Origin of the sequence: Streptomyces sp. CB03238 (genome assembly GCF_002099185.1) — a bacterium.
Lineage (GTDB): Bacteria > Actinomycetota > Actinomycetes > Streptomycetales > Streptomycetaceae > Streptomyces.
This window is the reverse complement of record NZ_NBCN01000032.1, coordinates 1-57,120: the sequence shown is the minus strand read 5'-3', so window position 1 is coordinate 57,120 and position 57,120 is coordinate 1. Positions and strand designations below refer to the sequence as shown.

Genomic DNA, 57,120 nt, shown 5'->3' with positions numbered 1-57,120 from the left:
CGCCATCGACGAGGGGCGCTTCGCGCGCGAGACGGTGGCGTACGGGGCGGTGGAGGCGGACGAGGGCCCGCGCCGCGACACGACCCTGGAGAAGATGGCCGGACTGAAGCCCGTCCTGGAGAGCGGCACCGTCACCGCCGCCTGCTCCTCCCAGGTCTCCGACGGCGCGGCCGCCATGCTGCTGGCGAGCGAGCGGGCCGTCGCCGCGCACGGGCTGACCCCCCGGGCCCGCGTCCACCACCTGTCGGTGCGCGGAGAGGACCCCATCCGCATGCTGACCGCGCCCATCCCCGCGACCGCGCACGCCCTGAAGAAGACGGGCATGACCATCGAGGACATCGACCTGGTCGAGATCAACGAGGCGTTCGCCCCCGTCGTCCTCGCCTGGCTGGCGGAAACCGGCGCCGACCCCGATCGTGTGAACGTCAACGGCGGCGCGATCGCGCTCGGCCACCCCCTCGGCGCCACGGGTGTCCGCCTGATGACCACGCTCCTGCACGAACTGGAGCGCACGGGCGGCCGGTTCGGCCTCCAGACGATGTGCGAGGGCGGGGGCCAGGCGAACGTGACGATCATTGAAAGGCTGTAGCGCGGGGTGGCGGACCGTGGCGTGCCCAGTTGCGGACGGGGCCGCCGGGATGGTGTGCTACGGTTGTTCACGTTGCAGTTTTGGTACCCATGAACTTTATGTGCGCCTGACGGGAATGTTCCTCAGGCGCATTATTGTTTTACCGGCTTACTCCGGATGGGGCCCCGACACCATCAGGAGATAATTATGGCCACCGGTACCGTGAAGTGGTTCAACTCGGAAAAGGGCTTCGGCTTCATCGAGCAGGACGGCGGCGGCGCCGACGTCTTCGCCCACTACTCCAACATCGCCACCTCGGGCTTCCGTGAGCTCCAGGAAGGCCAGAAGGTGACCTTCGACGTCACGCAGGGCCAGAAGGGCCCGCAGGCGGAGAACATCCTCCCCGCCTGATCACCGGATCCACCGGATACGCAGCACCGGTATCCCGCAGCCGGGACCCGCACCATGCAGTCGCAGGTGCGGGTCCCGGCTTGTGCTGTGCTCAGGCCCTGCTCAGGCCAAGGAAGGCAAATGCATGACGACGACTCGACCCGAACGCCCCGCCCGTAAGCGCCCCGCGAGGACCGGAAACGCGAACCCCGTGCGCTCCGGCAACGGCAAGGCGGCCGGCAACGGCAAGGCGCCCGCCCGCAGCGCGGGCAACCGCGCCCCCATCGCGCCGCCGCGCGAATTCACCCTGCCGGAAACCGCCACGCCGGCGCTGCCCCCGGTCGCGGGCTTCGACGACCTCGACATGCCGGCCGCCCTCCTCAAGACGCTCACCGCCCAGGGCGTCACCGAGCCGTTCCCGATCCAGGCCGCGACGCTGCCGAACTCGCTCGCGGGCCGCGACATCCTCGGCCGTGGACGCACCGGTTCCGGCAAGACCCTCGCCTTCGGCCTCGCCCTGCTGGCCCGCACGGCCGGCCGGCGCGCCGAGCCGAAGGCCCCGCTCGGGATGGTCCTGGTCCCCACGCGCGAGCTCGCGCAGCAGGTGACCGACGCCCTCACCCCGTACGCGACCTCCGTGCAGCTGCGGATCGCCACCGTCGTCGGCGGCATGTCGATCAGCCGCCAGGCGGGCGCGCTGCGGCGCGGCGCCGAGATCCTGGTCGCCACCCCGGGCCGCCTGAAGGACCTGATCGAGCGCGGCGACTGCCGGCTGGACCAGGTGTCGGTCACCGTCCTGGACGAGGCCGACCAGATGGCCGACATGGGCTTCCTCCCGCAGGTCACCGCGCTGCTGAAGCAGGTCGAGCCGGACGGCCAGCGCATGCTGTTCTCCGCGACGCTGGACAAGAACATCGACCGGCTGGTGCGGATGTTCCTCACCGACCCCGTCGTGCACTCGGTCGACCCGTCGGCGGGCGCGGTCTCCACCATGGAGCACCACCTGCTGTACGTCGCCGACGAGACCGACAAGAAGGCCGTCACCGCCCGCATCGCGGCCCGCGACGGCCGGGTGATCCTCTTCCTGGACACCAAGCGCTCGGTGGACCGGCTGGTCAAGCGGCTCCTCGCGAGCGGCGTACGGGCGGCGGGCCTGCACGGCGGCCGCTCCCAGCCGCAGCGCAACCGGACCCTGGACCAGTTCAAGAACGGCCAGGTCACCGCGCTCGTGGCGACCAATGTGGCGGCCCGTGGCATCCACGTCGACGACCTCGACCTGGTCGTCAACGTCGACCCGCCCACCGACCACAAGGACTACCTGCACCGCGGCGGCCGCACCGCCCGCGCGGGCGAGTCCGGCAGCGTCGTCACCCTCGTCCTGCCCGAGCAGAAGCGCGAGATGAGCCGGCTGATGTCCCACGCGGGCATCACGCCGAGCGCCGCCCGCGTCAAGTCGTCCGACGAGGAGCTGGCCCGGCTCACCGGCGCCCGCGAGCCGTCCGGCATACCGGTCACCATCGAGGTCCCGCAGCCGGCCCAGCCCGCCGCGCAGACCTCCGGCAAACCGGGACGGCGCCGCCGCCCCCGCCGCAGCGGCCAGGGCGGCGGTACCGGCAGCGGCACCGGCGCCGCGACGGCCACCGGCGCGAGCACCCAGGCGGGTGCTCCCCGCCGCCGTAGCGGCGGCGCCGGCCGCCCCGCCGGGCGCGGCGGCCGCCGCACCGCCGCCTGATCGCTCAGCCCACCAGCTGGGCCCGGAGCGCCGCCAGTGTGCGGTGCTCCAGGCCCAGCCCGGCGGTCAGATAGCGGTACAGGCTCCCGCCGTACGCCTCCGACACCGCCGCCAGCGCCGCGTCCAGGTACTCCGTCCGTACCTCCTGCAACGGAATGAGCAGGTCCGGGTTCTGCATCAGCCCGGCCTGCTTCAGGTAGGCGCGCAACCGGGCGTCGTACGCGGCGCGGTAGGTGTTCGACGCGAGATAGTCCGCCACGACCGTCCGCTCCGGCACGCCGAGCGCGGTCAGCAGCAGCCAGCTCGTCCAGCCGGTGCGGTCCTTGCCGGCCGTGCAGTGGTACAGCAGCGGGGCCCGGCCGGCGGACGCGATGTCGCGGAGCGTGGCGCCGAACTGCGCGCGGTTGCCGGCGCTGGTGACGAACGTGCGGTACACCTCGCGCATGAACGCGGCCGCCCGGCCGCCGCCCAGCATCTCCTCCTGCTGGACCGGGTCGGCGGAACCGATGGCGGTGCGCAGCCGCGCGTACAGGCCGTTGTCGGTGACGGGGCGGGAGACGGGTACGAGCCCGTCCGGGAGGCGGTCGGGCCCGTCGTACTGGACCTCCAGCGGGATCCGGAAGTCGATCACCTTCGTCAGGCGGAGGCCGGACAGGGTGGCCAGGTCGGCGTCGGTGAGCCTGTTCAGCCCGTCGGCCCGGTAGACCAGGCCCTGGCGGACCGTCTCGCCGTCGTAGGTGCGGTGACCGCCCAGGTCGCGGACGTTGACCGCGCCCTGGAGGGGGATGTGGCGGCCGGCGGTGCTCGCGCCGGCCGTCCCGGTCGTCGCCATCAGCGCGGCCGTCGTCGCTGTCATGAGCAGGGTGCGTCTCGTCAGGGCCATGGCCCGACTCCTTCGGGTGAGGGGAGTGTGCGGAGTACGTGGTGGGCCTCGGACATGACGCGCCGGACGAGGTCCTCGCAGCTCGGAAGGTCCTCGATCATCCCGGCGATTTGACCGGAGGCCATGACGCCCAGGTCGGTGCGGCCCTCGACCATGGCCGCCCGCAGGAGCATCGGTGTGTTCGCGGCGAGCAGGACCTGGCTCCAGGACAGGTCCCTGCCGTGCTTCATGGCCAGCCCGTCGCGGACCATCCGCGCCCACGACAGGCCCGACAGCTTCCGGAACCGCGCCGCCCGTCGTACCGCCTCCGCCAACGCCCGGGCGCGGCCCGCCCGTTCGAGGGAGGCGACGAGATCGGTACGCAGCATGCGGTGCGGCAGACCGTCGACGGCGGTCGTCACCGTGACGTCCCCGACCGTCGCCGCCAGGTACGCGGCCTTCACCGGATCGGGGACGGGCGAGTCGGAGGTGAGCAGGAACCGGGTGCCCATGGCGATGCCCGCCGCCCCGTACGCCAGCGCCGCCACCAGTCCGCGCCCGTCGTGGAACCCGCCCGCCGCGACGACCGGGATGTCCACGGCGTCCACGACCTGGGGCAGCAGGACGGAGGTGGCCACCTCGCCGGTGTGCCCGCCGCCCTCCGCGCCCTGCACGATCACCGCGTCCGCGCCCCACGCCGCGATCTTCTCGGCGTGGCGGCGGGCGCCGACGGACGGGACGACCACCACACCCGCGTCCTTCAGCTCGGCGATCAGCTCCCGGGAGGGCGCGAGGGCGAACGAGGCGACCCGTACGCCCTCCTCGACGATGATCCGCACCCGCTCGCGGGCGTCCGCCGCGTCCGCCCGCAGATTGACGCCGAAAGGCGCGTCCGTACGGGACTTCACCTTGACGACGGCGGCGCGCAGCTCGTCGGCCGTCATCGTCGCGGAGGCGAGGATCCCGAGGGCGCCCGCGCGGGCGGTGGCGGTGACGAGGCGCGGCCCGGCGACCCAGCCCATGCCGGTCTGGACGATGGGGTGGCGGACGCCGGTCAGCTCGGTGAGCGCGGTCTCCATCACCCCCGCACCTCACGCTCGCGCGTACGGCCCGGGTCGAGGACCTCACGGATGAGTGTGAGCTCTTCGGCGGTCGGCTCGCGGGTGTACGGGACGTCGTCGCCGGCCCTCAGGGCGAAGCCGGTGGCCTCCCTCACCTGCTGGACGGTGACGCCCGGGTGCAGGGAGGCCAGCCGCATGGAGCGGTCGGGCGTGGCGAAGTCGAGGACGCCGAGGTCGGTGACGACGCGCGGGATGCGGTGGTACGAGGCCCCGGCGGCCTCCGCCCGGTCGTACCCGAGACCGCACACCATGTCGACGCGCTCGACGAAGACGCGGGGGGAGTGGCGGGGGATCCAGTAACTGGTGGGGTTGTTGAGGGTGTTGACGGGTGCGCCACGCACGCCGAGGAGCTGGCGGGAGGGGCGGGACCAGTCGCCGACGCAGGAGATGTTCTGGTTGCCGTACCGGTCGATCTGGCTCGCGCCCATCATCACGTGCCGCCTGCCGCCGGTGACCAGGGCGAGGTGGCGGCGGTAGGGGAGCCAGCCCTCGACCGTGCCGTCGGGGCGGACGAGCATCGCCTCACCGTCGGTGAGCAGCAGGTCGGGGGAGAAGGTGAGCCGGGCGAGCCGGGCGCCGAGGGACGGGATCAGGCCCATGGGGCTCGCGAGGACCTCGCCGTCGCCGCGCCAGGCCTCGGCGCACGCGACCACGCAGTACTCCGCACGGGAGACGGTCACTTCTGTTCCTCCCGCCACGCCTGGACGGCCGCCTGGTACGCGCGTTCGCTGCCGCCGGAGAGGAAACGGTCGGCGAACTCGGGCCAGGGGGTCGTCGCGTACAGCTTCTGGAACGGCTCGTCGCGGCCGTGGTCGGGGGCGCAGGAGGTGAAGTGGGCGCCGTTCGGGGTCTCGACAACGCCGGTGACGTACTGGCGCTGGACGAGCAGCGTCTGCGGGGCGGCGCCCTTGGCGAGCTCGGGGGTCTCGACGAGCCGTTCGCACGAGACGTACGCGGTGTCGGCGGCCTGGCAGAACAGGTCGTCGAAGTACGGGTCGGGGCCCAGGTACTGGCCGTTGCCGAGGCGGTCGGCGCGGTTGACGTGGACGAGGGCGGCGTCCATGCGCAGCGCGGGCACGGCGGCGAACTCCTCGCCGTCGTCGTAGGGGGACCTCACCGTACGCAGCCCCGGGTTGACGCGCATGACGTCGGAGCCGAGGCCCGCGCGGACGGGGAGGAAGGGCAGCCGGTTGGCGGCGGCGTGGAGTCCCCACATGACCATGGCCTCGTCGAGCTCCGTCAGGTCGAAGCCCCCGCCGTGCTCGCGGGCCGCCCGGAAGTGCGGCTCCAGGGGGATCGAGTCGAGGGTGGCGAAGGGGGCGACGAGCCTGCGGATACGGCCGGCGGCGGCGAGGAGGCCGACGTCGGGACCGCCGTACGAGATCACCGTCAGATCACTGATCTCGGACCGGAGCAGTGCTCTCACCAGGGCCATGGGCTTGCGGCGCGAGCCCCAGCCGCCGATGCCGATCGTCATGCCGCTGCGCAGCCGCGCCACGGCCTCGTCGGGGCTCATGGTCTTGTCGGTCACGGCGTCGCCCGGTCCTTCCCGAAGGTGTCGCGTACGCGGTCGGCGGCCCCGCTCAGGCTCGCCTCGAAGGTGAAGCCCTGCTCGAAGCGGTAGCTGCGGCGTACGTCGACGGGGTCGATGCCGTTGATGGCCGCCTTGGCGAGCCGCAGCAGGTGCCCGTCCTTGCGGGCGATCTCCCGCGCCAGCTCCAGTGCTGTGTCGCGCAGTTCGTCGCGCGGTACGACCCGCCACACCGACCCGTGGGCGTGCAGCTCGGCGGCGGTGGCCGTGCGCGCCGTGTAGTACAGCGCCCGCATCAGGTGCTGGGGGACCAGCCGGGCCAGGTGGGTGGCGGCGCCGAGCGCGCCCCGGTCCAGTTCCGGCAGCCCGAAGGTGGCGTCGTCGGACGCGACGATCACGTCCGCGTTCCCTGCAAGGCCGATGCCGCCGCCCAGGCAGAAGCCGTGCACCGCCGCGACGACGGGGACCTCGCACTCGTACACCGCCGCGAACGCCTCCGCGCAGCCCCGGTTGACGCCGATGAGCGCTCGGCGGTCCGGGGTGTCCCGCTGGAGCTCCTTGATGTCGACGCCCGCGTTGAAGCCCCGCCCTGCGGCGGCGAGGACGACGCAGCGCGTGTCCGGGTCGCGCCCGGCGGCGCGGAGGGCGTCGGCGAGCTCGTACCAGCCCTGCACGGGGAGGGCGTTGACGGGCGGGAAGTCGACTTCGACGACCGTGATGCCCTTGTCGGGGCTTGTGGTGGAGACACCCATGAGCGGATCAGCTACCTTTCCACCAAACATTTGTTAGGCGCGTCTTCCGGGAAGGTAGCAGCGGATGGAGCTGGACGGGAGGGTCGCGGTCGTCACCGGCGGCACGCGAGGCGTCGGCGCCGGCGTCGCGCGGGCGTTCCTCGCGGCGGGGGCGCATGTGGTGGTCTGCGCGCGCCGCCCGCCGCCCCGGCCGGTCGAGGCGGCCGGCCGCCGGGCCGAGTTCATCCCGCTCGACCTGCGCGAAGCGGCCGCCGTCCACGCCCTCTTCGCGGACGTGGCAGCGGCACACGGCCACCTCGACGTGCTTGTGAACAACGCGGGCGGCACGCCGTACCGCCCCCTGGCGGAAGGGACCGCCGAGCAGCACGCGCGCGTGGTGGGCCTGAACCTGCTCGCCCCGCTGACGGCTTCCCTCGCCGCGTACGAGCACCTGCGTGCCGCCCGCGGCTCCGTCGTCATGGTCGGCAGCGTGAGCGGGACGCGGCCCTCGCCCGGCACGGCGGCGTACGGCGCGGCCAAGGCGGGCCTGGAGAACCTGGCCGCCTCCATGGCCGTGGAGTGGGCGCCCGACGTACGGGTCAACACCCTGGTCCCCGGCATGGTCCGCACCGAGCTGGCCCACCTGCACTACGGCGACGACGCGGGCGTCGCCGCGGTCGCGCGCACCGTCCCGCTGGGTCGGCTCGCCGAACCGTCGGACGTGGGTGACGCGGCGGTCTTCCTCGCCTCCGACCGCGCCGCGTACATCACCGGCGCGTCGCTCCTCGTTCACGGCGGCGGGGAACGCCCCGCCTTCCTGGACGCCGCTACCGCCAACAAGGAGGTCTGACATGACGGGTACCGGAAGCAGCACCGGGGGCACGGGAAGCGCCGGAGGCGCGCAGGGGGCCGGGGGCGCCGGTGGAGGGGCGGGGGCCGGAATCTGCGCGGGCCGCGTGGTCGCCGTCACCGGCGCCGGCCGCGGCCTCGGCCGTGCCCACGCCCTGGCCTTCGCCGCCGAGGGCGCCCACGTCGTCGTCAACGACCTGGGCGTGGGCCTGGACGGCTCACCTGCCCGCGCGGGGGCTTCCGCCGGCGGTGGATCGGTCGCCCGTGACGGGTCGCCTTCCCGTGGCGGGGCGTGCCCCTCCGGGGACGTGTCAGCCGTGGACCGTGCCGGCGCCGCTGACGGCTCGGGTACCTTCGATCCGGCGACCGCGCCGCGTGGCGGCTCCGACCGGGGAGCCGTCGCCGCCGGCCCCGCCCAGCGGGTGGTCGACGAGATCCGGGCACTCGGGGGCCGGGCCGTCGCGCACGGCGGCGACATCGCCACCGCCGAGGGCGCCGCCTCCCTCGTCGCCACCGCCCTCGACGCCTTCGGGCGGCTGGACACGCTCGTCAACAACGCGGGCTTCCTGCGCGACCGCATGCTCGTCAACCTCGACGAGGACGACTGGGACGCCGTCGTACGCGTCCACCTCAAGGGCCACTTCCTGCCCCTCAAGCACGCCGCCGCCCACTGGCGGGCCGAGGCCAAGGCGGGCCGCACGCCCCAGGCCCGCGTCGTCAACACCAGCTCGGGCGCGGGCCTGCTGGGCAGCGTCGGCCAGGCCAACTACGCCGCCGCCAAGGCGGGCATCCTGGCCCTCACCCTCGTCGCGGCCGCCGAACTCGCCCGCTACGGCGTCCAGGTCAACGCCCTCGCCCCGGCCGCCCGCACCCGGATGACCGAGCGCACCTTCGCCGCCACCATGGCGGCCCCCCGCGACGACGGCTTCGACGCCATGGCCCCCGAGAACGTCTCCCCGCTCGTCGTCTGGCTCGGCTCGGGCGCGCCGAGCGCGGGCGTCACCGGCCGGGTCTTCGAGGCGGAGGCGGGCCGCATCACCGTCATGGACGGCTGGCGCCCCGGCCCCACCGCCGACAAGCCCGCCCGCTGGCTCCCGGCCGAAGCGGGGGAGGCCGCCCGCGCGCTCCTGGCCACCGCGCAGACCCCTCTCCCGGTGTACGGGTCGGGCCCGCACACGCCCTAGCGTCGCCCGTCCGCCCGTACGGACAGGTGCCGGGCGAGGAACGCGCACACCAAACCCCGTACGGCGGCACCGATTCGGTTGCCGGCGACGGCCGGACCGCTGGGGGAGCCTGGTCCCGGCGGCCGAGGCGCCCCGTTTCCTCGACGTGTTCGACGACGGCCTGGAGGACGCACTGGACACCGTCCGGGCGACCCGTCCCGGCCTGGTCCGCTCCGAGCTGCGGCGCGTGTACGCCCACCACACCGCACCGGCCCCGCCGTGGGTCCGCGACCTGCACTGGGGCGACGCCGGCGCCTGGCAACTCCTGCGCCGCGCACAGCACGCGGTTCGAAACCGTACTGCGCCCGGTGTGGAACGTGGTGCAGGACCTGCATCCATGACGCTCGCGGAGCGGGCCGCGGCGGTGTACAGGGGCGACGTTCACCGTCTCGCCCCGTACGTGTCCGACGCGTCAACATCCGGGGAACTCCCGCCACTTGGCGTTGACGTGCCCGCATCTACACGCGTCATCATCGGCGTATGCGAATCCCCCCACGCTTCACCCTGCTCGGCGCCGCCGCCGCGCTGCTGGCCACCCTGTTCACCGGACCGGCCACCGCCGCCCCGACCGCCATCACGGCGGTCGGGGACATCTGTTACTCCCGGCTGCCCTCCCAGGCACACGACACCCTCGACCTCATCGAGACCGGCGGCCCCTACCCCTTCCCCCAGGACGGCACCGTCTTCCAGAACCGCGAAGGCATCCTGCCGAGCCGCACCACCGGCCACTACCACGAGTACACGGTCATCACCCCCGGCTCCGACACCCGTGGCGCCCGCCGGATCGTCACCGGAGACGCCACCCGGGAGGACTACTACACCGCCGACCACTACGAGTCCTTCGACCTCGTCGACCACGACTGCTGAGCGTGTACGTCATCGAGGGCCGCCGGGTCACCACACCGGCCGGCTTCTGGCGGGCCGTCGGCGAGGCCGTCAACGGGCCCGGCGGCTACTTCGGCCACAACCGTGACGCGTTCGCGGACTGCCTGAGCGGTGGCTTCGGGACGCCGGAGGACGGCGACTTCGCCATCGAGTGGCGCGACCACGACGTCTCGCGCCGCGCCCTCGGGCCGGCGCTCTTCGACGAGCTCGTGGAGATCATGGAGGAACGGGCGCCGGGAGCGCTCCGGCTGCGCTGACCCCGGGCCCGGGCGGTCAGCGGTGGCGCGGCAGGGTGTGCTCCAGGCGCCGCCTGTTGCGCTCGTCCCGTACGTGTTCCAGGGCGCCCTCGGCGATACCGCGCGCCGAACTCCCCGGCGCCTCGCCGCCGAGGATGCGCGCCAAGGCGTCCAGGGCGCGGGCATCCTGACGCTTCGCCAGGCCCCGGGCGGCCTCGGCGGCCGTGTCGGCGTCGGGGTCGTCCAGCCGGGCGGCCAGGGCCTCCCGGAGGGCGGGGGAGTCGTCCGGCACCTCGGCGAGCGCCAGGGTCGCCCAGTCGCGCACCTCGGGGGCCGCGTCGCGGCTCAGCCCGATCAGCACCTCCACGCCCTCGCGGTGGCCGGCGGGCACCAGCCCGGTGAGCGCGACGGCGACCCCGCGCCGCACGCCGGCGTCGGGGTGCGCGGCGTGCCGGAGGATCTCGGGCAGCGCGGCCGGGTCGCCATGCTGCCCGAGCGCGCCCACGGCGGCCGCCACCAGTTCCGTGTCCCGTGCCTCCCGGGCCACCTCCCGCAACACCGGCAACGCCCGCGCCCCGCCGGAGCCGAGCCGGCCGAGGACGCCCGCCGCGAGGGCCTGGCGCAGCGGGTCGTCGCTCGCGGCCCAGGCGACCGCCGCCTGGAACGTCTCCTCGTCGCCGCGCCGCGACAGTGCCTCCACCGACTCGGTCCAGTCGTCCTGCTCGGGGTCGCCGCAGCGCAGGGCCCGCGTGGCCAGCTCCTCGTGGCCGGTGCGGACGCCCAGCGCGCCCTCCAGGAGCGTGGCGATCGCCGCGTGGCCGGTCTGCTGTTCGGCGCCCGCGCCTGGCACCCCGTCCCGCAGCAGCTCCACGACGACGGTCACCCCGCCGTCCTCCGGCACGCGCCGCGTGACGACCTCGTACTCACCCGGCCCGTACGCCTCGACCAGGTCCTGCCGCAGCGCCTCCGCCACATCCGTCCCGGCCCACCGCCGCGCCTCGCGCAACGCGTCCTCCAGGCCCGGCGCGCCACGCGCCAGCAGCGCCCGCACCACCGCGGGCGACCCGCGCCGCGCGGCGGCGACCAGCGGCAGCTCCCCGCCGGGCGCCGGCCCGGGCAGGGCGGGGTCGGCCTCGTACTCCAGCAGGGCCTCCACGGTGTCGGCGAACCCGTTCCGCACCGCCCACGTCAGCGCGGTGAACCCGAACTCCTCGCGCTGGTCCGGCCGCGCCCCGGCGGCCAGCAGCGCCCGTACGGCCCCGGTGTGCCCGCCGCACGCGGCGCCGCACAGCGGCAGGTCACCGGCGCGCTCCCCGCTGCCGCGCCCCGGGTCCGCCCCGGCGGCGAGCAGCAGCCGCACGATGCCCCCGTGATCGCTCACCGCGGCCGTATAGAGCGCGGTCTCCCCGTCCTCGCCGGTCGCCTCGGCCGGGACACCCGCCCGCAGCAGCCGCACCACCGCGTCCTCGTCGCCACCGTGGACGGCTTCGAAGAGGTCCTCCACATCGCTGGTCATGGTCCGACCTTCGCCCGCCCGCCCCCCGGCCGCCAAGTGGATATCGGTCAGGTGTCGCACTCCAGCACCGTCCGGCACAGCCCGCACCGCGCCCGCACCCGCCCCCGCACCGGGATCCGGATGCGCTGGTGGCAGGTGGGGCAGGGGAACGAGACCCGCAGCGCCGCCTCGCGGCCGCCGCCCTCGAAGGCGTACGGCAGGCCGGTGACGGCCCCCGGATGGTCCTGGGCGTACCGGCGGTCCTTGGCGTAACGGTGCCGGCCCGCCCAGCCCGCCGCCGTCAGCGGGGGCTGCCGCCCGTCGCGCAGCGCCACCGTCCGGCCCTCGGTGTACGCCGTGTACCCCTGGGGGCTGGTGAACCAGGGCGAGGGATCCTCGCCGAACGCCAGGGCCCGCTTGGCCAGCACGTACCCGAACTCCTCCGGTGTCAGGTAGCCCAGCTTCTGGCTCGACACCCCGTCCTCGCGGTACGCGTCCAGCAGCAGCCAGCCCGCCCCCAAGTACGTCGTCACCGTGTCCGTCAGGATCTCGTTGTCCCGCGTGCCGGGGAAGCTCAGGCCGAGCCGGTGCAGCAGCACATGGGTGATCTCGTGGGCCAGGGCAGCCCCGATGTCGCGGCGATGCGTACGGAACCGGTCGTTCAGCTCGATGAAGTACTCGGGCCCCGCCGCGAGTTCGACGCTCGCCGCGTGCGTCATCTCCCGGAAGCTGACGATCATCCGCGCGTCCGGCAGCCGCAGCTGCTGCACCAGCGCGTGGGCCACCCGCTGCGCGCCCAGGTGGAGGTCGTCGCCGTCGGCGAAGGCCACGTCGGCGGGGGCGACGCTGCCGGCGTACGCGTACAGCCCTTCCTGGGGCAGCCGCCGGTACAGGGCGGTGATCGCCGCCCGCACGGTGTCGAGGTGCGGGTAGCCGTGCACGACCTCACTGCCGTTCGCCACGTCCCTGCCCCCATGTGCGACGTCGACTCCCCTCCACTGTAAGCGCCCGCGTACGAGCCCGTACGGGCGTACAGGCACCGTGCACATGGCCGAAAACACGGCCTTGTGGGCGCGTCGACAGCCTCCGGATAATCCGGGACACGCCTTGACGCGGCCATGTCATCAAGCTGCCTGGTGGCACGGCCACGTCGTGTGCGCAAGGCTCAACCCCCCACGAAAGGCAGACAGTTGACCAAGCTTCTTCGCGCCCTCAAAAGATGCGCCGCGGCCGGCGCCGTCGCCCTCGCCGCGGTCAGCCTCCAGCCCACCACCGCCTCCGCCGCCCCCACGCCGGTCGTCGGAGGGACACAGGCCGCCCAGGGCGAGTTCCCGTGGATGGTCAGGCTCTCCATGGGCTGCGGCGGCTCCCTGCTCACCCAGCAGATCGTGCTGACCGCCGCCCACTGCGTCAGCGGCTCCGGCAACAACACCAGCATCACCGCCACCGCCGGTGTCGTGGACCTCCAGAGCTCCAGTGCCATCAAGGTCCGCTCCACCAAGGTCCTCCAGGCACCCGGCTACAACGGCAAGGGCAAGGACTGGGCCCTGATCAAGCTCGCCCAGCCGATCAACCTGCCCACCCTGAACATCGCGTCGACCACGGCGTACAACAGCGGCACCTTCACCGTCGCCGGCTGGGGCGCCACCCGCGAAGGCGGCGCGCAGCAGCGCTACATGCGCAAGGCGACCGTGCCGTTCGTCTCCGACGCCACCTGCCGGCAGTCCTACGGGTCCGAGCTCGTCCCCAGCGAGGAGATCTGCGCCGGCTACACCCAGGGCGGCGTCGACACCTGCCAGGGCGACTCCGGCGGCCCCATGTTCCGCCGCGACAACGCCGGGGCCTGGATACAGGTCGGCATCGTCAGCTGGGGCCAGGGCTGCGCACGGCCCGACTACCCCGGCGTATACACCGAGGTGTCCACCTTCGCCTCCGCCATCAAGTCCGCGGCGGCGAACCTCTAGCACGGCGGGGGGGCAGGCCCGGCGGGGCCTGCCCCTCTCGCTACGCCAGGCGTACGGAGGGCCCGGCGCCCTCCAGCTCCAGCACCCACACCTCGTTCGTACCCTCCCGCACCACCGGCCCCGGCACGAACAGCGACTCCTGCGGGCCCACCCCCCAGTACCGCCCCAGACAGAACCCGTTCACCCACACGAACCCCCGCGTCCAGCCCGGCAGTTCCAGCGCCGCGTCCCCCGCCCCGGCCACCTCCACGACCGCCCGGTACAGCCCCGGCGCACCCTCCAGGGAAGCGGGCACGAACGGCACCTTCCCCACCCCGTCCGCCGTGAACGCGTCCACCCGCAGCCCCCGCGCCCGCACCCCGTGCACATACTGCCGCTCGTGCCGCACCCCGCCCGTGATGCCCTTGCTCTCCGCGAGCCGCGGCCCGTAGTTCACCCGCCCCAGCGACTCCACCCACAGCTCCACCATCGCCGGCCCCGCCACCGGCTCCGCCAGCACCGCGTCCTCCGCCTCCAGCACCCCCGCGCGGACCCCGTCCACATACACCACCGCCCGGTCCCGAAGACCCGAAACCGACAGCGGATACGGCTGCCGCGGCCCCGGCACCCGCAGCCGGTAGCGCACCAGGCCCCGGTCCACGCCCAGCTCCTCGAAGGTCGGCGGCACCGCACCGTCCCACTCCTCGTCGCCCAGCGCCTCCAGTACGCCGTCCAAGGGCGCCCACTCCGCGACGGCCGCCTCCACGGGCGCGGCCAGCCGCACGGGCGGCGCCGGAACCGGCGGCAGCGGGCCCTCCGCGTACCGGGCCAGCACCTCCCGGAACGCCCAGAACTTCGCTGTCGGCAGCCCCGCCTCGTCGATCGGCGCGTCGTAGTCGTACGACGTCACCGTCGCCTCCAGCGCACCGTCATGCAGCTCGCCCGCCCGGTTCGCCCCCGCCCAGCCGCCGAAGTTCGTCCCCCCGTGCGCCATGTAGATGTTCACCGACGCCCCGCACTCCAGGACCTCCGCCAGCGCCGCCGCCGCGCCCCCCGCCTCCCGCACGGCACGCGCGTCGCCCCAGTGGTCGAACCAGCCGCACCAGAACTCCATGCACATCAGCGGCCCGCGCGGCTGATGCCGCCGCAGCACCTCGAAGGCCTCCCGCGCACCCGACCCGAAGTTCGCCGTCGCCAGCACCCCCGGAATCGACCCGCCCGTCAGCATGTGGTCCTCCGGCCCGTCCGACGTGAACAGCGGTACGGTCACCCCGCACGCCTCCAGCAGGTCCACGATGTGCCGCAGGTAGCCCGCGTCGGAGCCGTAACTCCCGTACTCGTTCTCCGCCTGCACCATGACCACCGGACCACCCCGGTCGACCTGCCGCGCCACCACCTGCGGCAGCAGCGCGTGGAACCAGCGGTTCACATGGACCAGGTACTCGGCGTCGTCCGTCCGCACCCGCCGCCCCAGCCGCCCTGTCAGCCAGTGCGGCAGCCCGCCGTTCTCCCACTCCGCGCAGATGTACGGGCCCGGCCGCACGATCGCCCACAGCCCCGCCGCGTGCACCGCGTCCAGGAACCGCCCCAGCGCCGCCACATCCCGGTACCGGTCCATCTCCGGCTCGTGGAGGTTCCACGGTACGTACGTCTCCACACAGTTCAGGCCCATCGCACGCACCATCGCCAGCCGGTGGTCCCACTGCTCCTCATGCACCCGGAAGTAGTGCAACGCCCCCGACAGCAGCCGCACCGGCCTGCCGTCCAGCAGAAAATCCCCATCACCCACCGTGAACACGGCCACGATCCCACCCCTCTCCTGGTCACGTACTGCGACCAACTGTCGCCCTCTGGCGGCCGGCGGGTCCATGGACAAAGATCAGCGCTGCATGGACACAACAGGGCAGGGAGGCCGAGGGATGTACCACACCTGGATGCGCTTCTTCACACCCAGCCCGCTGCACACACGCCTCGGCCTCACCTGCCTCGGCGTCGGCCTCCAGCACGGCACCCTCCCCACCGTCGGCCCCCGCACCCTCGACCACCACGTCGCCGTCGTGATCAACGCCGGCGGCGGCTGGTACCTGGGCCCCGACGGCCGCCGTACCACGGTCACCGCACCCGCACTGCTGTGGCTCACCCCCGGCGTCCCGCACCACTACGCGCCCGACCCCGCCACCGGCTGGGACGAGGGCTTCGTCGACTTCACCGGACCGGTCACCGCCACGTACACCGAACTCGGCTACATCGAGCCCGACCGGCCCGTCGTCCCGCTCGCCGACGCCGGCCCCGCCCGCGCCGTCATCGGCCGCAGCGCCCGCGCCGCCCGGCGCGGCAACCCGCTCCTCGAAGTCGAGACGTCCGCCGCCGTCCACGAACTGCTCGTCGCCCTGCGCCGCGCCCGCGCCGACACCAACGCCGACGGCGACCCCGTCCTCGAAGCCCTCGCCCGCGACGCCTTCCAGCCCCTGACGGTCGCCGAACACGCCGCCCGGCACGGCATGACCCCCGCCGAGCTGCGCACAGCCGTACGCCGCGGCGCGGGCTGCAGCCCCAAGGACTACCTCCTCGGCATCCGCCTCGGCCGCGCCAAGGAACTCCTCGCCGCCACCGAGCTCCCCGTCGCCGCCGTCGCACGCCGCGTCGGCTACGACGACCCCGCCTACTTCTCCCGCCTGTTCACCCGCCGCGTCGGCACCGCCCCCGTCCGCTTCCGCGAACAGCAGGGGCGTACGGTACCGGGAGGCTGGAGCACGCGGATTCCAGATCCCGAACACCCACCGACGATCACCACGGGACACGTCTAAGCTCGCTCACCATGAGCACGAGCCAGACCGGCCGGGTCGACGACACCGGCGACATCGACGAATCCGTACGCGCCGAGCTGACCCGGCTACGTGAAAGCATCGACAACATCGACGCGGCGGTCGTCCACATGCTGGCCGAGCGGTTCAAATGCACCCAGCAGGTCGGCCACCTCAAGGCCCGCCACCACCTCCCCCCGGCCGACCCCGCCCGCGAATCCCGCCAGATCGCCCGCCTCCGGCAGCTCGCCGAGAGCGCCAACCTCGACCCCGCCTTCGCCGAGAAGCTGCTGAACTTCATCATCGCCGAGGTCATCCGCCACCACGAGACCATCGCCGGCGGCGCACCCCCCACCGACGACTAGCCAGTCCTCTAGTCCGTCTCCGTGTGCGCCAGCACCACGACCCGCGTCCGGCCAGGATCGAGCACCGCGAACGCGATGTCCGTCAGGTCACCGAAGAACCAGTCGTTCCCGCCGTGCCGCTCCACCGCGAACCGCAACCAGCGGTGCTCGGCCGCCCGCCGCACCGCGTCGTACGGCGACACCTCCGCGCCCAGCCCCATCAGCGCGTACAACCCGCGCCACGCCAGCAGCCTGCCGTACGCCCCCATCCGCGGCTCACCCCACACACCGCCCCCGAACGCCGCCACGAACAGATCGCACAGCACGTCGTCCGCCGTCGTGTGCACCGCCGCCATCGTCCGCGTGGACGTCCCCTCCAGGCACGGCGCCGGCAGCCCGGCCAGCAGCGCCGCGTTCCAGTCGACCGGATCCAGCGGCCCCGGCAGGACGTAGAACCGCACGTCCTGCACGCCCTCCTCACCGAACGGCGCCACCACCGCCGCCCCCCGCGCCACCTCCCGCACCTCCCGGGCACCCCGCCCGGCAGCGGCCCCGGCGGCGGTCGGCGGCACCTCGGCGTACCGGGACCGCAGCTGCGCCGGGCGCAGCGAACCGAGCATGCTCCCCGGCGTCCACCCCCCGTCACGCAGCCGCCGCTCGAAGTCCAGCGAGGCGAGCGGCAACCACGCCAGCGGATGCCCCAGCTCCGCCAGCCGCTCCCGGTACGCCACGTACGGCCCACCGTCCAGGCCGAACCGCAGCGCCATCTCCTGCAAAAGACAGGCACGGAACTCCGCCGCCCGGTCCAGCCGCTCCGGCAGCCCCGCGAACAGCGGCTCCAGCGCCACCCTGCTGGGCCGCCGCGCCAGCCGCCAGGCGGTCCACCGCACCAGCCGACGCCCACCGGCGGGCCCGTCGGGGCTCACCACCTCACCGGCGATCCGCGCGGCCCATTCGGTGGCGTCCCGCGTCTCACGGGCGCACAGCGCCTCGACGACGCCCAGGACGTCACCGGTACTCGTACAGGCCACGGCCCTGTCGTACATCCGCGCCGGTTCCCGATCGCTCAGTTCATGATCCCCGTTCACGGCCAGGAGCGTACGACCCCGGCGCACGCACCCACCGAGGGAGCCCGCCACCGGATCAGCCATGAGGAGAACCCCCGTGCCCCGCCCCCACCCCATCGGGCAGCATGGCCCCATGCCCGTACTGACGCGCGACGAAGCGCAGACCCGAGCCCAGCTCCTCGACGTCCACCGGTACACGGTCGACCTCGACCTCACCACCGGTGACCAGACCTTCGACTCCACCACCCTCATCCGGTTCACCGCCCGCACCGCCGGGACCACCTTCGTCGAGCTCAAGCCGGCCACCCTCCGTACCGTCACCCTCGACGGGCAGCACCTCGACCCCGAGACCCTCACCGACAACCGGCTCCCCCTCACTCTCACCGAGGGCGAGCACACCCTCCGCGTCGACGCCGCCATGCGCTACTCGCGCACCGGCGAGGGCATGCACCGCTTCACCGACCCCAGCGACGGCGAGACCTACACCTACACCCAGCTGTTCATGGAGGACGTCCAGCGCGTCTTCGCCGCCTTCGACCAGCCCGACCTCAAAGCCGTCTTCGAGGTCGCCGTCACCGCCCCCGACGGCTGGACCGTCCTCGCCAACGGCATCACCACCCACCAGGGCGACGGCCGCTGGCAGGCCGCCCCCACCCCCCTCATCTCCACCTACCTCGTCGCCGTCGCCGCCGGCCCCTGGCACTCCATCCGCACCGAGCACGCCGGACTGCCCTTCGGCATCCACTGCCGCCGCTCCCTCGCCCCCCACCTCGACGCCGACGCCGACGAAATCCTCGACGTCACCCGCCAGTGCTTCGACCGGTACCACGAGAAGTTCGACGAGCCGTACCCCTTCGACTCCTACGACCAGGCCTTCGTCCCCGAATTCAACGCCGGCGCCATGGAGAACCCCGGCCTGGTCACCTTCCGCGACGAGTTCGTCTACCGCTCCGCCGTCACCCTCACCGAACGCCAGACCCGCGCCATGGTCATCGCCCACGAAATGGCCCACATGTGGTTCGGCGACCTCGTCACCCTCACCTGGTGGGACGACATCTGGCTGAACGAGTCCTTCGCCGAATACATGGGCTACCAGACCATCAACGAAGCCACCAGCCGCTTCCCCGACACCTGGGTCGACTTCGGCATCGCCCGCAAGGCCTGGGGATACGACGCCGACCAGCGCCCCTCCACCCACCCCGTCGCCCCCGACCCCGACGCCGTCCCCGACACCGCCTCCGCGATGCTCAACTTCGACGGCATCTCCTACGCCAAGGGCGCCTCCGCCCTCCGCCAGCTCGTCGCCTGGCTCGGCGAGAAAGACTTCCTGGCCGGAATCAACACCCACTTCGAGCGCCACAAGTTCGCCAACGCCACCCTCGCCGACTTCATCGACAACCTGGCCTCCGCCACCGACCGCGACGTCCACACCTGGGCCGAGCAGTGGCTGCGCACCACCGGCGTCGACACCCTCACCCCGGCGTACGACCAGGCAAGCGGCACCCTCACCGTCACCCGCACCGGCAGCCGCCCCCACCACGTCACCGTCGGCGTCTACGACCACGACCTCGCCGACGGCAGGCGCCTCGTCCTCCGCGACCGCCTGGAGATCGACGTCCCGGACCAGGCCCCCGCCTCACTCCCCGGCCCCCGCCCCGCCCTCATCGTCCTCAACGACGGCGACCACACCTACGCCAAGATCCGCCTCGACGAACACTCCGAGGAACGCGCCCTGCGCACCCTCTCCGGCATCCCCGACGCCCTCACCCGGGCCGTCGTATGGAACTGCCTGCGCGACATGGTCCGCGACGGCGAACTCGAACCCGCCACCTACCTGGAGACCGCCCGCGCCCACCTCCCCCAGGAGAGCGACCTCGCGATCGTCCAGGGCGTCCTCGGCTTCGCCGCCACCCACATCGCCGACCGGTACGTCCCCGCCGAGGACCGCCCCGCCGCCCTCGCCCTGCTCACCGACCTCACCCGCGACCTCGTCCGCCGCACCGAGGACGGCAGGGACCCGGGCCTGCGCCTCACCGCCGTACGCCACTACATCGACGCCACCGACCGGCCCGGCACCCTCCACGGCTGGCTCGACGAGGGCGGCGTCCCCGGCGGCCCCGAACTCGACCCCGAACTGCGCTGGCGCATCCTGGGCCGGCTCGCCGTGCTCGGCGCCACCGAAGAGACCGCCATCGCCGCCGAACTCGACCGCGACCCCAGCGCCACCGGCCAGGAGGGCGCCGCCCGCTGCCGCGCCGCCCTGCCGACCGCCGAGGCCAAGCAGGCGGCCTGGCACCGGATGTTCACCTCCGACGACCTCTCCAACTACCTGTTCACCGCCACCGCCCAGGGCTTCTGGCAGCCCGAACAGGCCGAGCTCGTACGGGAGTACGTCCCCCGCTTCTACCCCGACGCCGCCGCCCTCGCCGACCGCCGCGGCCCCGCCATCGCGGAGGCGGCCGGCCGCTACGCCTTCCCGGCCCACGCCGTCGACACCGCCCACCTCCGCCTCGGCGAACAACACCTCGCCGACGACAACCTCCTCCCGGCCCTCCGCCGCAAACTCACCGACCAGATCGACGACCTCCGCCGCGCGCTGCGCGTCCGCAAAGCCTGACCGCCCACCGGCCCCGCCCCACCGCCCGACGGACGGCGTGAGGCGGGCCGCGCAGGGACGGTCCCCCGGGCCACGGCCCCCTGGACCGGCCCGACCCGCCGCCCGGCAGACGGCCGGAGGCGGGGCCGTGCAGGGTCGTCCCCACAGGGGTTGGCGGCTTCGGGCGGGTTCCCAAGATCCGTACCCAAGGCCGCCGGCCCCGAGGAGACGAGCCCGGAGGGGCCACGCCGCCCCCACACCGCCCGCCCCCACCCGGGCACCCACGCCCGGGGCGCCCCGACCCGGCCGGGTCGGGCACCACCCGGACCCACCCCACACCACCCCACCGCCGCCCATAGCACGCCCACCCCGCCCCGCCACCCCCTCGTCCCCCTTTCGGGTTGTGATCGCCCCGCACCGCAACCACGCTCCGCCGCGCCGGGCCACGCTGGCAGCATGAGCAGCCCGTGGAGCACCCCGTCGAGCACCCCATGGAGCACGCCGCCCCTCGCCGAGGGCCCCGACGCCGCCGACGCCTCGCGCCCGCCCCTCGCCGAGGGCCCCGGAGGCCCCGAAGGCCCCGGCCCCGACGCCCTCCACCCGCCCCTCGCCGGAGGCCCCGGGGGCCCCGACGCCCTGCGCCCCCTCCTCGACACCGTGCTCGACGCCCTCCGCGACGGCGCGGCGGCACGCGGCGGGCCGCTCCCCGCGGGCGGGCCCGAGAAAATCGCCGCGCAGGTGCGCGACGCCCTCGGGGCGGCCCTGCCCCACACCGGCACCGGGGCGCCAGAGGCCCTCCGTACCCTCGTCACCGCCCTCGCACACGGCGCCGCCGACCCCGCCCACCCGCACTGCGCCGCCCACCTCCACACCCCGCCCCTCGCCCTCGCCGCCGCCGCCGACCTCGCCGCCTCCGCGCTCAACCCGTCCCTCGACTCCTGGGACCAGGCCCCCGCCGCCTCCGCGCTCGAACAGCTCGTCACCCGCGCCCTGGCCGCCGAGACCCACCCCACCGGCCGCCACCCCGACGCCCTCGTCACCACCGGCGGCACCGAGTCCAACCACCTCGCCCTCCTCCTCGCCCGCGAACACCACGGCCCCACCCTCCAGACCATCTGCGGCGCCAACGCCCACCACTCCATCCGCCGCGCCGCCTGGCTCCTCGGCCTGCCCGAACCCGTCACCGTCCCCGCCCCCGGCGGACGACTCGACCTCACCGCCCTCGCCGCCGTCCTCACCGACCTCCGCGGCCCCCTCCTCGTCACCGCCACCGCCGGCACCACCGACACCGGCCGCATCGACCCCGTCCCCGAGATCGCCGACCTGTGCGACGCCCACGGCGCCACCCTCCACATCGACGCCGCGTACGGCGGCCCGCTCCTGTTCAGCGAAACCCGCCGCCACCTCCTCACCGGCCTCGACCGCGCCCGCACCGTCACCCTCGACCTGCACAAACTCGGCTGGCAGCCGGTCGCCGCCGGCCTCCTCGCCGTACCCGACACCGCACTCCTCGACCCCCTCGGCCACACCGCGCCCTACCTCAACGCCGACGACGACACCCACGCCGGCCTTCCCGACCTCCTCGGCCGCTCACCCCGCACCAGCCGCCGCCCCGACATCCTCAAGATCGCCGTCACCCTCCGCGCCCTCGGCCGCACCGGACTCGGCCACCTCGTCGACCACGTCTGCACCGCCGCCCAGCACCTCGCCGACCTCGTCGACAAAAACCCCCGCCTCGACCTCTACGAACGCCCCACCCTCACCACCGTCCTCTTCCGCCCCACCGGCGCCACCGACCACGCCGTCGCCACCGCCCGCCGCGACCTCCTCACCCAAGGCCACGCCGTCCTCGGCCGCGCCCACGCCGACGGCCGCCTCTGGTTCAAAGCCACCCTCCTCAACCCCCACACCACCCCCCACCACCTCGAAGAACTCACCGCACTCGTGGAAGGCAGCACCACCCGATGACCGGCAGCACACCCCAGCGCGACCCCGACCAGCCCCACGACCTGGTGGGCATCGGCATCGGCCCGTTCAACCTCTCCCTCGCCGCCCTCGCCCACGGCGTACCCGGAGGACTCGCCACCGCCTTCTACGAACAGCGCCCCGCCTTCCACTGGCACCCCGGCCAGCTCATCGAAGGCACCACCCTCCAAGTCCCCTTCCTCGCCGACCTCGTCACCCTCGCCGACCCCACCAGCCCCTGGACCTTCCTCAACTACCTCCGCGGCCGCGACCGCCTCTACCCCTTCTACTTCGCCGAACGGTTCCACACCCACCGCGCCGAATATGACGCCTACTGCCGCTGGGTCAGCGACCACCTCCCCGGCCTCCACTTCGCCCACCAGGTCGACTCCGTCCGCTGGAACCCCGAACGCGACCTCTTCGAAGTCGACTACACCCAGCTCGACACCAACGGCGAAGCCGAAGCCCTCGGCCGCACCCACACCCGCCACATCGCCCTCGGCGTCGGCACCGAACCCCACATCCCCGACCCCCTACGCCCCCTCGCCGACCAGCCCACCGTCCCCGTCATCCACTCCGCCGACTACCTCCACCACCGCGAACGCCTGCTCACCGCCGAACACATCACCGTCATCGGCTCCGGCCAGTCCGGCGCCGAAATCTTCCTCGACCTCCTCCGCACCCGCCCCACCGGAGCCGAGAAAATCCACTGGCTCACCCGCACCGAGGCCTTCGCCCCCATGGAGTACTCCAAACTCGGCCTCGAACACTTCACCCCCGACTACACCCGCTACTTCCACGCCCTCCCCGAACAAGTACGCAGCACCCTCATCCCCCGCCAATGGCAGCTCCACAAAGCCATCGACGCCGACACCATCGCCGCCATCCACGACGAGCTCTACCGCCGCACCCTCCACGGCGGCTGGCCCGACGCCGTCCTCACCCCCGGCGTCCGCGTCCGCACCGCCGGCCGCCTCGCCACCACCAAAGTCGAACTCCACCTCGAACACATCCAGCAAGGCACCCGCTCCCGCCTCACCACCGACGCCGTCATCCTCGCCACCGGCTACCGCGAACGCCCCCTCGGCCGCCTCCTCGCCGGCCTCGACCCCTACATGCGCCGCGACTCCGCCGACCGCCCCCGCATCGACGCCCACCACCGGCTCGTCCTCGACCCCTCCGTCACCGGCTCCATCTACGTGCAGAACGCCGAAACCCACACCCACGGCGTCGGCACACCCGACCTCGGCCTCGCCGCCTGGCGCAGCGCCTCCATCCTCAACCACCTCACCGGCAAGGAGCCCTACCCGCTCCCACGCCGCACCGCCTTCACCACCTTCGGCCTCGAACGGCAGGAGGCGCCCGGCATTCCCCGCCAGACGCCCCTGCACACACCACGCAACCGCTAGAACACCGGCACGCCGTCCCGGGTCAGCCTCCACTCCACCGACGCGAACCGGCCCGGGTCGACCGTCCCCTGCGCCTGCACCCACTGGATGATCGTGTTCCGGATCTCGTCCGAATTCGCCCACAGCTGCTTCGCCGCCGCCACATGCGGAAACGCACCGCCACCGGACGCCCGGTAGTTGTTCACCGCCAGCACGAACCGCGCCGCCGGATCCAGCGGCTTCCCCTCGAACGACAGGTTCACGATCCGCGACCCGGCCGGCTTCGCGATGTCGATCTCGTACGACAACCCGTACACGGCGTCATAGTTGTAGTCCGGCGTGCCACCCGCGTTCGTCAGCTTCACCGGGTCCACCGGCGCACCCGCCGGAGTCTGCACGTAGTACCGCGCCGAGAACTCCAGGTAGTCCTTCAGCTGCGCACCCGTCAGCAGACGTGCCTCCAGCGTGTTCTCGAACGGATACAACCCCGCCGCGTCCCGGATCGTCACCTCACCGGCCGGAATCCTCGCCGTACGGGAGAAACACGACGCCTGCGACAGCACCGGCAGCGACGCGTACTCGCCACCCGCCAGCGCCGCCTTCACCGTCTCCGCCTGGACATGGTTGATCAGATCGATGATCGGCTCGTCCTTCCACGGCGCATCCGCCGTGGACATCGCGACGGTCGACGTACCGATGACCTGGTTGACGTACGCCACGACCTTCTCGTGCTCGTCACCCAGCAGCTTGACGATCTCCGGGTCCTCCTCGACGGTGTTGGAGTTCAGCACCCGCGCGCCGACCTTCTCCACCGTCCAGCGGCCCTTCTCCCACACCACATCGAAATCGAACAGCGTCAGCCGCTGCCCCCACTTCAGCGGCTCCGACAGCACGACGTCCTTGCCGGTCGCCTTGTTCACGACCCGGTACTCCGGGATCTCCGTATGCGCGTGACCCACCAGGATCGCGTCAATGCCCGGCACCTGCTCCGCCACCAGCGCGGCCGCGTTCTCGATGTACGGAAGCTGATCCCCGTACGACGACGTACCACTCGACCCCGAGTGCGCCGACACGATCACCACGTCCGCGCCCATCGACCGCAGCCTCGGCACCCACTTCGCCGCCTGCTCCTCCAGCCCCGGGAACACCATCTTGCCGCCGACGTTCGCCTTGTCCCAGATCGCGATCCCCGGGTTCGTCAGCCCCAGCACCGCCACCCGCACATCCCGCCCGCACGGCGTACGCAGCCGGTGCATGCTGTACGGCGGGAACGCCGGCCGCAGCGTCTTCGCGTCCAGCGCGTTGGCACCCAGCAGCGGGAAGTCGCACTGCTCCTGGAACTTCCGCAGCACCGGTATGCCGTAGTTGAACTCATGGTTCCCGAGCGCCGCCGCGTCGTACCCGATCGCGTTCATCGCCTGCGCCATGGGGTGCACCGGCCCGCGCTCGGCAGTGATCGGGTCGACCTTCGCGTAGTAGTACGACAACTGCGTGCCCTGGATCGTGTCACCCGCGTCGATCAGCAGCGTGTTGCGGCGACCCTTCTCCTCCCGCACCCGCTCCACGAGCGTGGAGATCTTCGCCAGGCCGACATCGTTGTGCGCCTTGTCGTCGAACTCCCTGTCCGTGAAGTAGTCCCAGTTGAAGACATTGCCGTGCAGGTCGGTGGTGCCCATGACGGTGAAGGAGTACCGCTTGGCCAGGGGCGCCGCGGCCGCCGGCGTGCCGACCGCTCCGGCGATCGCCACACCGGCGCCGGCCACGGCCGAACTCCCCAGGAACGTCCTTCGATTCAGCGGCATGTGGTCTCCTTCGTTCAGTGCATGACGCGCGTAGATTCTGGCGCAGACACGCCCCCCGCAACAGCCCCCACAGGTTTCGATCCGATGACCACCTACGGAAGAGTGGACCCCATGACCCAGCCCACGACCGACCTCCCGTACGGCACCCCCCAAGCCCCCCGCGTCTCCGTACGCGGCGAAGCCCACCTCGAAGTCGACCCCGAAATCGCCCGCATCGGCATCACCGTCACCGCCCGCGGCACCGACCGGCGCACCGCCCTCGACGACCTCACCCGCCGCAACACCACCGCCCTCGACCTCATCAAAACCTACGGCGACGCCGTCGAAAACCTCCAGACCGGCGCCTTCTCCATCACCCCCGAACTCACCCGCCACGGCCGCGCCGAACGCGTCCGCGCCTACCACGGCACCGTCCACATCACCGCCGAACTCACCGACTTCACCGCCCTCGGCGAACTCACCACCCGCCTCGCCGACCTCGACCTCACCCGCATCGACGGCCCCACCTGGGCCCTCCGCCCCGACTCACCCGCCCACGGCGAAGCCCGCCGCCAAGCCGTCAAAGAAGCCGTCCAACGCGCCCGCGAATACGCCGAAGCCCTCGGCACCCAGCTCGCCGCCCTCGTCGAACTCGCCGACACCGGCACCGAACCCCCCACCCCCTACAACCCCCCTCCCTTCGCCGGAACCCGTATGGCCTTCACCGCCGCCGAAACCGGCGAAACCGCCGCCCCACCCCTCGACCTCGAACCCCAGCGCCAAACCATCACCGCCCAGGTCAACGCCCGATTCACCATGCACCCGCCCCAGCTCTGACGCTCATCAGAGCAGCACCCCGCACACATTCAACACTTGTCAATAAGGCTTCATGGAAAGGTTGTTGAGTAGTCACGCGGGACCAATTCTCTACCGGCCGGTAAGCCATAGGCTCGACCCATGCGCCGAGCCAAAATCGTCTGCACCCTGGGCCCAGCCACCGACACATACGACCAGATCAAGGCACTGGTCGAAGCCGGAATGGACGTCGCCCGCTTCAACCTCAGCCACGGCACCTACGCCGACCACGAGGAGCGCTACCAGCACGTACGCAAAGCCTCCGACGAAACCGGCCGCAGCGTCGGCATCCTCGCCGACCTTCAAGGCCCGAAGATCCGCCTCGGACGCTTCCGCGAAGGACCCGTACTCCTTGAACGCGGCGACGACTTCACCATCACCACCGAACCCGGCGTCCAGGGCGACCGCCACACCTGCGGCACCACCTACGAAGGCCTCGCCACCGACGTCACCCCCGGCGAACGCATCCTCGTCGACGACGGCCGCGTCACCCTCCACGTCACCGCGGTAGAAGGCCCCCACGTCCACACCACCGTCCTCGAAGGCGGCATGGTCTCCGACAACAAAGGCCTCAACCTCCCCGGCGTCGCCGTCTCCGTCCCCGCCCTCTCCGACAAGGACGTCGAAGACCTCCGCTGGGCCCTGCGCACCGGCGCCGACATCATCGCCCTCTCCTTCGTACGCAGCGGACGCGACATCGAAGACGTCCACCGCGTCATGGACGAAGAAGGCCGCCGCGTACCCGTCATCGCCAAAATCGAAAAACCCCAGGCCGTCGACAACATCGACGACATCGTCGCCGCCTTCGACGGCATCATGGTCGCCCGCGGCGACCTCGGCGTCGAAATGCCCCTCGAACAGGTCCCCATCGTCCAGAAGCGCGCCATCAAACTCGCCAAGCGCAACGCCAAGCCGGTCATCGTCGCCACCCAGATGCTCGACTCGATGATCGACAACTCCCGCCCCACCCGCGCCGAAGCCAGCGACGTCGCCAACGCCGTCATCGACGGCACCGACGCCGTCATGCTCTCCGGCGAAACCAGCGTCGGCCGCTACCCCATCGCCACGGTCCAGACCATGAGCCGCATCGTCGAGGCCGCCGAAGAAGACGTCCTCGCCAAGGGCCTCCCACCCCTGACCGAACGCAACAAACCCCGCACCCAGGGCGGCGCCGTCGCCCGCGCCGCCGCCGAAATGGGCGACTTCCTCGGCGCCAAGTACCTCGTCGCCTTCACCCAGTCCGGCGACACCGTCCGACGCCTCTCCCGCTACCGCTCACCCATCCCCCTCCTCGCCTTCACCCCCGACCCGGCCACCCGCTCCCAGCTCAACCTCACCTGGGGCGTGGAAACCTTCCTCGGCCCCCACGTCGACTCCACCGACGCGATGGTCGCCCAGGTCGACGAGCACCTCCTCAAGATCGGCCGCTGCCAGAAGGACGACATCGTCATCATCACCGCCGGCTCACCCCCGGGCGTCTCCGGCTCCACCAACCTGGTCCGCGTCCACCACATCGGCGAGCCCCTCGCGTAACGCCCCCTCCTCAGTACTTCGGCCCGACGTGCGCGTCCATGAGCGCGACGGACGCGCGTCGGGCGACGGAGATGTTGTACGGATTGCCGTTGCGTGTGCAGTGGGTCCACTCGACCCCGAGCTTGTCGAGAGTGTCGGTGAAGAGCCGCCGGATGTCGTCCGACACGTTGGTGAAGAAGTACCGCGGATACTCATACCGCTTCCGCTCCCCGCCGACGAGACGGGTCGTCCAGTTGGTGATCCGACACCCGTCGGAATGGATCAGCCCCCGGATGAACTCCCAGGGATGCTCGTCGACAATTTCCTGCTGCCAGTCCTCGAGGACGATGGGCCGCTCGTGTTTTCGGCCGGGCCCGTGCTGGGGGAAGAGGCAGGGCCAGTGCTTGCTGCACCCTGCGACGGCCACGCAGCCCTGTTGCTGTACATGAAACACGTTGTTCTCCGGGCGTACGGAACGCATGGCAGCCTCGCAGGCGTCGATGAGACCCGGCCAGGCATCGGCGCAGACGATGCGAAGGTAGTGGACACCTCGCCGGTGCTCGCTGATGCAACCGTCACCGAGGTAGAGGCCCAGGAGGTAGGCGTATGCCGCCGGTTCCCGGGGCATACCGGGCACGTCTCTGCAGCGAGGACATGGTTCGCCGGTACGCACGAGTGGTTCGAGACGGGTCTGCCAGGAGCGGATGGCCGCCCGGGATATGCCGGTCTGCTTGCTCACGGAGTTGAGGCTGCGTCCTTGGGCGACGAGTGCCAACGCCCGTTTGCGTGTGTCGGTGTCGTACACAAGGGCGAGTCTTGCTCGGTGTCAATCAGCCGGAGGCGGTTTCGATCGCGTGTTCACTGCTCCGAGTGAAGGTCACCAACCCGATTGGTGACCTTGGAATCAAAGGTAAAGTGCCCCGGGTGGGACTCGAACCCACACTGAATGTCTTTTGAGGACATCGTCTCTGCCGATTGGACTACCGGAGCCCCTGCAATCCGAAGGTTAGTGTAGCCCCTCGGTGACTCAAACATACAGGAACTAGGTAGGCTCATGGGAGCTGTACCTGCCCTTGGAACGAGGAGCCCGCGTGACCGCCCCCGAGTCGCCCCAGCCCGTCGCCGACGACAACGACGACAAGTCGCACGTCCCGCCGCTGACGACCCGTGTCGTCATCGCCGAGGACGAGGCCCTCATCCGCCTCGACCTCAAAGAGATGCTCGAGGAAGAGGGCTACTCGGTCGTCGGCGAGGCCGGTGACGGTGAGCGTGCCGTCGAGCTGGCGCGGGAGCACCGGCCGGACCTCGTGATCCTGGACGTGAAGATGCCCGTCCTGGACGGGATCTCCGCCGCTGAGAAGATCGCGGAGGAGTCCATCGCGCCCGTTCTGATGCTGACCGCGTTCTCGCAGCGGGACCTGGTGGAGCGGGCGCGGGACGCCGGGGCGATGGCGTATCTGGTGAAGCCGTTCAGCAAGAGTGATGTGGTGCCGGCCATCGAGATGGCGGTGTCGCGGTTCGCGGAGCTGAAGGCGCTGGAGAAGGAGGTCGCGGACCTCTCGCAGCGGCTGGAGACGCGGAAGCTGGTGGACCGGGCGAAGAGCGTTCTGCAGACGCAGTACGGGTTGTCGGAGCCGGCGGCGTTCCGGTGGATCCAGAAGACGTCGATGGATCGGCGGATGTCGATGCAGCAGGTGGCGGAGGCGGTCATCGAGGACGCCGAGGAGAAGAAGGCCGCGAAGGGTCAGTAGTCGGTACGGGGACGAAGAGGGCCCACCCGTCATTCGGCGGGTGGGCCCTCTTCGTGTGCGTACTGCTCAGTCCTCGCCGAGGTAGGTCTTGCGGACGGACTCGTCGTGGAGGAGGTCCTGGCCGGTGCCGGACAGTTTGATGGTGCCGGTTTCCATGACGTAGGCCTGGTCGGCGAGCGAGAGCGCGGCTTGGGCGTTCTGTTCGACGAGCAGGATGGTGGTGCCCTGGGCCTTGAGGGCGGCGATGGTTTCCATGATCTTCTGCATCATGATCGGGGAGAGGCCCATGGAGGGCTCGTCGAGCATGAGCAGTTTGGGCTGGGACATGAGGGCGCGGCCCATGGCGAGCATTTGCTGTTCGCCGCCGGAGAGGGTGCCTGCGGCCTGCTTTCGGCGTTCCCCGAGGATGGGGAAGAGGTCGTAGGCGCGCTGGATGTCTTTTTCGATGCCGTCCTTGTCGCTGCGGAGGTAGGCGCCGAGCCGCAGGTTGTCCTCGATGGACATGCGGGGGAAGATGTGGCGCCCTTCGGGGGAGTGGGCGAGGCCCATGGCGACGATCTTGTGTGCGGGGACCTTGCGGAGGGGCTGGCCGTCGAAGGTGATCTTTCCGGCGAGTGGTTCGAGGAGTCCGGAGAGGGTGCGCAGGGTGGTGGTTTTGCCGGCGCCGTTGGTGCCGATGAGGGTGACGACTTCGCCGGCGCCGACGCTGAAGGAGATGCCCTTCACGGCTTCGATCTTGCCGTAGGCGACCCGGAGGTCCTCGACTTCGAGGAGGGTGGTCACTTGGTGTCTCCTTCGGTGGTGCTGGGCGCGTCTGCCTCCGGTGCGTCCGAGGTGTCCGGTGCGCCGCCCTCGGGCGCGTCGTCCGCGTCGTCGGCGTCGGCGGCGGCCTCGTCGGTCTCACCGTCCGGTGTGGTGGCGCTGGACGAGGCACCCGATCCGGCCGCTTCCGCGTGGGCTTCGGCGGCTTCGACTTCCGCGACTTCTTCCGCGCCGGGGGCGCCCTCGAAGGGCGTACCGAGGTAGGCGGCGATGACGCGTTCGTCGCCCTGGACGACGGCGGGTGTGCCTTCGATGAGCTTTTCGCCGCGTACGAGGCAGGCGACCCGGTCGCACAGGTTGAAGATGAAGCGCATGTCGTGCTCGATGACGAGGACGGCGATGCCCTTGTCGCGGATGGCGAAGATGAGTTCTTCCGCGGCCCGCGTCTCCTGGGGGTTCATGCCGGCTGTCGGCTCGTCGAGCAGGAGCAGCCCCGGGTCGCTGGCGAGCGCCCGGGCGATTTCCAGCTTGCGCTGCTCGCCGTAAGGGAGGTTGCGGGCGAGGTGGTCGGCCTTGGCGGCCAGGCCGGTGAACTCCAGGAGCTCCATGGCCCGTTCGCGTGACTCCTCTTCGGCCTTCTTGAAGGAGGGCAGCCGCAGCAGGGCGGACCAGAGGCCCTCCTTGGTGCGGGTGTGGCGGCCGACGAGGACGTTTTCCAGGACCGTCATGTTGGCGAAGAGCCGGATGTTCTGGAACGTACGCGCGATGCCGGCCTGGGTGACGAGGTGCGGTTTGGGCGGCAGGACGGTGCCCTTGTAGCTGACGCGGCCTTCGGTGGGGACGTACAGCCCGGTGAGGCAGTTGAAGAAGGTCGTCTTGCCGGCGCCGTTGGGGCCGATGAGGCCGACGATCTCGCCGCTGTTGACGGTGAGGTCGACGTCGCGTACGGCGGTGAGGCCGCCGAAGCGCATGGTCACGCCGCTGGCGTCGAGGACGGTGGTGGTGGCCGGCGCGGCCGTCGTGGTTGTGGTGGTGGTCATGATGCTTACGCCCCCGCCTTGGTGATGCCGACGGCGCCGTCGGGGAGCTTCTCGTCGGGTACGTCGAGTTGGCCGGTCTCGTGGAATTCGAGCTGCTTCCGGCGGTCGGCGACCAGGCCTTCGGGGCGGAAGCGCATCAGGACGATGAGCGCGACACCGAAGAGGAGGAGCTGGTAGTCCTGCATGAACTGGAGCTTGGCCGGGATGAGGTAGAGCAGTGCGGCGCCGATGAGGGGTCCGCCGATGGTGCCCATGCCGCCGAGGATGACCGCGGCGAGCAGGAAGGCGGAGTTGGGCGGTACGGAACCGGCGAACTGGTACTGCTCGGGGGTGACGCTGTAGCCGAGGTGTGCCTGCACCGTGCCGGCGAGGCCGGCGAGGGCGGCGCCGAGGGCGAAGGCCAGCAGCTTCAGGCGGAAGCCGTTGATGCCCATGGCGGTGGCGGCGGTTTCGTCCTCGCGGATGGCGACCCAGGCGCGGCCGATGCGGGAGTCGGCGGAGCGCCGGAAGACCAGCACCACGACGGCTGTGAAGAGCAGCATCAGCAGGAAGTAGTTGCCGGACCGGGTGAGGTCGAAGCCACCGACGGCGTGGGTGAGTCCGAAGTCGAACCCGAAGATGTTCAGGTCCGGGATGTTCGGGACACCTTGGGCACCGTTGGTGATGTCGGGGCCGCTGTTGCCGTTGAGGTTGTTCATGGTGATGCGGAAGATCTCGCCGAACCCCAGCGTCACGATGGCGAGGTAGTCGCCGCGCAGCCGCAGGGTGGGGGCGCCGATGACGACGCCGAAGAGGAGCGAGACGGCGGCGCCGGTGAGGACGGCGAGCCAGAAGGGGAAGTGGACGCCGATCGACGACTGGGGGGAGCCGGAGACCAGGGCGGCGGTGTACGCGCCGACGCCGAGGAACGCGACGTAACCCAGGTCGAGCAGGCCCGCGAGGCCGACCACCACGTTGAGGCCGAGCGCCACGGTCGCGAAGATCAGGATGTTCGCGCCGATCAGGGTGAACTGGTCGTTGCTCTGCGAGAACGGGAAGCAGATCGCGGCCGCGAAGGCGGCGCCCATGGTCACCGTGCGGTGCTTGGCGGTGAGTGCCGAGACGCGGGCGACGAGCCCGGCCCGGTTGATCGCCGTGAAGCCGAAGGCCACGGTGATCAGGAAGCCGATGAACAGCTCGGCGTAGTCGGTGTCGATGCCGTACACGAAGACGTACAGGCCGACGGCGAAGGCGCCGATGATGATGAGGATCTCTGCCCAGGAGGAGAGTTCCTTGGCGCGCGGCGGCCGGGGTGCGGTGAGGCTGTGCCGGAAGCGTGCCCAGGTGCTGGTGCCGGTGTCCTCGTCGGCGGGCTGGTCGGCGGGGAGGCCGAAGGCGCCGATGACGGCGAGGAGTGCGCCGACGCCGGAGATCCAGGCGCCGGGTTCGAGGTTGACCAGGCCGCCGAGGGTGGTGGATATGGCGCCGATGGCGTAGCCGGTGGTGCCGAGTACGCCGAGGCTGAGGAGGCGTACGGGGCTGTTGGTGCCGCCGGGGGTGAGCCAGCCCAGGCCCTTGACGCCGTGTCCGGAGAGGAGGAACAGCAGGGCGAGGGCGGAGCCGACGAGGGTGAGGACCTGGAGGCCGCCGGGGTAGCCGGTGACGGTGAGGTTGCCGGGGAACTCGTCGGTCCAGGTCCAGGCGAGGAAGGTGCCGGCGAGGGCGAGTACGGATCCGGCGAGGGCCGTGATCCGTGCGGCGGTGGACGGCAGGGGGAGGAGGGACGCGGGTGCCGGGGTGTCGGCGGCGGGGGTGTTCTTGGTGATGGTGGTCATGGTGTTCACGCCCTGTCCGCGACGCGTTCGCCCAGCAGGCCCTGGGGACGGATGAGGAGGACGAGGATGAGCAGGCTGAAGGCCCAGACGTCCTTCCAGCCGCCGCCGCCGAAGAGTTCCATGCCGGGGATTTCTCCGACGTATCCGGTGGCGAGGGATTCGGCGATGCCGAGGACGACGCCGCCGAGCATGGCGCCGTAGATGTTGCCGATGCCGCCGAGGACGGCGGCGGTGAAGGCCTTGAGGCCCATGAGGAAGCCCATGCGGAAGCCGACCTGGCCGTTTTTGAGGCCGTAGGCGACGGCGGCGATGGCGGCGAACGCGGCGCCGATGGCGAAGGCCATGACGATGATGCGGTCGGTGTTGATGCCCATCAGCTTTGCGGTGTCCGGGTCCTGCGCGGTGGCCTGCATGCCCCGGCCGGAGCGGGTCTTGGTGACGAAGAGGCCGAGGGCGAGCATGCACAGCGGGGCGGCGACGAGGACGAAGACGTCGCCGGGCTGGATGGTGGCGCCGAAGACGTCGAAGGGCGCGCCGTCGAACTGGGGGAAGGAGCGGTCCTTCTTGGCGTCGGGGTAGAGCATCCAGACGGCCTGCTGGAGGGCGATGGACAGGCCGATCGCCGTGATGAGCGGGGCCAGTCGTGGTGCGCTGCGCAGGGGTCGGTAGGCGAATCGTTCGGCTGCCGTCGCGACGGCGACGGAGACGAGGACGCCACCGAGGATCATGAGGGGGATGGCGACGCCGAGGGAGAACCCGGACGGCAGGACGAGGAAGACGGTCAGGGCGCCGAAGCCGCCGACCATGAAGATTTCGCCGTGGGCGAAGTTGATGAGCTGGACGATGCCGTAGACCATCGTGTAGCCGACAGCGATGAGTCCGTACATCGCGCCGAGGATGAGTCCATTGGCCAGCTGTTGCGGCAGTTCGTGCACCGCAGGGCCTCCGTGAAGTGGTTCGGATAAGGCGCCGCGCGGGAGCGCTGGTGGCGCTCCCGCGCGGCCTGGGGTCAATGCGTGAGGCGGGAGGGGCCGGTTACGGCTTGTAGGCCTCGCTCAGCTTGGGGACCCAGGCGCCCTTGTCGACCTGGTAGGCGGTCATCATGGTGTTCGTGGTGTCGCCGTACTCGTCGTAGGAGACGGGGCCGGTGACGCCGTCGAACTTGACCTTGTTCATGGCCTCGAGGACCTTGGCGCGGGCGTCGTCGGGGAGCTTGCCGCCGTTGTCGGCCACCGCGATCTTGACGGCCTCGATGATCGACCAGGTGGCGTCGTAGGTGCTGCCGCCGTAGGCCTCGTAGGCGTCCTTGTAGCCGGCCGTCTTGTAGTCGGCGATGAACTTCTTGGCGGAGTCCAGCTGCTCGACGGGCTTGCCGACGGAGGTGGCGAGGTCGCCCTGGGCCTTCTTGTTGAGCTTGGGGAACTCGCCGCTGTAGATGCCGTCGCCGCCCATGAGCGGGATGTTGCTGCCGCTGTCCTTGAGCTGCTGGCTGAGCGGGGCGGCGGCCGGGTACTCACCGCCGTAGTAGAGGGCCTTGGCGCCGGAGTTCTTGACCTTGGCGACGACGGCGTTGAAGTCGCGGTCGTCGGGGTTGATGTGGTCGCTGCCGACGATCTTGCCGCCGAGCTTGGTGTAGGTCTCCTTGAAGGAGGCGGCGAGACCGGCGCCGTAGGTCTTCTGGTCGTCGATCAGGTAGACCTGCTTGATCTTCGCGGTGTTGAAGAGGTACTTGGCCGCGAAGGCGCCCTGGACCTGGTCGGTCGTGGCGGTGCGGAAGTACGTCTTGAACGGGCGCTTCTTGTCGCCGGTCTTCCAGCCGTCGCCCTGGGTCAGCTCGGTGCCGGTGTTGGCGGGGGAGATCTGGACGAGGCTGGCGTCGTTGAACGGCTTCTGCATGGACTGCGAGACGCTGGAGTTCAGCGGGCCGACGACGCCGAGGACGTCCTTGTTGCTGATGAGCTTGCTGGCGTTCTGCTGGCCGACGGACGGCTGGGCCTGGTCGTCGAGGGCTTCCAGTTTGAACTCGACGCCGGGGACGGTGTTGTCCTTGTTGGCCGTCTTGATGGCGAGGTCGGCGGAGTTCTTCATGCCGAGGCCGAGGGCGGAGAGGTCACCGGTCAGGGGCGCGTCGAAGCCGATGACGACGGTGGTCTTCTTGCCGTTGCTGCTGTCGCCGCCACCCTTGTCGTCGCGCGACCCACAGGCTGTGAGAGTCAGTGCTCCAGTGGTGAGCACTGCGGTGAGTATGAACAACGATCGCTGTCGCACGAAGGGGTCCTTTCCCTGGCGCGGTCTCCTCGCTCGAGGAGCCGTTGCGAGCGCCGGGCCGTACATGGGTGATGCAGGGGCCGTGCAGTGACGCGCCCGGCGGCGCGGTGACTGGCGGTGACTCTAAGCGCAGCCGGGGCGGGTCCGGGAGCGGCAGAGACAGGATGTGACTCTCTTGTTATGCCGTGGCCAAACGTCGCCGATCGGTGGTGGCTACACGGGTCGTCGTGGGTGGGGGTTCCTTCTCACATGGCGAGAACGCCCAGTTCCGCTAAGGGGCTTCGGTCGATCTTGGTGCTTACGGCGGGGGTCGTGGCGGGCGGCCGGATGAGGGGGTACCGGGGGCTCATGCGGTGCCCGGGCCGCTCCGGAGGGGCGGTCGGCCGCATTGCGTGATCGTTACGGAGTGTTACGGCGGGCGGTAGGTGGATCGGGTCTCCCGGAGGGCTCCGAAGGGGTGCCGGGGGCCTTCGGAGTGGTGTGTGCGCGGGGTGTCGCGGTGTCGGCCGGCGGTGGCCGGGCGGGTGCGGTGAAGTGCCTGGCGAACGGCTGTGGCGACCGGCAGGAGGGTGAGGGGAGGGCGCTGCTCCCGTCCCTTGTCGGGGGCCTTGTGTGTGAAGTCCCGTTCTGTGCACCCGGTGGGCGCTTCCGGCGCCGGGCGTCCGGTGAGCGCGACGCGGAGTCCGGTAGGTGAATTGCCCTGTTGGTAGCGGCAGTTGCCGTGAGGGCCGGTGTGTCACGGGCGGTGTGCCCGGTGTGCGGCGTGCTCGTCGGGGCGCGAGTGGACGCCCGGCGAGGCGCGGGGCCCGGTGAGGGCCCGCGTGGGTCTCATGGGGACGGCGGCAGCGGCGTCCCTGGGGACCGTGCCCGGCCCCTCTCTTCTCAACTGTGAGTGAGCGATGGAGGGTTGGGAGGTCTGGTGTTACCGATGTGCATGCGGTGGGATGTGTGCGCGCTTCCCGTGTGACGGTCGCATCCACCGGCCCTTGGCGGCAGGCGCGATGGCCGGACCCTACGCGAACCGCACGCCCCGTAGCCTCCGCGGGTCCGCCCCGGCGATCCTCGCCGCCGCACTGGTGGCGGCCGCCCCCGCGCCCTCCGTACGGGACGGCGACGTGGGCCCGGCGCTGCGGATCGCGGGGTGAGCCGATCCGGCTGGTCTTCTCCCGCGCGGACGCCGTCCACCAGCGGGTGGACATCCCGGGACGGCAACGGACAGCGACGGAGACGGCAGGGGTGACGCCGTACGGATGCGGATTCCGCGGCTCGGGGAGACCGAGGCCGGGCCGTCTCTTCGAGGGGGCGGAGGGCTACCTTTCCGGGGCGGCGGAGGTGTCCAGCGGACGTCTCCAGGGGGACCCGCGGGTCAGTGGGAGGCCGACGTGGCGGTGCGGGCGTCCCGGCGGCCGGGCTCCGGCGGCCGGGCTCGTGGCGGGGAGCTCCTGGCGAGGGGCGTGCGAGCTCGTGGCGAGGGGCGTGCGAGGCCGTGTGCGCCCCGGCGGCACGGGCCGCGCCCACCGGATCCGGCACCGTGCCGAGAACACCGGCTTCACGACCGTGCCGCGCGGGTGGCTGGACGCCCGCAACCCCGGCCGGTCAGCCCGTGGGGCCGGCGGTGGTCGCCCCGGGGATGTTCTCCGTGTCCTTGGGGGAGGCGTCGCGCAGCAGGCAGGTCAGGCGGGCCGTGCAGACCCGCTTGTTCTGCTCGTCGGTGATGACGATCTCGTACGTCGCGGTGGAGCGGCCACGGTGGACGGGGGTGGCCACGCCGGTCACCAGCCCGTTGCGCACGCCGCGGTGGTGCGTGCAGTTCAGGTCGACCCCCACGGCGATCTTGGATACGCCGCCGTGGAGCATCGAGCCGACCGAGCCGAGCGTCTCGGCCAGGACGGCGGAGGCACCGCCGTGCAGCAGCCCGTACGGCTGGGTGTTGCCCTCGACCGGCATGGTGCCGACGACGCGGTCCGCGGACGCCTCGACGATCTGTACGCCCATGCGGCTGCCCAGGTGCCCGGCGGAGAACAGGGCGGGCAGGTCGACACCGAGCGAGGCGTACTCGTCGATGACCTCCTGAGGGAACTTCACGTGGGTCTGCTCGCCCATGGGGCCCGGCTCCGATCGTCGTGCGGTCATGTCCCTGGTCTGCCGTGCTGCCTAAGCGAACGCTCAGGCGGAGGGTGATTGTTCCAGACGCACGATGACGGACTTGCTGGCGGGGGTGTTGCTGATGTCGGCGGTCGCCTCCAGCGGCACCAGGACGTTGGTCTCGGGGTAGTACGCGGCGGCGCAGCCGCGCGCGGTGGGGTAGTGCACGACGCGGAAGCCGGCCGCGCGGCGCTCGGTGCCGTCCGTCCACTCGCTGACGAGGTCGACGTACGCCCCGTCGGCCAGCCCGTGCTCACGGGCGTCGTCTGGGTGGACCAGGACGACCCGGCGGCCGCCCTTGATGCCCCGGTAGCGGTCGTCGAGGCCGTAGATGGTGGTGTTGTACTGGTCGTGCGAGCGCAGCGTCTGCAGCAGCAGGCGGCCCTCGGGGACCGTGGGGTACTCGACGGGGGCGGCCGTGAAGTTCGCCTTGCCGGTCCTGGTGGGGAAGCGGCGCTCGTCGCGCGGGGCGTGCGGCAGGGCGAAGCCGGCGGGGTCGGCCGCGAGCCTGGCGTTGAAGTCCTGGAAGCCGGGCACCACGCGCGCGATGCGGTCGCGGATCGTGGCGTAGTCCTTTTCGAAGTCCTCCCACGGTGTGGCCGAGGCCTGGCCCAGCACCGCCCGGGCCATGCGGGCCACGATCGCCGGCTCGGACAGCAGGTGCGGGCTCGCCGGTGGGAGGTTCCCGCGCGAGGCGTGGACGAGGCCCATCGAGTCCTCGACGGTCACGAACTGCTTGCCGCTCGCTTGTACGTCCTTGTCGGTGCGGCCGAGCGTGGGCAGGATCAACGCGCGCGTGCCGGTGACCGCGTGCGACCGGTTCAGCTTGGTCGACACGTGCACGGTGAGCCGGGCGCGCCGCATGGCGGCCTCGGTGACCTCGGTGTCGGGCGTCGCGCCGACGAAGTTGCCGCCCATGGCGAAGAAGACCTTCGCCTTCCCGTCGCGCAGCGCCTCGATGGCGCGGACCACGTCGAAGCCGTGGTGGCGGGGGGAGGTGATCCCGAATTCCTTGTCGAGGGCGTCCAGGAAGGCGGGGGAGGGGCGCTCGAAGATGCCCATGGTGCGGTCGCCCTGCACATTGGAGTGGCCGCGCACCGGGCACACTCCGGCACCGGGGCGGCCGATGTTGCCGCGCAGCAGCAGGAAGTTGACCACCTCGCGGATGGTCGGCACGGAGTGCTTGTGCTGGGTGAGGCCCATGGCCCAGCAGACGATGGTGCGCTTCGAGGCGAGCACCATGCGCAGCGCGCGTTCGATCTCGGCGCGCTCCAGGCCGGTGGCGGCGAGGGTCTGGTCCCAGTCGGCGGCCTCGGCGGCGGCCGTGAACTCCTCGTACCCGTGCGTGTGCTCCCGTACGAAGTCCTCGTCGACCGCGCCGTCGGTCTGAAGGATCAGCTTGTTGAGGAGCCGGAAGAGGGCCTGGTCGCCGCCGATGCGGATCTGGAGGAACAGGTCGGTGAGGGCGGCGCCCTTGAGCATGCCCTGGGGGGTCTGCGGGTTCTTGAACCGCTCCAGGCCGGCCTCGGGCAGCGGATTCACCGAGATGATCCTCGCACCGGCGGCCTTGGCCTTTCCCAGGGCGGACAGCATCCGGGGGTGGTTGGTGCCTGGGTTCTGCCCGGCCACCATGATCAGGTCGGCCTGGTGCAGGTCCTCCAGCGAGACGCTGCCCTTGCCGATGCCGATCGTCTCGGTGAGCGCCGAGCCGGACGACTCGTGGCACATGTTGGAGCAGTCCGGCAGGTTGTTGGTGCCGAACTCGCGGGCGAAGAGCTGGAGCAGAAACGCGGCCTCGTTGCTGGTGCGGCCCGAGGTGTAGAAGACGGCCTCGTCGGGGGAGGCGAGCGACGTCAGCTCCTCCGCGATGATCTCGAAGGCCCGCTCCCAGCTCACCGGCTCGTACCGGCCGGCGCCCTCCGCCGCGTACATGGGGTGGGTGATGCGGCCCTGCTGGCCGAGCCAGTACCCACTGCGGGTCGCCAGGTCCGCGATGGGGTGGGCGGCGAAGAAGTCGGGGGTGACGCGGCGCAGCGTCGCCTCTTCTGCGACGGCCTTCGCCCCGTTCTCGCAGAACTCCGCGATGTGCCGCTTGTCGCCCTCCGGCCAGGCACAGCCAGGGCAGTCGAAGCCGTCCTTCTGATTGACCTTGAGCAGCGTGCGCGCGGTGCGGCGCACACCCATCTGCTGGTGGGAGATCTTGAGGGTGTGCCCGATCGCGGGGAGGCCCGCGGCGGCATGCTGCGGCGGCGCGACCTGCGGCGCGTCCTGGACCGGGTCACCTGCGGGCGGCTTGCTGGCCATCGCGCTCTCCCTTGAGCGGTCATGTCCGACGGACGTCCTCGTTGTACGTCTCACGATCCTGTCACGTCGCACTGACAGCGGCGGACTCAAGGCCCGCTCGGTCGGGATTGTCAGTGGTCCGTGGCAGGATCGTCCCCGTGGCTGAGACAGCATCGAAGAAGACCGACGACAACCGTCCGCGCCTGCTCCTCATGGACGGGCACTCCCTGGCGTACCGGGCGTTCTTCGCGCTGCCCGCGGAGAACTTCACCACCGCGAGCGGCCAGACGACCAACGCCATCTACGGCTTCGCGTCGATGCTGGCGAACACGCTGCGCGACGAGTCGCCCACGCATTTCGCCGTGGCGTTCGACGTGTCCCGCAAGACCTGGCGCTCCGAGGACTTCCCCGAGTACAAGGCGAACCGCTCCAAGACCCCCGACGAGTTCAAGGGGCAGGTGGAGCTGATCGGCGAGCTGCTGGACACCATGAACGCGGAGCGGTTCGCGGTGGACGGCTTCGAGGCGGACGACATCATCGCCACCCTGGCCACCCAGGCCGAGGCGGCCGGGTTCGAGGTGCTGATCGTCACCGGCGACCGCGACTCCTTCCAGCTGGTCTCCGACCACATCACCGTGCTGTACCCCACCAAGGGCGTCTCCGAGCTGACCCGGTTCACCCCGGAGAAGGTGCAGGAGAAGTACGGGCTGACCCCGGCGCAGTACCCGGACTTCGCCGCCCTGCGCGGCGACCCGTCCGACAACCTGCCGGGCATCCCCGGTGTCGGTGAGAAGACCGCCACGAAGTGGATCAACCAGTTCGGTTCCTTCGCGGAGCTGGTCGAGCGCGCCGGCGAGGTCAAGGGCAAGGTCGGGCAGGCGCTGCGCGACCACCTGGAGTCCGTCAAGCTCAACCGTCACCTGACGGAGCTGGTCCGTGACGTGGAGCTGCCCAAGTCCGTCGCGGACCTGGAGCGCCGGCCGTACGACAGGACGGCGCTGAAGGGCTTCCTGGAGGTCCTGGAGATCCGCAACCCGAGCCTGCGGGAGCGGCTCCTCGCGGTCGACCCGGGCGCGGAGGAGGAAGAGGCCCCGGCCACGGCCGCCGGCGTCGAGCTGGACGGCGCGGTCCTGGGCGCGGGTGAGGTGGCCTTCTGGCTGGAGCAGCACGGCCGGCAGCCGCTCGGTGTGGCGACCGTCGCCACCTGGGCGCTCGGCGTGGGCAACGTCAGCGAGGTCGCGCTGGCCGCGGCCGACGGCAAGGCCGCCTGGTTCGACACGACCCAGCTCGACGAGTCCGACGAGCGGGCCTTCGCCGCCTGGCTCGCCGACCCGGACCGCCCGAAGATCATGCACAGTGCCAAGGAGGCGCTGCGGGTCTTCCCCGAGCACGGCTGGCACATCGAGGGCATCACCATGGACACCGCCCTCGCCGCCTACCTGGTCAAGCCGGGCCGCCGGTCCTTCGCGCTGGACGCCCTGTCCGTCGAGTACCTGCACCGCGAGCTGGCCCCCGCAGCCGCCGACGGGCAGCTCGCCTTCGGCGCCGACGAGCAGGCCGAGGCCGACGCCCTGATGGCGCAGGCCCGCGCGGTCCTCGACCTGGGCGACGCGTTCGGCGAGAGGCTGAAGGAAGTCGGCGCGACCGAGCTGCTGCACGACGTGGAACTGCCCACGTCCCTGGTGCTCGCCCGGATGGAGCGGTACGGCATCTCCGCGGACCGCGCCCATCTGGAGGCGATGGAGCAGCAGTTCGCGGGCGCCGTGCAGCAGGCCGTGAAGGAGGCGCACGCCTCCGTGGGGCACGAGTTCAACCTCGGCTCGCCCAAGCAGCTCCAGGAGGTGCTCTTCGGCGAGCTGAACCTCCCCAAGACGAAGAAGACCAAGACCGGTTACACCACGGACGCGGACGCGCTGGCCTGGCTGGCCGCCCAGACCGAGCACGAGCTGCCCGTCATCATGCTCCGCCACCGCGAGCAGGCGCGGCTGCGTTCCACGGTCGAGGGCCTGATCAAGACGATCGCCGCCGACGGCCGCATCCACACCACCTTCAGCCAGACGGTCGCGGCGACGGGCCGCCTGTCGTCGACGGATCCGAACCTCCAGAATGTGCCGGTCCGCACCGACGAGGGCCGCGCCATCCGCCATGGCTTCGTGGTCGGCGAGGGCTTCGAATCCCTGATGACGGCCGACTACAGCCAGATCGAACTGCGGGTCATGGCCCACCTCTCGGAGGACGAGGGCCTGATCGAGGCGTTCACCTCCGGCGAGGACCTCCACACCACCGTCGCCTCCCAGGTGTTCTCGGTGGAGCGGTCCGCCGTCGACGCCGAGATGCGCCGCAAGATCAAGGCCATGTCGTACGGCCTGGCGTACGGCCTGTCGGCCTTCGGCCTCTCGCAGCAGCTGAACATCGAGGCGGGCGAGGCCCGTGCCCTGATGGACACGTACTTCGAGCGGTTCGGCGGGGTCCGGGACTATCTGCGCCGGGTCGTCGACGAGGCCCGCGCGACGGGGTACACGGAGACGATGCTCGGCCGCCGCCGGTACCTGCCGGACCTGAACAGCGACAACCGCCAGCGCCGCGAGGCGGCCGAGCGGATGGCGCTCAACGCCCCTATCCAGGGCACGGCCGCCGACATCGTGAAGGTCGCGATGCTCAATGTGGACCGGGCGCTGCGGCAGGCGGGCCTGAACACCCGGTTGCTGCTCCAGGTCCACGACGAAATCGTCCTGGAGGTCGCCCCGGGCGAGCGCGACCGGGTCGAGGAACTCGTCCGCCACGAGATGTCCACGGCGGTCGACCTCCGCGCCCCCCTGGACGTGTCCGTGGGCGTGGGCCCGGACTGGGACTCCGCGGCCCACTGACCTGCCCTGCCGGGGCGGTGGCCCCACCCGGGGCCGCCGCCGCGCCTGGCCGGGCGCGCCCGGTTCGGGCCCCGCCTGGTGGGGTGCTGCCACGGCAGCGAAGCTGCCGCGCCGGGGGTGTGGGGGCGTCAGCCCCCACGTACAACAACCTTTCCCCGTCAGGGCGGCCGGGGCGGAGCCCCCGGTTTCGGGAGGTGTAAGTCCCCCCTACGCCCGCCAGGGCGTAGGGGGGAGGGGTGGGGGACATGCCACCGCCCACCTACCCCGCCGGGCGGCGGCCCGCCGCGCGCAGCCGCATCCCCGCCCCGTACAGCAGCAGCCCCGCCGCCAGCCCGGCCCCCGCCCCGAAGCACGCCGTCGGGACGATGTCCAGCGGCGTGTCGATCCGGCCCCAGTACGCGTACCACCGCACGCACCGGTGCACGATCCCCGCCGCCACGCACGCCCCGAGCAGCCCCGCCGCCAGCCACCGTCCGCGCCGGTCCAGCACCGGCACCGACGCCGGAGCCTCGCCCGCCGCCTCCGGCGGCACCCGCCGCAGTGCGCCGCCCACGAACCACACCAGCACCACCAGCGCTACGGCGGAGCCGCCGTACTGCGCGTACATGTACATGGGAAAGCCGGCCACGACTTCCCCCAGCGCCGGCAGCACCCTCGTGCCCCACCGGTCCGCGTGCGTGAACAGGTCCCACACCACATGCGTGGCCGCCCCGATGACGGCCGAGGCGTAGAACCGGAACGCCAGCACCGCCGGATGCCGGCCCCGCCAGGACTGCCCCCGCAGCAGCGTGTGCACCCGCCCCTGCCACCGGGCCGGCACCAGCGCGAGCAGGGGCTCGCGCACCATCAGCCACACCGCCACCAGGGCCGCGGCGATCAGCACATCGACGGTCAGGATCCCCACCAAACTGTGCGTGACGTCCCCGAAGAGCATCGCCCCCGGGATCGCGGTGTCCGCGAAGTACGTCATATCGGGCGAGAACGACCCCATGACGAGCGCCGACGCGACGAGAGGTCCCCGTCCCGTGCCGGACCTCCGTATCCCCGGCAGGACCGCCGCGGCATGGCTGAGCGTGAATGGCATGGCTGTCGTGCCCCCCGAATGCGAACCTCTGGTCAATGGCGCCCAGTATGCGTGACGTTCGCGCACCGGATTCCGGGCAGCCCACAGGTGACGAAAGCGTGAAAACCGGTCAGCTGACGGTGCCCCGGGATGCCGAGTTGACGTAGGGTCGCCTGAGTCATCGCGCTGGGGAGCGTGAAGGGCCGTCAATGGGGAGGGACCAGACGTATGGCAGCGCACATCGGCCGCCGGCTGCGCAAGGGGGCCGCCGGCACAGCGGTGGCCGCGGCGGCGGTGGCGGCGCTCTCCGCCTCGCAGGCGCCCGGCGTGACGCCTTCCGCCGGTGGCGGCGCCGACCAGCAGCTGTCCGACGCGACACCGCCCTCGCCGGGGGGTTCGGCGACCGGCAACTCCCCGTACTACACGGACCTGCCGCCGCTCAACACCCCCACCAAGCCCGGTGCTCCCACCGCAACCCCCGTCACGGGCCCCGCGGAGGCGGGCATACCGGCGACCGTGCTCGCCGCCTACAAGCAGGCCGAGCAGCACCTGAAGACCGATGACCCCGGCTGCAACCTCCCCTGGCAGCTCCTCGCGGCCATCGGCAAGGTCGAGTCCGGCCAGGCGCGCGGCGGCCGCGTCAGCGCCGACGGCACCACCTTTACGCCGATCCTCGGCCCCGTCCTCAACGGTGTCGGATTCGCCAACATCTCAGACACCGACGACGGCGCGTACGACGGTGACACGACGCACGACCGCGCGGTCGGCCCGATGCAGTTCATCCCCTCCACGTGGGCGAGCTGGGGCCAGGACGCCAACGGCGACGGCCGCAAGGATCCGAACAACATCTACGACGCCGCACAGGCGGCCGGCATGTACCTGTGCGCGAACAACCGTGACCTCGCGGTCAAGGCGGACCTGGACAGGGCGATCCTGAGTTACAACCGCTCGATGGAGTACCTTCGTACGGTTCTGTCCTGGTTCGAGTACTACAAGAACAACAGCCACCAGGTGCCGGACGGCACGGGCGTCCTGCCGGTCGACCGCAGCGACAACGGCGTCACCCCGACGCCCACGCCTACGCCTACGCCCACCCCCACGCCGACGCCCACTCCGACACCGACACCGACACCGACCCCGAACCCCTCGTCGGTCACGCCCACGCCCACGCCGCCGCCGACGAGCCCCACGCCCACCCCCACGCCGCCCACGACCGCGCCCACCCCCACGCCCAAACCGACCCCCACCGTCACGCGCATCAAGGACGTCGGCACCGGATCGCTCACCGCGACCGCCGGCACCCGGTTCGCGGAGCGTCCCGCCGTCACGGCGCTGGACGGGTCGGGCAAGCCGGTGGCCAGGGTCGGCGTGAGGTTCACGCTCGTCGGTGAGACCGACTCGCGCTTCCCGGACGGTGCCACGAGCGTCACCGTCCTCACGGGCGCCGACGGCACCGCCACCGCCCCCGCGCTCCAGGCGGGCGAGCGGACCGGGGAGTTCACCGTCCGGGCCACCGTCGTGGGCCGCACGGTCACGCCGGTCGACTACACCGCGACCGTCACCGCCCGGCAGGCCGACGCCCTGGTCAGGACCGACGACAAGGCGCTCACGGCGGAGCCCGAGGCCGAGTTCGCCGGCCAGGTCCAGGTGAAGGCCACGTACAAGGGCGCCGCCGCCTCCGGTGTCGCGCTGACCGCCACCATGATCAAGGCGGCGGACGACGCGACCGTCAACGACAAGGGCCCCTACTTCAAGGACGAGCAGGGCAACCCGGTCCGCACCCTCGACGGCCTGAAGACCGACGCGGACGGCCTGCTCGCGCTGCCGAGGATGTTCGCGGACGGCCAGACCGGCACGTTCCTGCTCCGCCTCACCACCACCGGCGGCGCGACCCTGACCATCGAGCTCACGGTCGCCTGACGGTCCACCCCGCACACGTGACACCGCCCCACCCTCCCGGTGGGGCGGTGTCACGTGTGCGGGGTTACGTGTTCCCCTCTCGCGGCGCGATTGCTACGGTGCCTGCCACCTGACGGAGCATCAGATGGGGAGGCCGATCCATGCGCGCCCTTGTAGCCGCCTCCATAGGCCTGGCTCCAGTCCTGCTCCTGGTCCTGCTTCTGGCCGTGACCGACCCGGCACCCGAAGGTGAGACCTCGCCCAAACCGCTCCTCACAACGGTCCCCGGACCCAAGAAGTAGGAGGGGCAGCCACCATGCGCCGCAGAGCCGGCCTCGTCCTCCTCTCCTTCGCCGTGTTCTTCGCCGCCATGGCCCCCACACTGCGCTGGTACGCCTTCCCCCGGCTGGCGAAGATCCCGGCCGGCCAGTACCAGGAGATGGTGCTGGAGGCGAAACCGGCCACCCTCCTGAGGTACGACACGATGAAGGCCGAGCAGGTCGACAAGGTCACCATCGTCCAGACCCTCAAGGGCAACGTCGAGGAGTCCCGGAGGATCGAACGCGACGCCGGCCGCGACGTCGTCGTATGGGACGCCCTCTCCCACGTGGTCGGCCCCGACGGCGCGATGGTGTCCCAGATCCCCGAGCGCTACATCTTCGACGCCCACACCCAGGCACCCGTCCACGCCACCGGCGAGATGGTCGACGGGGACCCGGTGCGGCGCGAGGGCATCGAATTCAAGTGGCCCTTCCTCACCGAGAAGCGGGACTACGAGTACTTCGACGCCCAGACCCGTACCTCCGCGCCCATCCACTACAAGGGCACGCGTACGTTCCGCGGCCTGGAGGTCTACTACTTCGAGCAGACCATCCCGTGGACCAAGGTGCCGTACCCGAAGAAGATGCCCCTGCCGGGCATCGACGCGACGAAACTGGAACAGCAGACCGGCACCACCCGCTGGTACACTACCAAGCGCATGTTCTGGGTCGACCCCGTCACCGGCGCCCCCGTCAACGGTGAGGAGATCCACCGCGAGGAACTGCGCGGCGGCACCCTCCTCGGCGGCCGCGACAAGGTCACCGCGTTCGCCGGGCACGTCAAGATGCGCGAGGACTACCTCGACCACACCGTCGACCTGGTGCGCTCCCAGCGCCGCCTGGTCCTGCTGATGACGTCGTACCTGCCGTGGAGCTTCCTCGTCCTCGGTACGGGACTGGCGGCGCTGTCCCTGTGGCTGGAGGCACGCTCCCAGCGCCGCCCGGCCCTCAGCGGCGCGCGTTCGTCCGGCGGGTCGGCTCCGCCACCGTCGGGTCCTCCGGCCACGGATGCTTCGGGTACCGTCCGCGCAGCTCCGCGCGGACGGAGCGGTATCCGTCGCGCCAGAAGGACGCCAGGTCCGCCGTGACGGCGGCGGGCCGGCCGGCGGGCGACAGCAGGTGCACCAGGAGCGGAACGCCCGCTATGGAGGGCGTTTCCGTCATGCCGAACATCTCCTGCAGCTTCACCGCCAGCACGGGCTGCTCGCCCTCGTACTCGACACGGATACGCGACCCGCTCGGCACCTCGATCCGCTCCGGCGCCAGCTCCTCCAGCCGGGCGGCGTCGCCGGTCGCCCAGGGCAGCAGCCGCTGAAGCGCCTGCCCCGCGTCGATCCTGCCCAGGTCCGCGCGGCGCCGGGCGCGTGACAGCTCCGGCTCCAGCCACTCCTCCGTACGGTCCACCAGTGCGGCGTCCGAGACGTCGGGCCACGGCGCGCCCAGCACCCGGTGCAGGAACGCCAGCCGCTGCCGCAGCCCGCCCGACTCCCGCGACCAGCGCAGCAGCCCCAGGCCCTCGCGCCGCAGCCCGTCCAGCAGGGCGTCGCGTACGCGAGCGGGGTCCGGGTCCCGCAGCGGCCGTACGGCCGTCTCGATGGCCCCCAGCCGCTCCACCGACCGCGCGACCACGTCGCCGTCCTCCCAGCGCACCTCCTCGCCCGCCACCAGCACATGCCGGGCCGCCGCCCGGGCGGTCCCCTCGTCGACCACGGCGGCCAGCCGTACGCGCGCGGAGGCGGCGTGCGACGGCCGGTCCGCGACGGCGACGGCGAGCCAGGGCGCCGCCCGCAGCCGGGATCCCGCGCCGAGTTCGGCGCCGGTCCCCGAAGCCATCAGGAAGGCACCCTCGCCCTTGGCCCGCGCCACCCGCTCGGGAAAGGCAAGAGCGGCGACGAGCCCCGCGACGGCGTCGTCCGCCGACGCGCCCGCCCCCGCGGCCGGACCGAGCGAGCCGCCCTCCTGCTCGGCGCGCGCGCCCAAGGCGCCCCCCTCCCGCCCGCCGCGCGCGTCCGCGGGGCCGCCCTGTTTTCCGTGGCGCGCCTCGAAGGCGCCCACCCCGTGCCCGCCGCGCGCCTCGCGCGCGTCCGGCCGTCCCGCCGACTGCCGTGTCTCCCGCGCGTCCGGCTGCCGTGCTTGCCGTGCGTCCGGCTGCCCGGCCGGCTCCCGCGTGTCCGGCTGCCCGGCCCTCTGCCCTGGCTCCCGCGCGTCCAACTGTCCCGCCGACTGGCGCGCCTCCCGCCCGCCCGGCTGCCGCGCCTCACGCGCACCGGCCTCGCGCGCGCCGGTCACCCGCCCGGCGAGCTCGGGCTCACCGTCCGCCCGCCCGGCGGGCTCACGCGCACCGGCCGCCGGCCCGGTGGGCGCGCCCGACGTGACCAGGTGCGCCGCCAGCCGCCGCGCCTCCTGGCGCCACCGCGCCCCGTAGGCGTCACCGCCCCGCCGTGCCGTGCGCCACGCGGCCGCCAGGTCGTCGCCGTACTCGCGCGGCGGCTCCTCGCTCAGCAGCGCCACCACCTCGGCGGCGCGCCGCGCGCCCACCTCCGGCGCCCCGTCCAGCAGCGCGCGGGCCAGCCGCGGGTGCAGGCCCAGGCGGGCCATCGTCGCGCCCCGGTCCGTCGCCCGGCCCGCCGCGTCCACGGCGCCGATCGCCGCCAGCACCGACCGCGCGGCGGCCATCGCGCCCGCGGGCGGCGCGTCCAGCAGCGCCAGCCCCGCCGCGTCCGGGTCGCCCCAGGCGGCCGCCTGGAGCGCGAAGGCGGCCAGGTCGGCCACCTGGATCTCGGGCGCCGGGAAGCGCGGCAGGCGCCCGTCCTCCGCTTCCGTCCAGCACCGGTACACCACGCCCGGCGCCTCCCGCCCCGCACGGCCCGCACGCTGCCGGGCGGCCGCCCTGGACGCCCGTACCGTCGTCAGCGAACCCAGGCCCCGCGCGTGGTCCACGCGTGGCTCGCGGGCCAGCCCCGAGTCCACCACCACGCGCACCCCCGGGACCGTCAGCGACGACTCGGCCACCGATGTCGCCAGTACCACCCGGCGGCCCGAAACGGAACCGGCCAGCACCGCGTCCTGGACCGCCGCCGGCGCCCGCCCGTGCACCTGGAGCACCTCCGCGTCCACGGACGACAGCAGCCCCGCCACGCGCGCGGTCTCCCCCACCCCGGGCATGAAGCACAGCACGTCACCCGAGCGCTCCGCCAGCGCGCGCCGTACCACCGCCGCGACATGCGCCAGCAGCGCCGGGTCCACCCTCATCCCGTGCGGCGGCCGCACCGCACCGGCCGGCGGCGCCCACACCACCTCCACCGGATGGGCCACCCCCTCCGCCTCCACCACCGGCGCGCCGCCCAGCAGCCGGGCCCAGCCCTCCGCGTCGGTGGTCGCCGAGGCGGCCACCAGCCGCAGCTCGGGCCGCAGGGCCGCCCGTACGTCCAGCAGGAACGCGGCGGCGGTGTCCGCGTCCAGGTGCCGCTCATGGCACTCGTCCAGGAGCACCACGTCCACCCCGGGCAGCTCCTGGTCCCGCTGGAGCCGCTGGAGCAGCACACCCGTCGTCACCACCTCGACGACCGTCTCGCGGGACACGACCCGCTCGCCGCGCACCGTGAAGCCCACCCGGCGGCCCACCCGCTCGCCCAGCAGCCACGCCATCCGCCGGGCCGCCGCCCGCGCCGCGATCCGCCGCGGCTCGGCGACCACGACCCGGGCGCCCCGCTCGGCCAGCGCCAGGGGCACCAGCGTCGTCTTGCCGGTGCCGGGTGGCGCGCACAGGACCGCCGCCCCGTGCCCGTCCAGCGCCCGCTCCAGGGCGGGCAGGGCGGTACGTACGGGAAGGTCCAGGGCCTCGTCCCGGAGCCGCATCACGCGCGCTCGCACACGAAGATCGCCGTGCCCGGGATCAGGTTTCCGCGCAAGGGGGACCAGCCGCCCCACTCCTGGGTGTTCCAGGAGGGCCACTCCGGCTCGACGAGGTCCACCAGACGGAACCCGCCCGCCACGACGTCCCGTACCCGGTCCCCGATCGTCCGGTGGTGTTCGACGTACAGGGCATTGCCTTCCTCGTCCTGCTCCACATAAGGGGTGCGGTCGAAGTAGGAGGCGGACACCGACAGGCCTTCCGGACCCGGCTCGTCGGGGAAGGCCCACCGGAGCGGATGGGTCACGGAGAACACCCACCGTCCGCCCGGCCGCAGCACCCTGCACACCTCCTCTAAGACCCGCACCGGATCGGCCACGAAAGGCACCGCCCCGTACGCCGAACACGCCAGGTCGAAGGAGCCGTCCCGGAACGGCAGTGCCGTGGCGTCGGCCTCCACCAGGGGCACGTCCTGGCCGATACGGAGGGCGTGCTGAAGCTGCCGGTGGGACAGGTCCAGCGCCACGGGACGGGCTCCTTGGGAGGCCAGCCAGCGCGAACACTGGGCGGCGCCCGCGCCGATCTCCAGTACGTCCCGCCCCGCGACGTCCCCCAGGAGGCCCGCGTCGGCCTCGTCCAGCCCCTCCGGCCCCCACACGAACCGGTCGTCCCCCAGGAACGCCCCGTGCTCGCTCTGGTACTCGTCCGCGTTCCGGTCCCACCAGCCACGGCTTGCCCGGCTGCTCTCCACGTCACCGGCGTGGCGCCGAGTGGCTTCAGGCTCGTACTCTTGGATCATCCCGCCCGCCGTTGTAGGTTGCGCACTGCTCCTCCGGGAAGCGCGGTACGCCTCGGGAAGCGGCAGTCGCGGCCACGATGGCCTTGGGAAACTTTAAATGTGCCGGGTATGTGACGTTCTGCCCCGGGTGTGCGCCTTCGCGCATTGACCGTGTCCGGCCGTCCCCGTATGCTAAAGGTTGCGCTGCGGGCCTGCGCGCCTCAGACGGAGCAGGTCGCGCTCGCATCTGTTGTATGTCCCCTCGGTTTTCGAGGCGCCTCCCCTGGCGGGGTTGGGCGCTTCCTTGGCTGTCCGGCTTCTTCAGCTGCGATACGGGCTCTCGGCGTAGCAGTACCTACGACTTCAATGTCCGTACCGGAGCCCTTTCCCACATGACGAGCAGCACCGAGACCACCGCCACCACCCCGCAGGTTGCGGTCAACGACATCGGTAACGAGGAAGCCTTCCTCGCAGCGATCGACGAGACGATCAAGTACTTCAACGACGGCGACATCGTCGACGGCGTCATCGTGAAGGTCGACCGGGACGAGGTCCTGCTCGACATCGGTTACAAGACCGAAGGTGTCATCCCGAGCCGCGAGCTCTCGATCAAGCACGACGTCGACCCGAACGAGGTCGTCAAGGTCGGCGACGAGATCGAGGCCCTTGTTCTCCAGAAGGAGGACAAGGAAGGCCGCCTGATCCTCTCGAAGAAGCGCGCCCAGTACGAGCGTGCCTGGGGCACCATCGAGAAGATCAAGGAAGAGGACGGCATCGTCACCGGCACCGTCATCGAGGTGGTCAAGGGTGGTCTCATCCTCGACATCGGCCTCCGTGGCTTCCTGCCGGCCTCCCTCGTCGAGATGCGCCGTGTCCGCGACCTCCAGCCCTACGTGGGCAAGGAGCTCGAGGCGAAGATCATCGAGCTGGACAAGAACCGCAACAACGTGGTCCTGTCCCGCCGCGCCTGGCTCGAGCAGACCCAGTCCGAGGTGCGCCAGACGTTCCTCACGACCCTGCAGAAGGGTCAGGTCCGCTCCGGCGTCGTCTCCTCGATCGTCAACTTCGGTGCGTTCGTGGACCTGGGTGGCGTCGACGGCCTGGTGCACGTGTCCGAGCTGTCCTGGAAGCACATCGACCACCCGTCCGAGGTTGTCGAGGTCGGCCAGGAGGTCACCGTCGAGGTTCTCGACGTGGACATGGACCGCGAGCGTGTCTCCCTGTCGCTGAAGGCGACGCAGGAGGACCCGTGGCAGCAGTTCGCCCGTACGCACCAGATCGGTCAGGTCGTCCCGGGTAAGGTCACCAAGCTGGTTCCGTTCGGTGCGTTCGTCCGCGTGGACGAGGGCATCGAGGGTCTGGTCCACATCTCCGAGCTGGCCGAGCGCCACGTGGAGATCCCGGAGCAGGTCGTCCAGGTCAACGACGAGATCTTCGTCAAGGTCATCGACATCGACCTCGAGCGCCGTCGCATCAGCCTCTCGCTGAAGCAGGCCAACGAGTCCTTCGGTGCCGACCCGGCCTCGGTCGAGTTCGACCCGACCCTGTACGGCATGGCCGCGTCGTACGACGACCAGGGGAACTACATCTACCCCGAGGGCTTCGACCCGGAGACCAACGACTGGCTGCCGGGCTACGAGTCCCAGCGCGAGGCGTGGGAGACCCAGTACGCCGAGGCGCAGCAGCGCTTCGAGCAGCACCAGGCCCAGGTCATCAAGTCCCGCGAGGCCGACGAGGCCGCCGCTGCCGAGGGTGGCGCCGCCGCCGCTGCGGCCGGTGCCCCGGCGGGTGCCGCGGGTGGTTCGTACTCCTCGGAGTCGGACGACAACTCCGGCGCCCTGGCGTCGGACGAGGCCCTGGCTGCCCTCCGCGAGAAGCTGGCCGGCGGCCAGAGCTGAGGCTCCGGCTGCACCGCTGAGCGGTAAGCAGTAGTCAGCACTGAGGCCCGTCCCCGGAAGGGGGCGGGCCTCAGTCGTGTGTTCACCCCGTGACCGGCACGCCCGGTGTGACCAGGCCGCGGCCACCGGTGCGGGTGTTGTCCGCGTACACCGTCGTACGGCACGAGGGCGAGTGGTGCGGGGCGTGGATCGCGTACCGGTTGGGGCCCGTGGCGCTGGTCAGGTCGGCCTTGTTGGCGCGGAAGACGGTGCCGCAGCCCCAGCCGCTCTGCTGGGTGTGGACCTCGAAGCCGTTGTTGAGCGTGGAGCGGCCCGTGTTGTTCTCGACGAGGACGTTGTTGCCCTTCACGTCCACCCAGGAGTCGTCGTAGTGGACTCCGGTCATGCCGCGGCCGTCGAAGGTGTTGCCGACGATCTTCGCGCCCGTGGTGCCCTCCTTGATGTCGATGCTCTCGCCCCCGACGTCCGGGCCTATGACGTTGTTCAGGATCTGTACGTTGTCGCTGCGGTCCGACAGGGTGTTCGCCGTGCCCACGTAGACGCCCTCGCCCATCCCGCGGCCGTCGTTCCCCGTGTCGTGGATCCGGCTGTTCCTGATGACGCCGTTGCTGCTGGACATGCGGAAGTGGACGCCCTCCATGTCGAGGCCGTGGACGGTGACGGAGTCGACGACGACACCGTTCGCCGTGTCGATCATGATTCCTTTCTGGCCGCCGGTGACGGTGATGCCCTGAACGGTCCAGTGGGAGGCGCCATTGAGGTGCAGCCCATAGCCACCGCCCGCCGTGAGGACGGCTTTCGAGGAGCCGGTGAGGGTGATGCGGGCGGAGGCCGTGGCGGGGGTGGTGGCCGTGAAGTTGCCGGTGTACGTGCCGTCGGCGAGGCGGATCGTGTCGCCGGGCCGGGCGGCGGTCAGGGCCGACTTCAGCTGGGCGGCGGTCGTGACGTCGATGACCGCGGCGGCCGTGGTCCCGCCGGCGGGCGGGGCGAGGACGGTGAGGCCCGCGGTGGCGAGTGCGGCGGCCAGGAGAGCGGGAAGGAGGGGTATGCGGAGCAGCGTGCGGGTGCGCATGTGGGGTGCCTTCCCGTCGGAGTCACGGTGGGGATTGTTCGCGTACATGTACGCGGGGCGTGTTTCTGAACCGGCGCGCTGCCCCGTGACGGTAGGGACGGGGTGTGGGCATGTCAAGGTCTGGACCATGGCCCCCGCGCGGCCCGCCTTGGAGGCCCGGCAGGCCGGATATGGGCCCTCGGTGGGGAATGCCGGTACGGCGAGTGACGTTCTTCCGTACGAACACGAGGAGGAGCGGTAATCGTGCTTGATCCGCAGGGTTTGTACGAATGGGAGCCGAAGGGCCTGGCTGTCGTCGACATGGCGCTGGCACAGGAGTCGGCCGGCCTGGTCATGCTCTACCACTTCGACGGATACATCGACGCGGGTGAGGCCGGCGAGCAGATCGTCGACAGCCTGCTGGACTCGCAGCCCCACCAAGTGGTGGCCCGCTTCGACCACGACAGGCTCGTGGACTACCGGGCGCGCCGTCCGCTGCTCACCTTCAGGCGCGACCGCTGGACCGAGTACGAGATCCCGGCCATTGAGGTCCGCCTCCTTCAGGACGCCACCGGGGCGCCCTTCCTGCTGCTGTCCGGGCCCGAGCCGGACGTGGAGTGGGAGCGGTTCGCCGTGGCCGTTCGGCAGATCGTCGAGCGGCTCGGGGTGCGGCTTTCGGTCAACTTCCACGGCATCCCCATGGGCGTCCCCCACACCCGTCCCGTCGGCCTCACCCCGCACGGCAACCGCACCGACCTGATGCCGGGGCACCGCAGCCCGTTCGACGAGGCCCAGGTGCCGGGCAGCGCCGAGTCGCTGATCGAGTACCGGCTGATGGAGGCCGGGCACGACGTCCTCGGTGTCGCCGCCCACGTGCCGCACTATGTGGCCCGGTCCGCCTACCCGGACGCGGCGCTGACCGCTGTGGAGGCCATCACGGCGGCGACCGGCCTCGTGCTGCCCGGCATCGCGCACTCGCTGCGTACGCAGGCCCAGCGCACCCAGACCGAGATCGAGCGGCAGATCGGCGAGGGCGACGAAGAGCTGACCGCGCTCGTCCAGGGGCTGGAGCACCAGTACGACGCGATGGCCGGCGCCGAGACCCGCGGCAGCCTGGTCGCCGAACCGGTGGACCTGCCCTCGGCGGACGAGCTCGGCCGCGAGTTCGAGCGGTTCCTCGCCGAGCGGGAGGGCGACCTGTAGGGCCCGTCCGGTAAGGGCCTAGGCTTCCGGTCATGCTGAAGGTTGGGTTGACCGGCGGAATCGGCGCCGGAAAGAGCGAGGTGTCGCGGCTGCTCTCGTCGTACGGGGCGGTGATCGTCGACGCCGACAAGATCGCCCGCGAGGTCGTCGAGCCCGGAACACCCGGGCTCGCGGCCGTCGTGGCGGCGTTCGGGCCGGACATCCTCACGGCCGAGGGCACCCTCGACCGGCCCAGGCTCGGATCGATCGTCTTCTCCGACCCCGAGCGGCTGGCCACGCTGAACGGCATCGTCCACCCCCTCGTCGGCGCCCGCTCCGCGGAGCTCGAAGCCGCGGCAGGGCCCGACGCGGTGGTCGTCCACGACGTACCGCTGCTCGCGGAGAACGCCCTGGCGCCGCTCTACGACGTCGTCGTGGTCGTCGACGCGTCCCCCGAGACACAACTGGACCGGCTCCTCAGGATGCGCGGCATGACCGAGGCCGAGGCGCGCGCCCGGATGGCCGCGCAGGCCACCCGGGAACAGCGGCGAGCCGTCGCGGACCTGATCATCGACAACGACGGGCCGCTGGAGGACCTGGAACCCCAGGTCCGCAAGGTCTGGCAGCAGCTGACCCAACGGGCCGCCGCCCATCCCCCGGCCCACCCGGACGTGTGAGCGCGAACGCGCCCGGCGACGCCGGAGGAATACCGCCCGCGCCGGGCATGTTGAACCGCCCCAGCGAGGGAAGGATGCGAGCGTGCCCGAAACCAACCCGGAGACCCACGTCATCGACTTCCGCGCGGCGGAGCAACTGCTCGCCGCCCGGGACCCACGCGGCGCCGTCAAGCTGCTCGATTCCGTGATCGCGGCCCATCCCGAGAACACCGCCGCCCGCCTGCTGCGCGCCCGCGCCTTCTTCGCGGCCGCCCAGCTGCGACCGGCGGAGCTGGAGTTCGAGCTGGTCCTGGAGCGGGAGCCGGACAACGCGTTCGCGCACTTCGCACTGGCCCGCACCTTCCAGCGCTCCGGCCGCCCCGAGCAGGCCAAGCGCCACTTCCGCCTGGCCGCCGCCCTGGACCCGAAGCCGGAGTACCTGGAGGCGGCGCGGTTCCCCGTCGACTTCCCGCCCGGCGTCCCGCCCGAGGAATGACCGGGCCCATCCATCAGCGGCCGCCGAAGTGCCCGTCGTCCGGTTCGTCCGGTTCGTACGGGGGGACGTCGCGGCCCGGCTGGTAGTGAGGGCCCTGGCGGATGTGGCGCAGGATGACCACGAGGTCCACCAGGACGACCACGGCCAGCAGGCCGCAGGCCGCCGCCCAGCCGGGGCGGCCGGCCAGGGCGAAGGCCGCCGTTCCGGCGCCCGCCCAGATCAGGCCCCACACACTCAGCCAGAAGCGGATCCGGAGGGGGCTGCGTGCGGTTCTCGGTTCACTGCCAGTACGCATGCTGATCGCTCTCCCGACCGGCGAGTACCCGGCACGACGCCGTTCGATCCGGCCGAAAGACGACCCGGGAGGAACAGTGATTCCGCTGCCGGCCGTTCAACTTCGAGGGCTGCCTCGACGCTGCCGGACTCGCCGTCGAGACGTACCTGACGGACGACGGCACATGGATGCGGGCGCGGCCGGAACACCGATGAGTTCCGGGCGGTCCTCCGGTCCACCTCCATGACACGCAACGCCCGTAGGAGGAGACCGACATGACCACCACCACCGCCCAGTCCACCGCCGCCCCTGCCCTGTCCGGTCGGGCCGGTATCGGCGTATGGACGCTGCAGATCGTCCTCGCCCTGTTCTTCGCCATCCCCAGCGCCGCGCCCAAGCTGGTCGGCCACGCGTCGGCGGCGGAGTCCTTCGACGCGATCGGCCTCGGTGACTGGTTCATGTACCTGGTCGGCGCACTGGAGCTGGCCGGAGCCATCGGGCTGGTGATACCCGTCCTGTCCGGGGTGTCGGCGCCGGCCCTGATCGGCCTGATGGCCGGCGCGTTCGTCACGCAACTGGCTTTTCTCGACGGGCAGTACTGGTTCACCCCGGTGATCTTCGCCGTGCTGCTGGCCGTCGTCGCCCGGGCCCGCCGCCACCACAACGCGCAGCTCCTGGCTCTGGTCCGCACCCGCATGTGAGCTTCGCGCCGCGTGAAGGCTGCCCTTCGTGGTGGGAGGCGGCGTCGGCCCTGTGGGAAGGCGTGCGCCGACGGGGCTCGGGCCGATTGATGCTCCTATTGGTCGTCAAGCGTGGGGAGGTGCTCGCAGGAGCGAGGTACC

The 57,120-nt window shown here is 71.8% G+C and carries 48 protein-coding genes, 1 tRNA gene and 1 pseudogene (1 of these 50 only partly in view); 26 read left to right on the top strand and 24 right to left on the bottom strand.

Features of this window, described 5'->3' with window-relative positions; translation table 11 throughout:
- From BKD26_RS35400 to BKD26_RS35390, 3 genes are all read left to right on the top strand, one after another.
- On the top strand, window positions 1-589 hold the 3' portion of the coding sequence (locus BKD26_RS35400) for an acetyl-CoA C-acetyltransferase (protein ID WP_084906766.1). It extends 569 nt beyond the left edge of the window; 589 of the gene's 1,158 nt are visible here — the last part of the coding sequence; its start codon lies beyond the left edge, outside the window; its stop codon occupies window positions 587-589.
- 186 nt (window positions 590-775) lie between these two features.
- A complete protein-coding gene (locus BKD26_RS35395; protein ID WP_005318814.1) occupies window positions 776-979 on the top strand; it encodes a cold-shock protein in 204 nt (67 codons plus the stop codon).
- Window positions 980-1,103: 124 nt separating this feature from the next.
- Entirely contained in the window at window positions 1,104-2,690 is a 1,587-nt protein-coding gene (locus BKD26_RS35390; RefSeq protein ID WP_084906764.1) for a DEAD/DEAH box helicase, read from the top strand.
- Between the two features lie 4 nt (window positions 2,691-2,694).
- Here BKD26_RS35390 and BKD26_RS35385 read toward each other — a convergent pair whose 3' ends face one another.
- From BKD26_RS35385 to BKD26_RS35365, 5 genes are read right to left on the bottom strand one after another with little or no spacing between them, the layout of a single operon-like run.
- Complete coding sequence (locus BKD26_RS35385; protein ID WP_084906762.1) at window positions 2,695-3,573, bottom strand: tyrosine-protein phosphatase; 879 nt, start codon at window positions 3,571-3,573, stop codon at window positions 2,695-2,697.
- The gene (locus BKD26_RS35380; protein WP_084906760.1) at window positions 3,564-4,631 is read right to left on the bottom strand and encodes a nitronate monooxygenase; all 1,068 of its coding nucleotides are present in this window, start codon (window positions 4,629-4,631) and stop codon (window positions 3,564-3,566) included. Before BKD26_RS35380 ends, BKD26_RS35385 begins: the two co-directional genes overlap by 10 nt.
- On the bottom strand, window positions 4,631-5,353 hold the full coding sequence (locus BKD26_RS35375; protein WP_084906758.1) for a CoA-transferase: 723 nt from the start codon (window positions 5,351-5,353) through the stop codon (window positions 4,631-4,633). The genes BKD26_RS35380 and BKD26_RS35375 overlap by 1 nt, the downstream gene beginning before the upstream one ends.
- Window positions 5,350-6,204 carry a CoA-transferase gene (locus BKD26_RS35370; protein ID WP_084906756.1) on the bottom strand — a complete coding sequence of 285 codons (855 nt, stop codon included), beginning with the start codon at window positions 6,202-6,204 and terminating at the stop codon, window positions 5,350-5,352. Before BKD26_RS35370 ends, BKD26_RS35375 begins: the two co-directional genes overlap by 4 nt.
- Window positions 6,201-6,956 (bottom strand): enoyl-CoA hydratase family protein, encoded by a 756-nt coding sequence (locus tag BKD26_RS35365; protein ID WP_084906754.1) that lies wholly within the window; start codon window positions 6,954-6,956, stop codon window positions 6,201-6,203. The genes BKD26_RS35370 and BKD26_RS35365 overlap by 4 nt, the downstream gene beginning before the upstream one ends.
- A 64-nt stretch (window positions 6,957-7,020) precedes the next feature.
- Here BKD26_RS35365 and BKD26_RS35360 point away from each other — a divergent pair, with 64 nt between their 5' ends.
- The 4 genes from BKD26_RS35360 (at window position 7,021) to BKD26_RS35345 (ending at window position 10,149) form a co-directional block, all read left to right on the top strand.
- On the top strand, window positions 7,021-7,785 hold the full coding sequence (locus tag BKD26_RS35360) for an SDR family oxidoreductase (protein WP_084906753.1): 765 nt from the start codon (window positions 7,021-7,023) through the stop codon (window positions 7,783-7,785).
- Between the two features lies 1 nt (window position 7,786).
- A complete protein-coding gene (locus tag BKD26_RS35355) occupies window positions 7,787-8,968 on the top strand; it encodes an SDR family oxidoreductase (protein WP_241519002.1) in 1,182 nt (393 codons plus the stop codon).
- Window positions 8,969-9,487: 519 nt separating this feature from the next.
- Complete coding sequence (locus BKD26_RS35350) at window positions 9,488-9,874, top strand: ribonuclease domain-containing protein (protein WP_084906751.1); 387 nt, start codon at window positions 9,488-9,490, stop codon at window positions 9,872-9,874.
- Window positions 9,868-10,149 (top strand): barstar family protein, encoded by a 282-nt coding sequence (locus BKD26_RS35345; RefSeq protein WP_084906780.1) that lies wholly within the window; start codon window positions 9,868-9,870, stop codon window positions 10,147-10,149. The genes BKD26_RS35350 and BKD26_RS35345 overlap by 7 nt, the downstream gene beginning before the upstream one ends.
- A gap of 16 nt (window positions 10,150-10,165) precedes the next feature.
- Here BKD26_RS35345 and BKD26_RS35340 read toward each other — a convergent pair whose 3' ends face one another.
- Both BKD26_RS35340 and BKD26_RS35335 read right to left on the bottom strand, forming a co-directional pair.
- A complete protein-coding gene (locus BKD26_RS35340) occupies window positions 10,166-11,644 on the bottom strand; it encodes an ankyrin repeat domain-containing protein (protein ID WP_084906749.1) in 1,479 nt (492 codons plus the stop codon).
- Between the two features lie 47 nt (window positions 11,645-11,691).
- The gene (locus BKD26_RS35335) at window positions 11,692-12,585 is read right to left on the bottom strand and encodes a hypothetical protein (RefSeq protein WP_084906747.1); all 894 of its coding nucleotides are present in this window, start codon (window positions 12,583-12,585) and stop codon (window positions 11,692-11,694) included.
- A gap of 228 nt (window positions 12,586-12,813) precedes the next feature.
- Here BKD26_RS35335 and BKD26_RS35330 point away from each other — a divergent pair, with 228 nt between their 5' ends.
- Entirely contained in the window at window positions 12,814-13,587 is a 774-nt protein-coding gene (locus tag BKD26_RS35330) for a serine protease (protein WP_107418110.1), read from the top strand.
- A gap of 40 nt (window positions 13,588-13,627) precedes the next feature.
- Here BKD26_RS35330 and BKD26_RS35325 read toward each other — a convergent pair whose 3' ends face one another.
- Complete coding sequence (locus tag BKD26_RS35325) at window positions 13,628-15,370, bottom strand: beta-galactosidase family protein (protein WP_084906743.1); 1,743 nt, start codon at window positions 15,368-15,370, stop codon at window positions 13,628-13,630.
- Window positions 15,371-15,485: 115 nt separating this feature from the next.
- Between BKD26_RS35325 and BKD26_RS35320 the strand changes: the two genes are divergently transcribed.
- Together BKD26_RS35320 and BKD26_RS35315 are read left to right on the top strand one after the other, a co-directional pair.
- Window positions 15,486-16,373 (top strand): AraC family transcriptional regulator, encoded by an 888-nt coding sequence (locus BKD26_RS35320; protein WP_084906741.1) that lies wholly within the window; start codon window positions 15,486-15,488, stop codon window positions 16,371-16,373.
- A gap of 11 nt (window positions 16,374-16,384) precedes the next feature.
- Window positions 16,385-16,735 (top strand): chorismate mutase, encoded by a 351-nt coding sequence (locus BKD26_RS35315; RefSeq protein ID WP_084906738.1) that lies wholly within the window; start codon window positions 16,385-16,387, stop codon window positions 16,733-16,735.
- Between the two features lie 8 nt (window positions 16,736-16,743).
- Here the strand turns inward: BKD26_RS35315 and BKD26_RS39980 are convergent, their stop codons facing one another.
- Window positions 16,744-17,802 (bottom strand): DUF6183 family protein, encoded by a 1,059-nt coding sequence (locus tag BKD26_RS39980; protein ID WP_143662758.1) that lies wholly within the window; start codon window positions 17,800-17,802, stop codon window positions 16,744-16,746.
- 112 nt (window positions 17,803-17,914) lie between these two features.
- Between BKD26_RS39980 and pepN the strand changes: the two genes are divergently transcribed.
- The 3 genes from pepN (at window position 17,915) to BKD26_RS35295 (ending at window position 23,751) form a co-directional block, all read left to right on the top strand.
- Entirely contained in the window at window positions 17,915-20,398 is a 2,484-nt protein-coding gene (pepN, locus tag BKD26_RS35305) for an aminopeptidase N (protein WP_084906779.1), read from the top strand.
- 435 nt (window positions 20,399-20,833) lie between these two features.
- Entirely contained in the window at window positions 20,834-22,345 is a 1,512-nt protein-coding gene (locus BKD26_RS35300) for an aminotransferase class V-fold PLP-dependent enzyme (RefSeq protein ID WP_084906735.1), read from the top strand.
- Window positions 22,342-23,751 (top strand): SidA/IucD/PvdA family monooxygenase, encoded by a 1,410-nt coding sequence (locus BKD26_RS35295; protein WP_084906733.1) that lies wholly within the window; start codon window positions 22,342-22,344, stop codon window positions 23,749-23,751. The genes BKD26_RS35300 and BKD26_RS35295 overlap by 4 nt, the downstream gene beginning before the upstream one ends.
- Here BKD26_RS35295 and BKD26_RS35290 read toward each other — a convergent pair.
- Window positions 23,748-25,532, bottom strand: a complete 1,785-nt coding sequence (locus tag BKD26_RS35290; RefSeq protein WP_084906731.1) for a 5'-nucleotidase C-terminal domain-containing protein — start codon at window positions 25,530-25,532, stop codon at window positions 23,748-23,750. The two genes, BKD26_RS35295 and BKD26_RS35290, sit on opposite strands and share 4 nt — an antisense overlap.
- 111 nt (window positions 25,533-25,643) lie before the next feature.
- Here BKD26_RS35290 and BKD26_RS35285 point away from each other — a divergent pair, with 111 nt between their 5' ends.
- Both BKD26_RS35285 and pyk read left to right on the top strand, forming a co-directional pair.
- A complete protein-coding gene (locus tag BKD26_RS35285) occupies window positions 25,644-26,348 on the top strand; it encodes an SIMPL domain-containing protein (RefSeq protein WP_084906729.1) in 705 nt (234 codons plus the stop codon).
- Window positions 26,349-26,468: 120 nt separating this feature from the next.
- The gene (gene pyk, locus BKD26_RS35280) at window positions 26,469-27,899 is read left to right on the top strand and encodes a pyruvate kinase (protein WP_084906727.1); all 1,431 of its coding nucleotides are present in this window, start codon (window positions 26,469-26,471) and stop codon (window positions 27,897-27,899) included.
- A 10-nt stretch (window positions 27,900-27,909) separates the two neighbouring features.
- Here pyk and BKD26_RS35275 read toward each other — a convergent pair whose 3' ends face one another.
- Both BKD26_RS35275 and BKD26_RS35270 read right to left on the bottom strand, forming a co-directional pair.
- The gene (locus BKD26_RS35275; RefSeq protein ID WP_084906724.1) at window positions 27,910-28,683 is read right to left on the bottom strand and encodes a helix-turn-helix domain containing protein; all 774 of its coding nucleotides are present in this window, start codon (window positions 28,681-28,683) and stop codon (window positions 27,910-27,912) included.
- A gap of 111 nt (window positions 28,684-28,794) precedes the next feature.
- Window positions 28,795-28,868: transfer RNA gene (locus tag BKD26_RS35270), tRNA-Leu, on the bottom strand.
- A gap of 101 nt (window positions 28,869-28,969) precedes the next feature.
- On the opposite strand from BKD26_RS35270, the gene BKD26_RS35265 reads away from it, so the two are divergent.
- Complete coding sequence (locus BKD26_RS35265; protein WP_084906722.1) at window positions 28,970-29,629, top strand: response regulator; 660 nt, start codon at window positions 28,970-28,972, stop codon at window positions 29,627-29,629.
- A gap of 66 nt (window positions 29,630-29,695) precedes the next feature.
- Here the strand turns inward: BKD26_RS35265 and BKD26_RS35260 are convergent, their stop codons facing one another.
- The 5 genes from BKD26_RS35260 to BKD26_RS35240 all read right to left on the bottom strand — a co-directional run bounded on the left by BKD26_RS35260 (window position 29,696) and on the right by BKD26_RS35240 (window position 35,498).
- A complete protein-coding gene (locus tag BKD26_RS35260) occupies window positions 29,696-30,412 on the bottom strand; it encodes an ABC transporter ATP-binding protein (RefSeq protein WP_084906720.1) in 717 nt (238 codons plus the stop codon).
- The gene (locus BKD26_RS35255) at window positions 30,409-31,431 is read right to left on the bottom strand and encodes an ABC transporter ATP-binding protein (RefSeq protein WP_084906718.1); all 1,023 of its coding nucleotides are present in this window, start codon (window positions 31,429-31,431) and stop codon (window positions 30,409-30,411) included. The genes BKD26_RS35260 and BKD26_RS35255 overlap by 4 nt, the downstream gene beginning before the upstream one ends.
- A gap of 5 nt (window positions 31,432-31,436) precedes the next feature.
- Window positions 31,437-33,245, bottom strand: coding sequence for a branched-chain amino acid ABC transporter permease (locus tag BKD26_RS35250; RefSeq protein WP_084906778.1), 1,809 nt, complete (start codon window positions 33,243-33,245; stop codon window positions 31,437-31,439).
- Between the two features lie 5 nt (window positions 33,246-33,250).
- On the bottom strand, window positions 33,251-34,180 hold the full coding sequence (locus tag BKD26_RS35245) for a branched-chain amino acid ABC transporter permease (RefSeq protein WP_084906716.1): 930 nt from the start codon (window positions 34,178-34,180) through the stop codon (window positions 33,251-33,253).
- A gap of 100 nt (window positions 34,181-34,280) precedes the next feature.
- Window positions 34,281-35,498, bottom strand: a complete 1,218-nt coding sequence (locus BKD26_RS35240; RefSeq protein WP_084906714.1) for a branched-chain amino acid ABC transporter substrate-binding protein — start codon at window positions 35,496-35,498, stop codon at window positions 34,281-34,283.
- Between the two features lie 1,016 nt (window positions 35,499-36,514).
- Between BKD26_RS35240 and BKD26_RS40695 the strand changes: the two genes are divergently transcribed.
- Window positions 36,515-36,658 carry a hypothetical protein gene (locus BKD26_RS40695; RefSeq protein WP_179166827.1) on the top strand — a complete coding sequence of 48 codons (144 nt, stop codon included), beginning with the start codon at window positions 36,515-36,517 and terminating at the stop codon, window positions 36,656-36,658.
- 451 nt (window positions 36,659-37,109) lie between these two features.
- Here BKD26_RS40695 and BKD26_RS35235 read toward each other — a convergent pair whose 3' ends face one another.
- Window positions 37,110-37,616, bottom strand: coding sequence for a hotdog fold thioesterase (locus tag BKD26_RS35235; protein ID WP_084906712.1), 507 nt, complete (start codon window positions 37,614-37,616; stop codon window positions 37,110-37,112).
- A gap of 63 nt (window positions 37,617-37,679) precedes the next feature.
- Window positions 37,680-39,962 (bottom strand): FdhF/YdeP family oxidoreductase, encoded by a 2,283-nt coding sequence (locus BKD26_RS35230; protein ID WP_084906710.1) that lies wholly within the window; start codon window positions 39,960-39,962, stop codon window positions 37,680-37,682.
- Between the two features lie 191 nt (window positions 39,963-40,153).
- Between BKD26_RS35230 and polA the strand changes: the two genes are divergently transcribed.
- Window positions 40,154-42,808, top strand: coding sequence for a DNA polymerase I (polA, locus tag BKD26_RS35225; RefSeq protein ID WP_084906777.1), 2,655 nt, complete (start codon window positions 40,154-40,156; stop codon window positions 42,806-42,808).
- Between the two features lie 259 nt (window positions 42,809-43,067).
- Here the strand turns inward: polA and BKD26_RS35220 are convergent, their stop codons facing one another.
- A complete protein-coding gene (locus tag BKD26_RS35220; RefSeq protein WP_084906708.1) occupies window positions 43,068-43,892 on the bottom strand; it encodes a DUF4184 family protein in 825 nt (274 codons plus the stop codon).
- Window positions 43,893-44,099: 207 nt separating this feature from the next.
- On the opposite strand from BKD26_RS35220, the gene BKD26_RS35215 reads away from it, so the two are divergent.
- The 3 genes from BKD26_RS35215 to BKD26_RS35210 all read left to right on the top strand — a co-directional run bounded on the left by BKD26_RS35215 (window position 44,100) and on the right by BKD26_RS35210 (window position 47,178).
- Entirely contained in the window at window positions 44,100-45,791 is a 1,692-nt protein-coding gene (locus BKD26_RS35215; RefSeq protein WP_084906706.1) for a lytic murein transglycosylase, read from the top strand.
- Window positions 45,792-45,931: 140 nt separating this feature from the next.
- Window positions 45,932-46,072 carry an SPW_0924 family protein gene (locus tag BKD26_RS39555; RefSeq protein WP_107418108.1) on the top strand — a complete coding sequence of 47 codons (141 nt, stop codon included), beginning with the start codon at window positions 45,932-45,934 and terminating at the stop codon, window positions 46,070-46,072.
- Window positions 46,073-46,086: 14 nt separating this feature from the next.
- The gene (locus tag BKD26_RS35210; protein ID WP_084906704.1) at window positions 46,087-47,178 is read left to right on the top strand and encodes a DUF3068 domain-containing protein; all 1,092 of its coding nucleotides are present in this window, start codon (window positions 46,087-46,089) and stop codon (window positions 47,176-47,178) included.
- Here BKD26_RS35210 and BKD26_RS41775 read toward each other — a convergent pair.
- Both BKD26_RS41775 and BKD26_RS35200 read right to left on the bottom strand, forming a co-directional pair.
- Window positions 47,141-49,948 (bottom strand): annotated as a pseudogene (locus BKD26_RS41775) (ATP-dependent helicase C-terminal domain-containing protein); the annotation flags it as partial. The gene BKD26_RS35210 and the pseudogene BKD26_RS41775 overlap by 38 nt on opposite strands.
- A complete protein-coding gene (locus tag BKD26_RS35200) occupies window positions 49,948-50,742 on the bottom strand; it encodes a class I SAM-dependent methyltransferase (protein WP_084906701.1) in 795 nt (264 codons plus the stop codon). The pseudogene BKD26_RS41775 and the gene BKD26_RS35200, both read right to left, overlap by 1 nt.
- 371 nt (window positions 50,743-51,113) lie before the next feature.
- Here BKD26_RS35200 and rpsA point away from each other — a divergent pair, with 371 nt between their 5' ends.
- Complete coding sequence (gene rpsA, locus BKD26_RS35195) at window positions 51,114-52,619, top strand: 30S ribosomal protein S1 (RefSeq protein ID WP_084906699.1); 1,506 nt, start codon at window positions 51,114-51,116, stop codon at window positions 52,617-52,619.
- Between the two features lie 82 nt (window positions 52,620-52,701).
- Here the strand turns inward: rpsA and BKD26_RS35190 are convergent, their stop codons facing one another.
- The gene (locus BKD26_RS35190; protein WP_084906697.1) at window positions 52,702-53,691 is read right to left on the bottom strand and encodes a right-handed parallel beta-helix repeat-containing protein; all 990 of its coding nucleotides are present in this window, start codon (window positions 53,689-53,691) and stop codon (window positions 52,702-52,704) included.
- A 243-nt stretch (window positions 53,692-53,934) separates the two neighbouring features.
- Between BKD26_RS35190 and BKD26_RS35180 the strand changes: the two genes are divergently transcribed.
- From BKD26_RS35180 to BKD26_RS35170, 3 genes are all read left to right on the top strand, one after another.
- Window positions 53,935-54,873, top strand: a complete 939-nt coding sequence (locus BKD26_RS35180) for a PAC2 family protein (RefSeq protein ID WP_084906693.1) — start codon at window positions 53,935-53,937, stop codon at window positions 54,871-54,873.
- Between the two features lie 32 nt (window positions 54,874-54,905).
- Window positions 54,906-55,529, top strand: coding sequence for a dephospho-CoA kinase (gene coaE / locus BKD26_RS35175; protein ID WP_084906691.1), 624 nt, complete (start codon window positions 54,906-54,908; stop codon window positions 55,527-55,529).
- An 82-nt stretch (window positions 55,530-55,611) separates the two neighbouring features.
- Complete coding sequence (locus BKD26_RS35170) at window positions 55,612-56,004, top strand: tetratricopeptide repeat protein (protein WP_084906690.1); 393 nt, start codon at window positions 55,612-55,614, stop codon at window positions 56,002-56,004.
- A gap of 13 nt (window positions 56,005-56,017) precedes the next feature.
- Here the strand turns inward: BKD26_RS35170 and BKD26_RS35165 are convergent, their stop codons facing one another.
- Window positions 56,018-56,299, bottom strand: a complete 282-nt coding sequence (locus BKD26_RS35165) for a DUF6343 family protein (protein ID WP_084906688.1) — start codon at window positions 56,297-56,299, stop codon at window positions 56,018-56,020.
- A 254-nt stretch (window positions 56,300-56,553) separates the two neighbouring features.
- Between BKD26_RS35165 and BKD26_RS35160 the strand changes: the two genes are divergently transcribed.
- Complete coding sequence (locus tag BKD26_RS35160) at window positions 56,554-56,979, top strand: DoxX family protein (RefSeq protein ID WP_084906686.1); 426 nt, start codon at window positions 56,554-56,556, stop codon at window positions 56,977-56,979.
- Window positions 56,980-57,120: the final 141 nt, after the last annotated feature.

Excerpts from the sequence above, each read along its gene's own strand:
- pyk (WP_084906727.1), top strand. The coding sequence starts at position 26,469 with ATGCGCCGAGCCAAAATCGTCTGCACCCTGGGCCCAGCCACCGACACA.
- BKD26_RS35395 (WP_005318814.1), top strand. The coding sequence starts at position 776 with ATGGCCACCGGTACCGTGAAGTGGTTCAACTCGGAAAAGGGCTTCGGC.
- BKD26_RS35190 (WP_084906697.1), bottom strand. The coding sequence starts at position 53,691 with ATGCGCACCCGCACGCTGCTCCGCATACCCCTCCTTCCCGCTCTCCTG.
- BKD26_RS35315 (WP_084906738.1), top strand. The coding sequence starts at position 16,385 with ATGAGCACGAGCCAGACCGGCCGGGTCGACGACACCGGCGACATCGAC.
- BKD26_RS35250 (WP_084906778.1), bottom strand. The coding sequence starts at position 33,245 with ATGACCACCATCACCAAGAACACCCCCGCCGCCGACACCCCGGCACCC.
- BKD26_RS35295 (WP_084906733.1), top strand. The coding sequence starts at position 22,342 with ATGACCGGCAGCACACCCCAGCGCGACCCCGACCAGCCCCACGACCTG.
- BKD26_RS35230 (WP_084906710.1), bottom strand. The coding sequence starts at position 39,962 with ATGGCCAGCAAGCCGCCCGCAGGTGACCCGGTCCAGGACGCGCCGCAG.
- BKD26_RS35285 (WP_084906729.1), top strand. The coding sequence starts at position 25,644 with ATGACCCAGCCCACGACCGACCTCCCGTACGGCACCCCCCAAGCCCCC.
- BKD26_RS35350 (WP_084906751.1), top strand. The coding sequence starts at position 9,488 with ATGCGAATCCCCCCACGCTTCACCCTGCTCGGCGCCGCCGCCGCGCTG.
- BKD26_RS35365 (WP_084906754.1), bottom strand. The coding sequence starts at position 6,956 with ATGGGTGTCTCCACCACAAGCCCCGACAAGGGCATCACGGTCGTCGAA.
- BKD26_RS35340 (WP_084906749.1), bottom strand. The coding sequence starts at position 11,644 with ATGACCAGCGATGTGGAGGACCTCTTCGAAGCCGTCCACGGTGGCGAC.
- BKD26_RS39555 (WP_107418108.1), top strand. The coding sequence starts at position 45,932 with ATGCGCGCCCTTGTAGCCGCCTCCATAGGCCTGGCTCCAGTCCTGCTC.
- BKD26_RS35290 (WP_084906731.1), bottom strand. The coding sequence starts at position 25,532 with ATGCCGCTGAATCGAAGGACGTTCCTGGGGAGTTCGGCCGTGGCCGGC.
- BKD26_RS35210 (WP_084906704.1), top strand. The coding sequence starts at position 46,087 with ATGCGCCGCAGAGCCGGCCTCGTCCTCCTCTCCTTCGCCGTGTTCTTC.
- rpsA (WP_084906699.1), top strand. The coding sequence starts at position 51,114 with ATGACGAGCAGCACCGAGACCACCGCCACCACCCCGCAGGTTGCGGTC.
- BKD26_RS35390 (WP_084906764.1), top strand. The coding sequence starts at position 1,104 with ATGACGACGACTCGACCCGAACGCCCCGCCCGTAAGCGCCCCGCGAGG.
- pepN (WP_084906779.1), top strand. The coding sequence starts at position 17,915 with ATGCCCGTACTGACGCGCGACGAAGCGCAGACCCGAGCCCAGCTCCTC.
- coaE (WP_084906691.1), top strand. The coding sequence starts at position 54,906 with ATGCTGAAGGTTGGGTTGACCGGCGGAATCGGCGCCGGAAAGAGCGAG.
- BKD26_RS35220 (WP_084906708.1), bottom strand. The coding sequence starts at position 43,892 with ATGCCATTCACGCTCAGCCATGCCGCGGCGGTCCTGCCGGGGATACGG.
- BKD26_RS35360 (WP_084906753.1), top strand. The coding sequence starts at position 7,021 with ATGGAGCTGGACGGGAGGGTCGCGGTCGTCACCGGCGGCACGCGAGGC.
- BKD26_RS35355 (WP_241519002.1), top strand. The coding sequence starts at position 7,787 with ATGACGGGTACCGGAAGCAGCACCGGGGGCACGGGAAGCGCCGGAGGC.
- BKD26_RS35380 (WP_084906760.1), bottom strand. The coding sequence starts at position 4,631 with ATGGAGACCGCGCTCACCGAGCTGACCGGCGTCCGCCACCCCATCGTC.
- BKD26_RS35385 (WP_084906762.1), bottom strand. The coding sequence starts at position 3,573 with ATGGCCCTGACGAGACGCACCCTGCTCATGACAGCGACGACGGCCGCG.
- BKD26_RS35200 (WP_084906701.1), bottom strand. The coding sequence starts at position 50,742 with ATGATCCAAGAGTACGAGCCTGAAGCCACTCGGCGCCACGCCGGTGAC.
- BKD26_RS35160 (WP_084906686.1), top strand. The coding sequence starts at position 56,554 with ATGACCACCACCACCGCCCAGTCCACCGCCGCCCCTGCCCTGTCCGGT.
- BKD26_RS35235 (WP_084906712.1), bottom strand. The coding sequence starts at position 37,616 with ATGGGCGAGCAGACCCACGTGAAGTTCCCTCAGGAGGTCATCGACGAG.
- polA (WP_084906777.1), top strand. The coding sequence starts at position 40,154 with ATGGACGGGCACTCCCTGGCGTACCGGGCGTTCTTCGCGCTGCCCGCG.
- BKD26_RS35300 (WP_084906735.1), top strand. The coding sequence starts at position 20,834 with ATGAGCAGCCCGTGGAGCACCCCGTCGAGCACCCCATGGAGCACGCCG.
- BKD26_RS35165 (WP_084906688.1), bottom strand. The coding sequence starts at position 56,299 with ATGCGTACTGGCAGTGAACCGAGAACCGCACGCAGCCCCCTCCGGATC.
- BKD26_RS35320 (WP_084906741.1), top strand. The coding sequence starts at position 15,486 with ATGTACCACACCTGGATGCGCTTCTTCACACCCAGCCCGCTGCACACA.
- BKD26_RS35255 (WP_084906718.1), bottom strand. The coding sequence starts at position 31,431 with ATGACCACCACCACAACCACGACGGCCGCGCCGGCCACCACCACCGTC.
- BKD26_RS40695 (WP_179166827.1), top strand. The coding sequence starts at position 36,515 with ATGGCCGGACCCTACGCGAACCGCACGCCCCGTAGCCTCCGCGGGTCC.
- BKD26_RS35215 (WP_084906706.1), top strand. The coding sequence starts at position 44,100 with ATGGCAGCGCACATCGGCCGCCGGCTGCGCAAGGGGGCCGCCGGCACA.